Source organism: Streptomyces sp. NPDC005820 (assembly GCF_040630255.1).
GTDB lineage: Bacteria > Actinomycetota > Actinomycetes > Streptomycetales > Streptomycetaceae > Streptomyces.
Genome location: NZ_JBEXXE010000019.1, coordinates 1 through 54290, shown reverse-complemented (window position 1 = coordinate 54290; position 54290 = coordinate 1). Strand labels below are relative to the sequence as shown.

The window sequence follows — 54290 nt, the reverse complement described above, 5'->3', positions numbered from 1 at the left end:
CAGCGACGGGGGCCTGCTCCATGTGGGCATGAGCAAGGACCCGATTCACCGTTGGGCCGATGAACACCGGCACCGGCGCTGGTGGCCGGAGGTCACCTCATACGAATGGACCTGGCACTGTTCACGCGCCGAGGCCCGGAGAGTCGAGCGAGAACTCCTCTCGACCGGCCTCGCCAAGTACAACGTCCACAGCACGCCGGAGCACGGGCCCAATCAGCGCCGACAACGTGGGGCCAGGCGAACCCGATGAGTCACCGGTCCTTCATCAGGATGTGAAGCAGCGTCACTACACCAACCCCAACTAGGAGCGCGGCGCCGAACGAAGGATGCTCCAGGGCCGCGTACACCGCGCCACAACCCACGAGTACCAGCAGAGCCGTCCTCTGATCCGTTTGACCGTTCACCGGTGAGCCCTCCCGCGCCTGGGCCGCCATCCCGTTCGGCAGCCGCCTGCATATCTCGAGCACCTTTGACGAGGGCCCTGCATCTGGAGGAATCAACGACTGTAATCCGGACAGAATTCATAACCCGCACCCCCGCAGGCCGAGTTGGTCGTATAATCCGGCGCACGTCGGCGGACGACTCTTTGACGCCCGCCGGACGTGACAGCCGGCGAAAGCCCCCGCCGCAAGGAGCGCGGACCTCAAAGGTCTGAGTCTGAGTGGAGGTCACCGATACCGACCGGCCCTCTCGGACGGCCCCTGACAGGCTCACCCGCGAGGACCCGGCTCTGGTTTCCGGCGAACGTCAAGCTTGATGCTTCGCGACCTCGACGCGCAGTTCCTGCAGGCGGCGCCCGCTGGGGACGTGCGTGTACTGACCCCAGCCGTTGATTTCGCTCCCAGTCTGCGTCTTCAGTGCGGGGGAGGGCTGGGGGAAGGCCCGGCCGTCGGGGATTTCGACCCAGCCGTCAGCGGTGATGGTGGCTTCGTGGGTCCGCTGGAGCCGTGACTGGTGGTGGCGGAGCTTGTCCCCGGCGGCGGCCAGGCCAGCTTCGATGATGGGCATCAGGGCACCCGTTTTGCGGTTGCCCGCCTTGTCGGCGGACGGCTTCTTGTCGTTCAGGAGTTGACGACGCAGCACGTCATTCGGGGTGTCAACAAGGGGTTCGCTGTGACGTTGCAGGTAGGCGAACACCTCGTCGTCGACCTCGATGGTCCGCATGGGCTTGGGCATGGGGCACCTCCACGTTGAACTTTGGAACCCTCAGTCTGCCAGATTTAAAGTTTGGGGTGCAAGGAGGTCAGCGCAGGCACCCCCGGGGACTCTTCGGAAACCGGAGGGCTTGCGCGGGCGGCGTCGTTCCAGGCGCGGAACGGCACCAGGTCGGACGGGTGCGCACTGGAAGGTGAAGGCCTCCATCCGGCGCCATGCGCGGGCGTGCCGCCGCCGCTTCCAGCGATGGCGAACACGCATCGGGATCAGACGCACGAGTCCGCCTGCTCCGTGTCGTGGTGGGCCTCGCCCTCGGGGTGCGCGGTGTGCGGCTGGCGGCAGAACTTGCAGCGGGGCAGCCGCCGCTTGGCGTCGCTCACGCCCTGGTACTCCTTCACGAAGCCGGGGCAGCCGCTCAAGGCCTTGTCGGGCCAGTGGGGTTCCGGCTCGACGGCGGGGTCCAGGCGGTCGCCACAGTCGGCGCACGTGCGGGACTTGACCCACAGGTATCGGGCGTTGCGGTACTCGCTGGTGACCTCCCATGCGAGGTGCGCACACTCGGGCGCGACGACGGGGTCCAGGCGCTCGCCGCACTGTCGGCAGCGGCGCACGAGGACGAGGCCGGCCACCGTGCGGATTTCGTCGTCCTCGTCGTGCGCGCATTCCGCCGTTGCGGCGGGGACCGTGTCGAGACTGGCGATCGCGGCGCGCTGCCCGTCTGCGCACATCTCCGCGAGGCGCATGCCGGGCCAGCAGCTGCCGCACGCTGTGGCATGCGAGACAGCGGCGTCGTAGGCCACGGCGACGGCCTGGAGGAGCGGCATCGACTGGACGGGCTTCGGGTCCTCGCCATGGATCCATGCGGCGAGCGCGTCGGCGTACGCGCCGCGTGCGCGCGCCACCTGCTCGTCGAGGGCATCGGCGTGGTGGCGCAGTCGGCCCAGGTGCGGGGCGAACTCGGCGGCTTTCCGGGCGAGCGGCTCGGGTAGCACCTCAGCCAACCGGACCGGGGTCCGCTTGATGCCGTGGCCCGGGTCGAGGCACAGCTTCAGGAAGCTGCGGAGAGCCTCCGGGGTGTCGCAGTCGGTCAGGTTCGTCATCGGGCTCTTACTCCTCGTGGCTCAGAACGGCGGGGGGACGGTCGGTGGTCTGGGGGTGGGCGGCGCGCTGAGCGCGGCGGCGGGCGGCCTCGGCATGGAGGGCTTCCGCCTCTTCTCGGGCGGCGTCTTCAGCGGCCCAGCGCGCCATGAGCGCGGTGATGGCGTCGGCGGGCGCGTCGCGGCACCTCCGGCACATCCCGTCGTCGGGGAGGTCGCCGGCGAGCGGGCGGCCGCAGTCGACGCACTCGGGGCGTGGAGTCGAGGCGCCAGGGGGCCGACGCGGGTCCTCGCCGCGGTTGTAGGCGGCGCGGCGGTTCGCACGGCGCTCGACGCAGGCCCGGCACTCGGCGCCGGTGTCGACCATGACGCCGTCCTCGCACGACGGGTCGGGGCAGTACGGCGTGGGGCCGATCAGCGCCATGGCTGCGCCGATCGGATTCCGGATCAGGCCGTCGTAGAAGGCCGGTTCGAAGCCCCAGCCAACCCACCGGCGGCCGATCCGCCCGGCGATCTGCGTGGGCGTACGGGCATCCAGGGCGGCGAGCACCGCGCGGTGGTTGTTGCCCGGGATCCGCTGGCCGGGCAGCTGCGCGAGCAGCGGGCGGGGAAGCGCCGCCTCGACGACTCGCAGGGCCGCTCTCTGCTCACTGGTCAGACGCAGCTTCTTGCCCGTCGCGGCGGAGCCGCTGTTCGCTCGCGCGCTACTACCTGCATCAGTCCTACGGACGTCAGCGGCGCTACGCGCCGAAGGCGCACTCTCTCCACTCTCTTCTTCAACACCTTCTTCTAGATCTTTTACCGCCGCATCCGTGCGGCCAGGGCTAGCCGCACCCGTGCGGCTAGGGGTCGCCGCATCGCTGCGGCCAGGGGTAGCCGCACCCGTGCGGCCACCCCCCAGCGAATTCCGGGCTGCCTTGCGGGCTGCATCGCGCTGGGCGGCCCGCTCGTCCCACCGGTAGTGGTCGAGCAGTTCGTACACGCTCGGCAGGTGCCGCTTCGGGTTCCTCGGATCAGGCTGGCGGTCGACGCGCAGCAGGCCGTGCGCCTCCAGTCGTTTCGTCGAGCGGTCCACGGTGTCGACCGACCGGCCTATGCACTCGGCCAGCCGCTTGCGCGTCGGGACCCAGTCCGGGACGTTGTTCGGGTCCACCTCGGCGGACTCGGCGGACTCGCGGGTTGCGGTGTCCACGAACGACGCGATGGCCGCGTAGAGCGCCTTGTCGACCGGGTCCACGCTGCCATCACGGGCAAGCTCGGCGTCGAACTTGACCCAGTCGACGACGGCGCCGCGACGGATGACGCGGGGACGCTCGGTGCTCACAGATGCTCGCTTTCGAGTGGTGCTGGAGGGGACTGCTGAGCACGTCGAGAAGATCGCCGACGTGCGGAACTCCTTCGCGGACGCTGTCGGCCGTGCCCGATATGGCAACGGCGCCACCGTCCTGACCAGCCGCGGTAAGCGCGTCGCTGCGATCGTGTCGATGGAGTTCTACGAGCAGGCCCTTGAAGCGCTCGGGCTGGAAACCGTCCAGGCCCCGTCCAAGGAAAAGTGACCCCCGCGACCGTCGCATCACAGGTCACCTCGCAGCCACGTCAGCAGGTCCTCGTCTGAGCCGTGCGTGTGCGCCTGGTCGAAGTCGATGAATCCGCCCCGTTCTTCGGTGGTCGTCGCTGATCCGTGGCAGCCGACGCACAGGTTCCGCACCAGCCCGTCCCGCTTCGACTTGTGCGGGAACAGGTGCTTGCGGTGGCGGCAGAGCTGGCAGTCGCCGAGCGGTGGAGGCGTCGCCGGCGTCATCGCTTCCCCCCGTCCCGGGCCCATGACGGCGCCCGCCGCGCGGGTTGCCGACGGCAGCCCCGGGTGGCCCGCTGGAGGGCCCAGACGGCTACCCGATGGGTCATGGAGGCCAGGACCGGCGGATGCCCGAGGAGCCCTGCGGAGCCGGTCAGGACGGTGAACAGGTACAGGCCGACGAAGATCACCGGCCACCGCCGAGGTTCCGAGGGGTGGAGGCCGTGTCGCCGCGCTCATCTCGGTCGCGGCGGCGTTCGTCGAGACGGATGATGCCGAGGCAGCGTGTCATCGGTTCGTCGCTCTGCTGCCCCTTGCATGTGGCCACGTGGGGCTTGTGCAGCTTCTCGTAGGGGGCGGCGGGCAGTTCCTCCGTTGGCCGGCGCGAGAGCCATGTGCCCCGCCCGTCCCGGGAGACGGCCGTGTTGCCGTCCGGGTGCGGCGCGGCGTCGACTGCGAGCCGTTTCCTGCCCTCGGTGAGGGTCCACCGGATTGCGGCGCCGCAGACCCCGCAGTACGAGGGGCTGGGCATCAGGCCACCGCCTTGCGGGGCCGCCCGTGCTGGTCGCGCAGCTCGACGCCGGCGGCGAGGAGACGCGTCCGTATGAACCCGAGCCCGTGCCCGGTCCGGGCCTGGATGGCGCGCAGGCTCAGGCCACGCCTGTACAGGCCCGCGAGGTGCTCGGCGACCTGATCAACCTCGACGGGCTGACCGCCGCTCGGGCGGAGCTTCACCCCGGCCAGGAGAAGCTGGTGGCGAACGTACCGGTACGAGTGGCCGGTCACTTCCGCGACCGCGTTCAGGCCCAGCCCGTCGTCGTACAGTCGCGCGAACTCCTGGGCGATCGGGGCGGGCTCGGTCGGTGCGACCTGGTGACGCAGTTCGACGCCGGCCGTGATGAGCCGGAGCCGGGTGTACTCGAACGACCGGCCGGTGCGGGCGGCAACGGCACGGATGCTCAGGCCCTCCTCGTAGAGGGCAGCGACGTCCACGGACACGGACGCACCTTTCTGCACTGGTGGATGTGGGGCGGGGCCGCCCAGTTGGGGCCCCGCCGGGGAGGGGGTCAGGCCCAGAGGACGAGGGCGACGGCCAGGCCAAGCACGGGCGACCACGGGCCGATGACCGGTATGAACGCGGTCCCGGCCCAGACGACGACGCCGAACGACAGGCCGGCCATGAACTTGCGGAACTTCTTCACCCATCCGCTCCTGTTGTGCTGTGCGCTTCCAATTCGCGCTGGTCTCCGAGTCGGGCCCGCTCCGCGTACACCTGCACGGCATGCGCCTGCTTGCGGGCCCGGTGCGTCTCCGCACAGGTCTTGTGGGAAGGCCGGCCCTCCTCGTCGCGGAGGCAGGTCGGCCCCTTGCAGAACCGGCACGGCCTGGGCCGCTGAGCCCAGTGCCGTCTCGCGTCGGACCAGTCCAGGACCCCGCTCGCCGGGAGGAAGTCAGCCGGTCCCGGCCGCCACTTCCGCGACATCGCCACCTCCCGGTCTCCGGGAGTTCCGGCGGCGGCGCCTCTGCTGCCGCCGCCGGAACGTCTGCCGCTCGTCCTTGTCCAAGCCGCCCCAGACGCCGTTCGGCTCCGGCCGTTCGAGAGCCGCTTCAAGGCACGCCTCGATCACCGGGCACCGGACACAGACCGCCTTCGCTTCCCTCGTGACGAGCAGCACCAGCCCCTTGGGGAAGTCCTCGGGGAAGAAGATCGAGCGGTCGTCCAACTCGCGGCAGGCGGCCCGGTCGGACCAGTGCGGAGCACGCGAGAGGGTGTCGGGCGCGTAGCGGCTTGGACGAGGCATCAGCGGTCGGCCTCCCCGCCGCCGGACGCGATGGTCGCGCCGGCGATGGTGACTGCCCGGAAGGCGATGGTGTCCTCCCGGTCGGCTACTTCCTCGAGGTCCGCCGCATGCGGCGGGGGCGGCGTGGGCCGGGCGTACCTGGGGGGACTCGGGCGACGGTGCTTCCCCGTCGGCCGCAGCCACAGCCACATCCCCAGCGACATGCCCGGGGCGAGCATCGGCACGAGCCACCAGCCCACCGACGACAGCCGCTGAACGAGCTCGGCGAACCACACCAGGACTGAGAGGATCGTGCTCATCCCTCAACCCCCCGCCAGTTCATGACGGTCTTCTCCGTGACGCCGAGCAGCTTCGCGACGCTGCGCGCCGACTCCGTCGAGTGCTTCGCCGCGTACCGCAGCTCTTCCGGCTCCAGTGCCGTGTGCGGCAACGTCCCCTTGAGGACTCGCTGAACGGCGACCACGTCGACGCCCCGGTCCCAAGTGGCGAACTCGGTCAGGCTGTTCATGCGGCCTCACCGGCCTTGTGCGCCTCGCGCATGGCCCGGTCCTGCTGGTGCTCACCGGCGACGCAGCCCGGGATCTTGCACGACCGGGTCAGGTTCCCCTCCGGCTCACGCCCGTGGTGCAGCCGGAACGCCACCCGGTACGCGGTCTGGATGCTTGTCCGGTGCCGGACTACGGGCGTCCCGCACTTCTCTCGCGTGCCGGTCCACCGCCGGTGGCCGCCCTCGACGGGCTCGGACTGCTCGTTGAACGCCTCCTCCCACGAGCTGTAGTTCGCGCGCCGGCCGCGCACGTACGCGGGCAGCCCGACCCGTTTGCGGACCTCGTCGACCCGCCTCCAGCCGCAGCCCAGCTGGGCCGCGACTGCGGTGTTCGAGACGTCGTCTCTGGCGAGCAGCGCGCGGAGTATCTGCTCGTCGCTGACGTCGACAGTCGTGGTCATCGCTTCACCTCCGGCCACTGGGCCTTCTTGAGGGCCTCCCGCTGTGCGGCGGGCATGGAGAACTCAGGGCAGCCGAGCCAGTCGAGACCGGCCCAGCGCAGCCAGGCGGCATCGCATTGGTTGTCGTCCTCGAACTCGCGACCGGCCCGCTTGTACGCGGCGAGAGCCATCGGGACCTTGTCGCCCGAGCCCTTGCCGGTCGCGTAGTACTTCAGCGACGCGGCCACGACGAGGGCGTACGGGACGCCCTGCTTGTTCAGCAGGTTCCGAACCACGCCGTGGACCATGGCGATCGGCTTCGCCGCGTGGCTGTTTTGCGGGATGTCCTCCATCACCACCAGGTCGACCGCGGTGCCAAGGCCGAGATGCTCGCCGCCGACGGCGATCTGCACGGCTTCTTCGATCTGCGTCAGCCGGTGGTCGCCGTCCTTCTGCTTCGTCTTCACCGTGCTGGTCGACCCGTCGCGGTAGGCGATGCCCGATCCGGTCAGGGACAGGTCGAGGCCGACCACGGTGAACTTCCGCTGCTCGTCGGTGCGTGCGCTCACTGGTCCCCTCCCTGTCCGCCGTCGAGCCACTCGGCGGGAATGGGCGGGGCCAGCTCGAGGTCAGGCCACTCCAGCCGCTCGCCGTTCGTGTCCTCGTTGCCGGGCGGGTCGTCGAGGTCGAGCCGCGCGGTGAAGTGCTCGCCGGCGAGGTCAGCGGCCTCCTTCCCGGACGCGGCGACGAACGGGGCCGCGCCGGTCAGGAATGCCCGCCGCGGGGACCAGCCGAGGACCGTCACCCACACGTGCGCGGTGTCCTCGTCGCAGCAGTCGAGACGACCGCCTTCCTCGACGGCGAGGACCGACACGACCGTCGGAAGCCACGTGTGCGTCACCGGGCACCGCCCTTCGCGATGCGCAGCGGGCGCACCGCGACGTAGTCCTCGGTGATCTGCTCGGGCAGCTGGATCCGCGTGAGGACCAGGTCGTCGGGGTCGGTGACGCCGAGGTTCGCCTTCACGTCCAGGTAGCGGCCGGTCAGGCGGGTCAGCTCCAGGCCCACGGCCTGCGCGAGAAGGTCAGCGAGGACGGTGACCTCTCGCTCCATGTGCCAGCCGAGGACAACGACCTGCGCCGTCCGTGTCTTCACGTCGACCGAGTTCACGTGGACCGCGCTGGTGTAGCGAGGCTCTTCGAGTGCCAGCAGGTAGCGGCGGCCCAGCTGGGTGATCCGCCACGCGCCCTCGTTGCCGTCCGCGTACCGGCGGGCACGCAACCCGCGCAGTTCCTCGGTGGGGTCCTCGAACGACTCGCCGCCGGCCAGGGCCCGCAGCACGTGCTCCGCCGCCTTCGGCAGTGGCTGCTCGGTCGCGTGCTTCACCACGCGGGTCTGCGCGACGCGCCAGGCGTGCGTGCCGCGAGTCGTCTCCGCCGAGCACGGGCACGCCCCGACGGTGGCCACCAACGCGGGGTCGCCCACGTGGCCGTGGCACTGCATCACGCTGCTTCGGCCCTTCTCACACAAACGGGCCGAACAGCACGGGCAGTTGGGGCAAGGAGCCTGGGCCGGGCGCAGATACTCAGGCCCGAACGGCTCGTCGTAGGTGATGGTCATGAGTCCTGTCCTGGGGTCTCGTGTCCGCAGCGGAAGCACTTCCGGGAGCCGTCCGCGCGCATCGCGTGCGGGGTCCGGCGCTTCTCGCGCGGGCAGTCAGCGAAGTCGGCTATGTCGGCGTGGCCTTCCGCCCACAGGGCGGGCAGCGCCAGTACGGAGGAGGCCGGGGCGGGGGCCGGGCCCGCGAACAGTGCGCGGGCCCGGCTCAACCAGGCGGCTGGCACGGCTACCGCCTCTTGTTCCTGTCGCGGTTGCGGCGCCTCGGCCGCGTCCGGCCGCGCCTCTTCTTCACGGCCAGGCGGGGCTCCGGGACGTCCTGCGACGCCTCGGCCGTCCTTGCGGCCTGCCGTGCCTCCGCCTCAAGCGCGGCCGTGTCCGGGTCGATCGCCGCGAGGATCTGCGGCACTCCGTCCTCGGCGGCCTGCTCGACCGCAACCAGGGCGCGCAGCTCAGCCGACTTCGGGACCAGCTTCGCCATGCGCCGGATCGCCGACTTCAGGTGCATGTCCGGGAACCGGGTGTGCCACAGAGAGTCCTTCTTGCCGTTCGCCTCCGCCCGCTGGTAGGCGCGGCTGAACTCGTCGCGGATCTCCTGAGCTTCCTCGGCGGTGACGACCGCGACCGCTGACCGGGCGCCGCCCTCCAGCCACGCGAACGCGTACGCGAACAGCGGCTCCCCGCGGTTCTTCTTCGACGCCAGCAGGTTCGGCTTGTGCACGAAGTCCTCGCCGACCCGGGCCGTGGGCACGTAGTCCCAGTCGTCGCCGTCGTAGACCAGGCCGGCCACTACGGACTTCACCAGGCCTGACCTGTACATGAGTTCCAGGTAGCCGTGGTAGGTGGCGAGGAAGGTGGCGATCCGGTCGTCGGCGGTGATGACCGCCTGCTGGCCGTCCGGGATCAGCCCGAACCTGGCGCAGGTGATGACGCTCTGCAGGACGCTCGCCGGGGTGCAGTTCCGCAGCTTCGGCAGGACCGGGCGGAGCGCCGCGAGGAACAGGTCGACGCTGACGTGCTTCGGCAACGCGGCCTCGATGTCGGCCCGGAACTGCTCGATGTCGTGGCCGTGCCCGGCCGGGGTCTCCTCGGCGTCCTCACCACGGTCGTGCCGGATGCCCTCGGTGCTCACGACGGTCGCCGCCCGCGCCTGGACGCGTTCCTTCAGGGTGGTCAGGGCCATGGGTCACAGCTCCTTCGCGGGCACGCGGAGCACGCGGGCCCGGCATTTGCCGTACTCGGTGGGGTACTTCTCCTTGATCAGGTCCATGTCGAGGACCTCGACCGTCGTCCGGCACTCGGCGGCGATGATCGGGTAGTCGTTCTCGAACCGCTTCGCCGAGAACGTCCCGTTGGGGACGTACGACCAGGCCTTCTTGCCGTCGGCCTCCGCGATGCCGGACTCGCCGCAGACGAGACGCATCTCGTTCTCGACCTCGGTGAGCTGGTGGTCGAGCGCCTTGATCTGCTCGCCCAGGGTCGTCCGCCGCTTCCGCAGCTTCCGCGCCTTGTCCAGGGACACCTCGGCGACGTCTTTGGCCTTGACGTCCCACAGGCGGCCGAGGAGTTCCTTCGTCGCCTCCAGCCCGTCGGCAGGCGGGGGGAAGCCCTCGACCACGTGCCGCTGGAACCAGCGCCCGCAGGTGTCGACGAGGGTCTCGATCAGCTCTTCGTCGCGCTCGATGCGGTGGTACTTCAGCCGGTTGCCGCCGACGAGGGCCGTGACCCACGCGTACTTCCAGCCGCCGACCGCCATGTACCAGTGCGCTTGCAGGGCGGGCCCGTCGGGGACGCCGTCCTCCCAGTCGTCGAGCTGGTAGGCGGAACGGTTCTTCAGCTCGATCGGGGCGACGCCCAGGCCGCCGTCGTCGAGGGCGTACCGGTCGACGTTCGCCCTCATCCAGTCGTGCTCGACGTGCACGAGGGTGCCGGACGGCTTACCGATCTCGATGCCCGTGCGCTTACCGAACAGGTACGCGATGAAGTCCTCGATGTCGCGGCCGATGTCGGCCGCCTCGGTGTCGCCGTCGAAGACGTCGCGGCCGTGCTTGGCCTCGAACACGTGGCGCGGCCCGCGGTACTTGTCGAGGCCGAGGATCGCGGCGACGTCGGACCCGCCGATGCCGTTGCGCCGAGCCTCGTGCCACTGTTCCTCTGTGGTGTCGGCCGGAAGCAGCAACCGAGCGGTCGGAGCCTCCGGGACCAGGGCGATACTGTGTGGCAACGTTCCTTCTCCTACGTGGGATCGTTCGGGGGATTGAGGCCGTCGAGCCGTGCAGGGCTCGGCGGTCTCGTCGTATGCGGGGGTCTTCACGACGCCTTCCGCTCCGTGGCCGTGGGCGGCTCGTCGTCGAGCTGCGCCACGCCCTTCGCCGGTTGCAGATCTGCGACCGAGCAGCCGATGACGCGCGCCATTGCGCGCAGTCGCTCGGGGTTCGCGTTGCGGCGGCCGGCCTCGATGTCACACATCAGCTGGAAGCTGAATCCGCACTGCTCAGCCAGGGCTTTCTGTGTCAGTCCGGCGTTCTCGCGTGCGTGCGTCACCGCCTCCGGCGAATGGTGAAAGGGCGCGCCCTTGCGGCGTCGCATGCGGGTGTTGTTCATACGCACAGTCTATGCGTAGTGACGCGTAGTGCGAACATTTCGCGCGCAGTTCGCGCAGTATGTGACGTCAGTCACACAACTGCGCACCGTATTTCGCCGGTTCTTGCCGTCGTGTAGCGCAGTACTGCGTAGTTATGCGAACCTTCGCTGTATGGACGCGCAGACACCACAGCCACCCACAGAGGCTGTGCTCATCAAGGAGGCTCTTCGCCGAGCCCGCCTCTCAGGGCGCGAAGCGGCGCGAAGGGCAGGGCTAAGCGAGACCCGATGGCGGCAAATCGTCAACGGCTATCAGGACGTTGGAGGCGTGCGGATCGCAGTAACTGCACCCGACGAGACACTCGTCCGCATGGCGCAAGTCGTCAGCCTCACCTCGGACCAGCTCCGCCAGGCCGGCCGCAGCGCCGCCGCCGAACTCCTCGATGAACTCGCAGCGCCGCCGACGCCCGCGAGCACGCCGGGAACGCCCGGGAGCGACGCCCAGGTCGAGGCGATCACCGCACTGCTGGCCACACTCAGCCCCGAGGCGCGAGACCAGGTGCTCAGCCGATTCGGACGCCAGGCAGCTGGCGAGTCCACCCCGACGGACACATCCGGGGACACCTGGCACCGCCAGGCGGGATAACTATGAGTAACCGTAACCGCACATCACGTTACGGTTACAAACATGAGGCGCGCATAGAAACCGATTGCACAGCAAGACGATCATGGCCCCTTACGGAAACACATTCGTTTCGATAAGGGGGCGCACGTGGCTGAGGTGGTACTGGCTGGCGTGCTTGGCGCGGCAGTCCTGGCGATCGTTCTGCTTCACAAGAACAGTCAGAGACAGGCGGATCGTCTAGCAAAGGTCGAAGCCGAGCTCGCCGCCGAGAAGATCGCCCGCATCACGCAGCAACCGCTGCCACTCGCTCTGCCGGTCGACGACGGGCCCGAGCCGGTACGCCGGAAGCGGCACCTGGCTCTCTACATGGGCGGCGCCGTGGCCGCCTTCCTCGCTTCCCTCGGCTCCCGCCTCCGCGACCTCGTACGCGGACGCCGAGCGGTGGCCGCCACCGTCGCCGCGAGTTCCGTCCTCGTCGCCACCAGCGCCTTCGCCTACTACAAGAACACCGGCAGTGACGAGACGCCAGACTCCGGCGGGCAGGCCCCGGTGGCAACCGCCCCCGACCTCGGCGACAGCGACACCCAGACCCCGGAGCCAGGCGCGACCGGCGAAGACAACAAGGACGAGAACGGCACGACGCAAAGGGAGAGCACCACAAGCTTCGGCGCCGGAACCGCGCCCCTCGGCCAGTCCGGCACCACCGGCGACGAGCACCCTGGAGCAAGTCAGCGGGACGACGGTGACCAGGAAGCACACAGCGATCAGGAGCGCCCAGGACGCGGCGCCTCGGACGCGCCGGCCACCCCGGCCCCGGCCGCGACTCAACAGCCCGCGCAGAGCCCGGCTCCGCCGCCGACGGCCGATCCGGAACCGAGCCAGCCGCCGGCCACCGAACCGCCCGCCGACGACGACAAGCCCGGCGACGACGGCCTCTGTATCGGAGTCCCGCCGCTCCTCGAACTCTGCCTTCCCGGCAAGGCGCCGTAGCGGCAGGAACGTTCATCCCGCGACTGCCCAAGAGGCGACACAAGGGGGCCCGTTGGGGCCTCGTTCAACGTGTTCGGCCGTCGGAGTGGAGTGATTTCACTTCGGCCGAGCATCGGCCGAGCTAATGATCTTGAGGAACGCAAAGAGGCCCCCGCCGAAGCGGGGGCCTTGTCGTTTGCGCTGGTCAAACGGTTCTGCACGCGTAGGTGGTGGTGGGGCGGGTGGGACTCGAACCCACGGCCGACGGATTATGAGTCCGCTGCTCTAACCGGCTGAGCTACCGCCCCATAGCGGCGTGTCGCGTACATGTGTACGCGCCGTGTGCCGCAGCATAGCCGCTCATACGATCTCACGCTTCGGCTGGTCGACCTTGCTCGACCCGGGAGACCGCGCTGCGACCTGCACGGTTCCCGACGGCGTGGCACCGGCGGCAACCGACATGAAAAAGGACCCCCAAGGGGTCCTCGTTCACGATGCTCCCCCGACTGGACTCGAACCAGTAACCTGCCGGTTAACAGCCGGCTGCTCTGCCAATTGAGCTACGGAGGACCGAGCTCCCCCGACTGGACTCGAACCAGTAACCTGCCGGTTAACAGCCGGCTGCTCTGCCAATTGAGCTACGGAGGAATGCCTCGTTGCATCGAACGTACCTACCTGGGTATTCGCCAGGGGGCGGGCGCTCGCTGCGACACATACATTAGCGCAAGCAGGGGGGTGCTCCGCCAATCGGTTCCCCCGGCACCGACGCCACACCAGGAACCTACGCAAGGAGAGGGTGGCCGCCATGCGCTACAAGCTGACGTTCCTCGTCGGGCTCGCGGTCGGTTACGTGCTGGGCACGCGCGCCGGACGTGAGCGCTACGAGCAGCTGAAGAAGTCCGCGCGGCAGGTCGCGCAGAACCCCGCCGTCCGCAACACCGCCGAGACGGCCGCCCAGCAGGGCCGCCAGTACGCGGGCAAGGCGTACCACGCGGTCAGCACCAAGGTCGGCGACCGTATGCCCGAGTCGGTCTCGAGCAGGGTCCGCTCCCTGCGTGAACGCAGCTCCCACAACGGCGCCGAGGACGACTGGGGCACCAGCAACACGTAACGGCACCATTGCGGTATCGATCACACCGACTCCCTCAAGGGGCGCGGGGAACTGCGCGACCAGCCACGACGGCGCCGCACGCGACGGACCACCGGCACCCTTACGGTGCCCAACGGCCAAACCCAGCGGAGCGGTGCGGCAGAATTTTCAGTATGGGGATAGTCGCCGGGCTGGACAGTTCGCCCGATTTCACTCGTATCGTCGTCTGCGACGCGGACACCGGAGCCGTGCTCAGGCAGGGGTATGCGCCGCATCCGGTGGAGAATCCGGACAGCGGGGGCCGGCCCAGTGACGTCGATCCCCAGGCCTGGCTGCTCTCCCTCGGGGAGGCGGCCGGCGGGGGGCTGCTCGAGGGCGTGCAGGCCATCGGGGTGTCCTCGCAGCAGAACGCGCTGGTCCCGCTGGACGCGCAGGGCAACACCGTGCGGCCCGCGATGGTCGGCGGCGACAAGCGCGCGCAGGTCGCGGCGGCCGATCTGATCGACGCGCTCGGGGGGCGCGAGGCCTGGGCGCAGGCCGTGGGATGCGTACCGCAGGCCGCCCAGCCGGTGACCAAGCTGCGGTGGCTCGCCAAGACCGAGCCCGAGGCCGCGCTGCGCACCGCCGTGCTGATGCAGGCCCACGACTGGCTGGTGTGGCAGCTGCTGGGCCGGCCTGTGAGAAGGACCACGGACCGGGGCGGGGCGTCCGGGACCGGCTACTGGTCCGCCGCGATGGGCGGATACCGGCCGGATCTGGTCGAGCTGGCGCTCGGTCACCAGGTCATGCTGCCCGAGGTGATCGGCCCCTCCGACGCGGCCGGTACGACACCGGAGGGGCTGCTGATCTCCGCCGGCACCGGCGAGACCATGGCGGCGGCGCTGGGGCTCGGGCTGGGCATGGGGGATGTGGTGGTGTCCCTGGGCGCCTCCGGGTCGGTCATGGCCGTCCATCCCGAGCCGCTGGTCGACCAGTCCGGGATGATCACCTCCCTCGCGGACGCGACGGGCATGCATCTGCCCGTGGTGACCACCCTGAACGCCGTACGGACCCTGCGCGGCGCCGCCGAACTGCTCGGCGCGGCCGATCTGGAGGGGCTGTCCGATCTGGCGATGAAGTCGACGCCGGGCTCGCACGGGCTGGTGATGCTGCCCTATCTGGAGGGCGAGCGGACGCCGAACCTGCCGCACACCGCCGGGACGCTGGCCGGGCTGCGCCGGGAGTCCATGAAGCCCGAGCACTTCGCGCGGGCCGCGTTCGAGGGCATGCTGTGCGGGCTCGCGGACGCGCTCGACGTGCTGCGCGGGCGGGGCGTGGGCGTGCAGCGGATCTTCCTGCTGGGCGCGGCGGCCGAGTTGCCGGCCGTGCAGGCGGCGGCGCCGGCGCTCTTCGGCGCGCAGGTCGTCGTACCGCAGCCGGCCGACTACGCGGCGATCGGCGCGGCCCGGCAGGCGGCCTGGGCGCTCGGGGCGAAGCAGGGCACCCTCGATCCGCGGACCCCGCCGGTGTGGCAGGGCGCGGCGGCGGTCGTCCTGGATCCGGGTGAGGATCTGGCGGTGGGGCAGGCGGTGCGGCAGCAGTACGTGTCGGTGCGGGAGCAGACCCATCCCGGGGCGTTCCGGGCATAGGGCCGGGACCGGGTCCACCGGTCCTCGTACGCGGAAGGCCGTATATCACGCAGCTCTCGGCTTAATCGGTTGAGGTAACGCGGGTGGAGTGTCCGACGATAGGGGCCAGGGGCAACCAATGCCCCTACCGCCGACTCCGAGAGACGTAGCGTGCTCATACGACTTCTGCGGACCTACCTCAGGCCCTACAAGAAACCCATCGCCCTGCTGGTGCTGCTGCAGTTCCTGCAGACCTGCGCCACCCTGTACCTGCCCACCCTGAACGCGCACATCATCGACAACGGTGTCGTCGAGGGGGACACCGGTTACATCCTGTCCTACGGCGGCGTGATGATCGGCATCTCGCTGGCGCAGGTCGTCTGCAACATCGGTGCCGTCTACTACGGCGCCCGGACCGCCTCCGCACTCGGCCGGGACGTGCGGGCGGCCGTCTTCGACCAGGTGCAGTCCTTCTCCTCCCGGGAGCTCGGCCAGTTCGGCGCCCCCTCGCTGATCACCCGGACCACCAACGACGTCCAGCAGATCCAGATGCTGGCCCTGATGGCGTTCACGCTGATGGCGTCGGCGCCGATCATGTGTGTGGGCGGCATCGTCATGGCGCTCGGCCTGGACGTCCCGCTGTCCGGGGTGCTGGTCGCCGTCGTCCCGGTGCTGGGCATCTGTGTGACGCTGATCGTGCGCCGGCTGCGGCCGCTGTTCCGGTCGATGCAGGTGCGCCTCGACACCGTGAACCGGGTGCTGCGCGAGCAGATCACCGGCAACCGGGTGATCCGCGCCTTCGTCCGCGACGAGTACGAGCAGCAGCGGTTCCGCAAGGCCAACACCGACCTCACGGACATCTCGCTGAAGACCGGCAACATGCTGGCGCTGATGTTCCCGGTGGTCATGACCACGGTGAACCTGTCCTCGATCGCGGTGGTCTGGTTCGGCGCCCACCGGATCGACGGCGGGCAGATGCAGATCGGTGATCTGACCGCGTTCCTCGCCTACCTCATGCAGATCGTCATGTCCGTGATGATGGCCACCTTCATGTTCATGATGGTGCCGCGTGCGGAGGTGTGCGCCGAGCGCATCCAGGAGGTGCTCGAGACCTCGTCGTCCGTGGTGCCGCCGGTGGCGCCCGTCACCGAGCTGCGCCGGCACGGGCATCTGGAGATCCGGGCGGCCGGCTTCCGCTACCCGGGTGCCGAGGAGCCCGTCCTCAAGGCGATCGACCTGGTGGCGCGGCCCGGCGAGGTCACCGCCGTCATCGGCTCCACCGGCAGCGGCAAGTCCACGCTGCTCGGGCTGGTCCCCCGGCTGTTCGACGCGACCGACGGGGAGGTGCTGGTGGACGGGGTGCCGGTGGCCGACGTCGACCCGGTCCTGCTCGCCCGGACCGTCGGGTTCGTCCCGCAGAAGCCGTACCTCTTCGCCGGGACCGTCGCGAGCAATCTGCGCTACGGCAACCCGGACGCCACGGACGAGGAGCTGTGGCACGCGCTGGAGGTGGCCCAGGCCAAGGACTTCGTGAGCAAGCTGGAGAACGGGCTGGACTCCCCCATCGCCCAGGGCGGCACCAACGTCTCCGGCGGCCAGCGGCAGCGGCTCGCGATCGCCCGGACGCTCGTGCAGCGGCCGGAGATCTATCTCTTCGACGACTCCTTCTCCGCGCTCGACTACGCCACCGACGCGGCCCTGCGCGCGGCGCTCGGCCGGGAGACGGCCGAGGCGACGGTGGTGATCGTCGCCCAGCGGGTGGCGACCATCCGGGACGCCGACCGGATCATCGTCCTCGACGAGGGCCGGGTCGTCGGCGCCGGCACCCACCGCGAGCTGATGACGGACAACGAGACCTACCGGGAGATCGTGCTCTCCCAGCTGACGGAAGCGGAGGCTGCCTGATGGCCGGGCCCATGGGACGCATGATGGCCGGCACCGGTCCCGACAACCGCTCGCTGGACTTCAAGGTGTCCGGCAGGCGGCTGCTCGCCCAGTTCAAGCCGGAGCGGCTGACGCTCTACGTGATGCTCTTCTGCGTGGTGCTCAGCGTCGGTCTGAACGTGGTCGGCCCGAAGATCCTCGGCAAGGCCACCGACCTGGTGTTCGCGGGCATCATCGGCCGGCGGATGCCGGACGGCGCGAGCAAGGAGCAGGTGCTCGACTCGATGCGCGAGCGCGGCGAGGGTCAGGTCGCCGACATGCTCAGGAGCACCGACTTCACCCCTGGCCAGGGCATCGACTTCGACCAGGTCGGTCAGGTCCTGCTGTTCGCGGTCGGGGTGTTCCTCGTCGCCGGTCTGCTGATGGCGGTGGCGACGCGGATGGTCAACCGGGCCGTCAACCGCACGATGTTCCGAATGCGCGAGGACGTGCAGACGAAACTGTCGCGGCTGCCGCTGTCGTACTTCGACAAGCGCCAGCGCGGCGAGGTGCTCTCCCGCGCCACGAACGACATCGACAACATCGGGCAGACGCTCCAGCAGTCGATGGGCCAGCTCATCAACTCGCTGCTGACGATCATCGGTGTGCTGGCGATGATGTTCTGGGTCTCCTGGCTGCTCGCCCTGGTCGCGCTGGTGACCGTGCCGCTGTCGGCGGTCGTCGCCGCGAAGGTGGGCAAGCGTTCGCAGCCGCACTTCGTGCAGCAGTGGCGCACCACCGGCAAGCTGAACGCGCACATCGAGGAGATGTACACCGGCCACACGCTGGTGAAGGTGTTCGGCCGCCAGGAGGAGTCCGCGCAGCAGTTCGCCGAACAGAACGACGCGCTGTACGAGGCCGGGTTCAAGGCGCAGTTCAACAGCGGGATCATGCAGCCGCTGATGTTCTTCGTGTCGAACATCAACTATGTGCTGGTGGCGGTGGTCGGCGGTCTGCGCGTCGCGTCGGGCGCCCTGTCCATCGGTGACGTCCAGGCCTTCATCCAGTACTCCCGCCAGTTCTCGATGCCGCTGACGCAGGTCGCGTCGATGGCGAACCTGGTGCAGTCCGGTGTCGCCTCCGCCGAGCGGATCTTCGAACTCCTCGACGCGGAGGAGCAGCAGGCCGACCCGGCGGCCGGCGCCAAGCCGGAGGAGCTGCGCGGGCGGGTCGCGCTGGAGCACGTCTCGTTCCGCTACGACCCCGAGAAGCCGCTCATCGAGGACCTCTCGCTGACGGTGGAACCGGGCCACACGGTCGCGATCGTCGGCCCGACCGGCGCCGGCAAGACGACCCTGGTCAACCTCCTCATGCGGTTCTACGACGTCTCCGGCGGCCGCATCACCCTCGACGGCGTGGACATCGCCCGGATGTCCCGGGACGAGCTGCGCGCCGGGATCGGCATGGTGCTCCAGGACACCTGGCTGTTCGGCGGCACGATCGCGGAGAACATCGCGTACGGCGCCTCGCGCGAGGTCACCCGGGGCGAGATCGAGGAGGCGGCGCGGGCGGCCCACGCGGACCGGTTCGTACGGACCCTGCCCGAGGGGTACGACACCGTGATCGACGACGAGGGCAGCGGGGTCAGCGCCGGTGAGAAGCAGCTGATCACCATCGCGCGGGCGTTCCTGTCCGACCCGACGATCCTGGTGCTGGACGAGGCGACCTCCTCGGTCGACACCCGTACCGAGGTGCTGATCCAGAAGGCGATGGCGAAGCTGGCGCACGGGCGGACGTCGTTCGTCATCGCGCACCGGCTGTCCACGATCCGTGACGCGGACACCATCCTGGTGATGGAGAACGGCGCGATCGTGGAACAGGGCGCGCACGCCGAGCTGCTGGAGGCGGGCGGGGCGTACGCCCGCCTGTACAAGGCGCAGTTCGCGGAGGCGGTGGCGGAGGTGGACTAGGCCCCAGGACAGGGCCAGGTGCCCACCTCCGGGTGGGCACCCCTCAGTCCAGATAGCCCCGAAGCTGGTCCGCGAACGCATGGTCCCGCAGCTTGTTCAGCGTCTTCGACTCGATCTGACGGATCCGCTCGCGCGTCACCCCGAAGATCCGGCCGATCTCCTCCAGCGTGCGGGGCCGCCCGTCGGCGAGGCCGTACCGGAGTTGCACGACCTTGCGCTCACGCTCGCCGAGCGTGGAGAGCACCGCCTCCAGGTGCTCGCGCAGGAGGAGGAAGGCGGCCGACTCGACGGGGCTGGTCGCGTCGCCGTCCTCGATGAGGTCGCCGAGGGCCACATCGTCCTCCTCGCCCACCGGGGCGTGCAGGGAGACCGGTTCCTGGGCCAGGCGCAGGACCTCGCCGACCCGCTCGGGGGCGAGGTCGAGCTGGCCGGCCACCTCGTCGGCGGTCGGCTCGTAGCCGCGTTCCTGGAGCATCCGGCGCTGCACGCGCACCACCCGGTTGATCAGCTCGACGACATGGACCGGGACGCGGATGGTGCGGGCCTGGTCGGCGAGGGCGCGGGACATGGCCTGGCGGATCCACCAGGTGGCGTACGTGGAGAACTTGTAGCCGCGGGCGTAGTCGAACTTCTCCACCGCGCGGATCAGCCCGAGGTTGCCCTCCTGGACGAGGTCGAGCATGGTCAGGCCGCGTCCGACGTAGCGCTTGGCGACGGAGACGACGAGCCGCAGGTTGGCCTCGATGAGGCGGCGCTTGGCCATGCGGCCCATGACGACCAGCCGGTCGAGGTCGAGGGCGAGGTCGCTGTCCAGGTCGGGCGTGCTGCTCAGCTTCTCCTCGGCGAACAGGCCGGCCTCCACCCGGCGGGCGAGTTCGACCTCCTCGGCGGCGGTGAGCAGCGGGATGCGCCCGATCTCCCGCAGGTACTGGCGGAACAGGTCGGAGGATGGCCCGCTGGTGTCGGCGGCCGCCCGGGCGGGGGGCGCCTCGACGGGCTCGGGGGCCTCTGCGGCCTCTGCGGCCTCTTCCAGGGCTTCCGGGGGCGGTTCCGTCTCCGGGTGGTGCGCGGCACGGTTCTGCGGCGGGACCGCGACCAGGGCGTCGTTCTCGGCGTCCGGTTCCGTGTCGTCGGTAGTGCTGGCGTTCTGCGTCAGGGTCTGGGTCTGCACGGGGGCGACCTCCAGGATGATCGCTGCTGAGGTGAGCGGCAGCGGTGCTGCGGGGGCCGCTCCGAGGACTCAGGCACCGGACCCAGTGTGGAGTACGACACATCCTCGCCACGAGGGGCGTGCGGTGACTTTTTGAGTCCGACCCGTAACCAGCTGTTCAGAGAGCCGCGGCGCCGTGTGCCTGGAGCGCCTGGTCGTACTGCTGAAGGACCCACAGTTCGTTCTGCACGGCGGCCAGTTGGGCCGGGTCGCCGCCTGCGCCGAGGCGGGTCAGCTGGGACTGGACGTCACGGACGCGGCGCTCCACGGCGCGGCGGCGCACCTGGACGAGGACCGTGCCGGCGTAGACCTCGTCGACCGTGCGGCGCATGATCGGCTCGACGGCGAGTTCGGTGACCATGGCGCGAACGGTGTCGTCGGGGGCGGCCTCACGGACGCGGATCAGATACTCCTGGGCGTCCTGGAGTCCCCACTCGGCGCCGCCCGCGTCCATGACGGCCTGGCGTACCGCGGCGTAGGGGGCGGCGGTGAACTCGTCGACGCCGTACGCGTCGAAGGCCGGGGAGACCAGCTCGGGGCGCTGGAGGGCGAGTTTGAGCAGCTCGCGCTCGGTGGCGTAGACGGGGTTGCGCAGGGTGAGGGCGGGGCCGGCGGTGGCGGGGCGGGGGGCGGCCTCGTAGGGCTGCTGGGGGCCGCCGCGGCCGGCCGGCGCCGGGCCCTTGCCGCCGCGGTCGCGGGCCCAACGGGCCAGCTGGGCGACGCGCTTGACGACGAACTGGGTGTCGAGGATGCCGAGCAGGCCGGCGAGCTGGACGGCGACCTCGTGCTGGGCGCCGCTGTTCTTGATGCGGGCGACGATGGGCGCGGCCTCGTCGAGGGCGGCGGCGCGGCCGCCGGGGGTGTCGAGGTCGTACCGTACGACGATCTGGCGCAGCGCGAACTCGAAGAGCGGGGTGCGCGGTTCGACGAGGTCGGCGACCGCCTCGTCGCCCTTGATCAGCCTGAGGTCGCAGGGGTCCATGCCGTCGGGGGCGATGGCGATGTAGGTCTCGGCGGCGAACTTCTGGTCGTCCTCGAAGGCGCGCAGGGCCGCCTTCTGGCCGGCGGCGTCGCCGTCGAAGGTGAAGATCACTCGGGCGCTGCCGTTGTCCATCAGCAGCCGGCGGAGGATCTTGATGTGCTCGCCGCCGAACGCCGTGCCGCAGGTGGCGATGGCGGTGGTGACGCCGGCGAGGTGGCAGGCCATGACGTCGGTGTAGCCCTCGACGACGACCGCGCGGCTGGCCTTGGCGATGTCCTTCTTCGCGAGGTCGATGCCGTACAGCACCTGGGACTTCTTGTAGATCGCCGTCTCGGGCGTGTTGAGGTACTTGGGGCCGTTGTCCGCCTCGTAGAGCTTTCTCGCGCCGAAGCCGACGACCTCGCCGCCGATGTCGCGGATGGGCCACATCAGCCGGCCCCGGAAGCGGTCGATCGGGCCCCGGCGGCCCTCCTGCGCCAACCCGCTGAGCAGCAGTTCCTTGTCGGTGAAGCCCTTGCCGCGCAGGAAGCGGGTGAGGTGGTCCCAGCCCTGGGGGCTGTAGCCGACGGAGAAGTGCTGGGCGGCGGCCTGGTCGAAGCCGCGCTCGGCGAGGAACTGGCGGCCGGTGTCGGCCTCCGGGCTGGTGGCCAGCTGTTCCGTGTACCAGTCGGCGGCGATCTTGTGGGCCTCGACCAGGCGGATGCGTTCGCCGCGCTGGTGGGAGGGGTTGTAGCCGCCCTCCTCGTAGCGCAGGGTGATGCCGGCCTGGGCGGCGAGCCGCTCGACGGCCTCGGAGAAGGTGAGGTGGTCGACCTTCATCACGAAGGTGAGGGTGTCGCCGCCCTCCTGGCAGCCGAAGCAGTGGAAGAGCCCCTTGCTCGGGCTGACCTGGAAGGACGGGGACTTCTCGTCGTGGAACGGGCACAGCCCCTTGAGGTTGCCGCCGCCCGCGTTGCGCAGCTGGAGATACTCGGACACGACGGCGTCGATCGGGACCGCGTCCCGTACCGCCTTCACGTCCTCGTCGTTGATCCGTCCTGCCACGCGTGAATTCTACGGGGGCGCGCCGACAGCTCCGGCGAGCCGTCGCGCCCCTCAGGGGCGCGGGGCCGTGACATATGCGGCTCGGCCACGGGGCGCGACAAGCCACGTAGGCCATACGTGCCAGACCACAGAACCCGGCAGACGCTAGGCGCGAAGGCTCTCCAACGGCACACGGGGATCGGCCAGCGCCTCGGTGTCCACGACGGCGCCGGAAGCGATCAGCTTCTGGATCGGCTCTGTGACGTCCCACACGTTCACGTTCATCCCGGCGAGGACCCGGCCCTCCTTCACCCAGAACGCGATGAACTCCCGCTTCCCGGCGTCACCGCGGATCACGACCTCGTCGTACGACCCCGGCGGCGCCCAGCCGCTGTACTCCATGCCCAGGTCGTACTGGTCGGTGAAGAAGTAGGGCACGCGGTCGTAGGTGACGTCCTTGTCGAGCATCGAGCGGGCCGCCGCCGGGCCGCCGTGCAGGGCGTTGGCCCAGTGCTCGACCCGCAGCCGGGTGTCGAACAGGCCGTGCGGGAAGGAGGCGACGTCCCCGGCGGCGTACACGTCCGGGTCGGAGCTGCGCAGCCGGGCGTCCACGGCGACGCCGCCGCCGTGGGCGCGGTCGGCCAGCGTGAGCCCGGCCGCCTCCGCGAGCGCGGTCCGCGGGGCCGCGCCGATCGCGGCGAGGACGTCGTGCGCGGGGTGCTCCTCGCCGTCGTCGGTGCGCACGGCGAGGACCATGCCGTCCTGGCCGACGATCTCGGTCAGCCGGGCGCCGAAGCGGAAGCGGACGCCGTGCTCGCGGTGCAGCTCGGCGAAGACATTGCCCAGCTCGGGGCCGAGGACGTTGTGCAGGGGGGTCGCGGCCGGCTCGATGACGGTGACCTCGGCGCCGTACTCCCGGGCCGCCGCCGCCACCTCCAGGCCGATCCAGCCGGCGCCCGCGATCACGAGGTGGCCGTTGTCGCGGCCGAGGGCGGTCAGGACGCCCTTGAGGCGTTCGGCGTGCGCGAGCCGGCGCAGATGGTGGACGCCCGCGAGGTCGGTGCCGGGGATGTCGAGGCGGCGCGGTTCGGCGCCGGTGGCCAGCAGCAGCTTGTCGTAGTGGACGAGGGTGCCGTCGTCGCCGAAGCGGACCGTCTTCGCCGTGCGGTCGATCGCGTCGACGGTCTGGCCGAGGTGCAGCTCGATGTCGTTCTGCGCGTACCAGGCGGGCTCGTGCACGAAGACGCTCTCGCGGCTCTCCTTGCCGAGCAGGAAGCCCTTGGACAGCGGCGGCCGCTCATAGGGGTGGTCGCGTTCGTCGCAGATCAGTATCACGCGGCCGGTGAAGCCCTCCGCCCGCAGCGTCTCTGCCGCCTTCGCGCCGGCCAGGCCTCCTCCGACGATGACGAATGTCTGATCCGCGTCGACCACGTGATGCCTCCTCGTAAGAGAACCGCCACATGCGAGCGTCCCGCACGGAGCGTGATGGGGGAAGGGGACGTGGCCCGATCAGGCCACGCTGGGTCACGTTCGGGTCCGTTTGGGTGCACTTGCGCGTGCTCCTGCCCCAAGGGTCACGGGTGCCCGGTCAGACGGGAGTGAAGAGAGCGGGCGGAGGCGTCGGTGAGGGAGGCGATCTGGTCGACGATCACGCGTTTGCGGGCGCGGTCGTCGGCGGCCTCGGCGAACAGGGCGCGGAACTGCGGGTCGAGGCCCTCGGGCGCGCGGGCGGTGAGGGCCTCGGCGAGCTCGGTGATCACGACGCGCTGGTCGGCGCGGAGCCGCTCCTGTTCGGCGCGCTGCATGACGTACCGGTCGGCGACGGCCTTGAGGACCGCGCACTCCAGACGCGTCTCGTGCGGTACGACGAGTGCGGCGCCGTAGCGGTTGAGGGGCCCGGAGCCGTATCTCTCGCGGGTGGCGCCCTCGGCGGCGAGGCAGAAGCGGCCGATGAGCTGGCTGGTGGCGTCCTTGAGGCGGGCCTGGGCGACCGCCGAGCCGTCGTAGCCGTGCGGCCACCACTCCTGGTCCTGGAGGCGGTCGAGGGCGGCGGCGAGTTCGGCCGGGTCGGTGTCCGCGGGGACGTACCGGCCGACGGCGACCCGGAAGACCTCGGCGCGCTCCGGCTCGGCGCGCAGCCGGCCGGGGTCGATGTGGCCGGCGTGCAGGCCGTCCTCCACGTCGTGCACCGAGTAGGCCACGTCGTCGGACCAGTCCATGATCTGCGCCTCGAAGCAGGTGCGGGTGCCGGGGGCCTCCTTGCGGGCCCATTCGAAGACGGGCCGGTCGTCCTCGTACACGCCGAACTTGGGGGAGGCCGGGTCGGTGGGGTGGGCGCCCCTCGGCCAGGGGTACTTGGTGGCGGCGTCGAGGGTGGCGCGGGTGAGGTTGAGGCCGACGGAGCCCTCGGCGGTGAAGCGTTTGGGTTCGATCCGGGTGAGCAGGCGCAGCGACTGGGCGTTGCCCTCGAAGCCGCCGCAGTCCTGGGCGAAGTCGTTGAGCGCCTGTTCGCCGTTGTGGCCGAACGGGGGGTGGCCGAGGTCGTGCGCGAGGCAGGCCGCCTCGACCAGGTCGGGATCGCAGCCGAGGGCGGCGCCCAGCTCACGGCCGACCTGGGCGCACTCCAGGGAGTGGGTGAGGCGGGTGCGGGGCGTGGCGTCCCATTCCTGGCTGCGTTCGCCCGGGGTGACGACCTGGGTCTTTCCGGCGAGCCTCCTCAGCGCCGAGGAGTGCAGAATTCTTGCGCGGTCGCGCTGGAAGGCGGTACGGCCGGGGCGCTTGTCCGGCTCGGGGGCCCAGCGTTCGGCTGACGGCAGGTCATAGGGCATGTTTCGACATTGACGTGCTCCACGGCCTAAAGTCCAGGGAATCCGGCCTGGGTCGCTTGACCCGTCCGGGGCTTCCTGCTTCAACGCGCTGAGCGGGCACCTGCGCCCGTCTTACCGGCGCTCCACAGGCGTTTGGCGTCTCCGCCCGTCCGGCGGCGACGATACGGCGTCCTTCGAAAAGAACGTTGCGGGCTGCGTTGTGGTCGCGGTCGTGCACGGTGCGTGGGAGGACGGGAAAGCACGGTCCACCTTGGCGAAAGTACGCCCGTGCCTGACCGCCTTGTACTCGAGCATCCGTACGAACGCGGACCAGCCGGACACCGCGAGGTCTTCCTTTGGCCCGGTTCTGCGACCCCTTGGTCTTGCGGGACAGCTCCCGCTGGAGGCGCTTGAGTTTCTTCTCGGCCCGGCGCAGGAAGCGCGGGTTGTTGATCTTGCTGCCGTCGGACAGGACGGCGAAGGCGGTCAGGCCGAGGTCGATACCCGCTTCGGTCTCCACCTCGGTCAGGACGTCCGGTTCAGTCTCGACGACGAAGCCGAGGAAGCACCGGCCGGAGCTGTCCTTGGTGACGGTCAGGGACGTGGGTGCGGCCGGAAGCCGACGGGACCACTTGACCTTGAGGTTGCCGATCTTGGCCACGGACACCGTGCCGTCGCCCGAGAGGGAGAAGGCGTTGGCGTTGAGGCGGATCGACTGCCGGGCGTCTTTCTTGGAACCCGGGACAGCTCGGCCGACGTCACGTACCGCAGCCCCGCCGCGTGCGCTTCCTTCCGGTCGCGCAGGCAGTCGTTCCACACCACGCGGGCGCAGCCGAACGCCTTCGCCGGCGCACAGCGCTGGAAGGCGTCCGGATAGGCCCGGTAGTTGTAGCGGAGCTGCATGAAAAATGGTTTCGGCAATGCCGAGCATTCTTGAGGCGCATTCATCTCCGGCGTAAACGCGGGGACTCTCTGCAAGAGTCCCGGTAAGCGGCGGTGACAATTGGTGGCCTACCGGAGTGCCGGGTTCTGTGCGGCGGCTCGTGTCAGCCGCCGAAGGACCAGGGGCCGAAGCGGCCGCACGCGATGAGGGCGGCGAGCGCGAGGTAGACCGCGTTCAGCAGGACCAGTCCGGACTGGCCGAGGCGGCCGTGGGTGATCATGGCGCCGATCATGAGGGCGACCCAGCAGGTGGCGGTCACCGGCACCATGACCGGGGCGATGCCGAGCACGCCGGGCAGGATCAGGCCGGCCGCGGCCAGGAGTTCGAGGACCCCGAGGGTCCTGACGAAGCCCGTGCTCGATTCCCGCGTCCATTCCCCGCCGTGCTGCGCGGCAAGTCTCGCCTTGGGGACGAAGGTCTTGGTGATGCCGCCTGCCAGGGCGACCGCGGTCAGCAGTCCGGCGGCGATCCACAGAGTGACGTTCATGGTGGGGACTCCCGGTCGGTGTGAAGTGGGTCAGGCGCCGAAGGCGGGTGCGTTCTCGCGGGCCCAGTCGGCGAAGGTGCGGGCGGGCCGGCCCAGCAGGTCCGCCACGGTGGCGGTGGTGGGTCCCGGGCGGCGGGCGTAGTCGGCCAGGGAGCCGAGCAGCCGGTCGGGGACCTCCTCGGGCAGCCCTTGCGCGAGCATGGCCTGGCGTATGCGCTCGGGCGGGAGTTCCTGGAAGGACAGGTCCCGGCCGAGGGCGGCGCCGATGAGGCGCACCTTCTCGGCCTGGTCCAGTGACTGCGGCCCGGTCAGGGTGTGGATCGACCCCGGGGCAAGGGTGCCGCGCAGGGCGCGTACGGCGACCTCCGCGATGTCCGTCTCGTGGACGGGTGAGGTCGCGGCCCGGCCGTACGCGCCGCGCACCACGTCGCCGGACCTGATCTGCGGCGCCCAGGCCAGCGCGTTGGCCGCGAAGTCGGCCAGGCGCAGAACCGTCCAGTCCAGGCCCGAGGCCCTGACGAGGTCCTCGGCGTGGCGGAACTGCGCGGCGAACCGGGCCTCCCCCGCGGGATGCTCCACGGTGGTGGCCGACAGCAGCACGGTCCGCCGTACGCCCTGCGCGACGGCGAGCCGCAGCAGTTCCCCGAGTCCCGGGCCGGTGGCGCGCGGGCTGATCTGCAGGGCCTCCACTCCGTCCAGCGCCGCCTCGATCCAGTGGGGGTGGAACAGGTCGCCGCCGACGGCTCGGACGCCGTCCGGGAGCCGGGCCGCGCCGGGACCGCGCGTGACCGCGGCGACGGCCGCCTTCCCACCCAGCAGGTTCATCACCTGGCGTCCCACGACGCCATTGGCTCCGGTGATCAGGAACATGACATTCACTCCTTCGGTTGTGAGCCCATGAGCGGCGTGGAGTCGACGTATCTGACCTCGTAGACGCGCTCACTGAACATCCAGCCGTCGCCCGTGCGCCGGTAACGGTCGTGGTAGAGGGCGTGGTTCAGATGGGAGCGGCCGTCGCGCATCCGCCCGAACTCCTCGATGTACACGCGTCCGGTCGCCGTGTCGCCGTCGAGCCGGACGACACCGGGGTGGACGTTCTGCACGAAGAACTCCCACAGTCCCTGCCCCCACTCGATCCCCGCACGGATCTCGTCGCGGCCGGTGAACTCCTTCCCGATGTGCGGCCAGCGCACGACCGCGTCGGGTGTGAACAGCGAGGCGAAGCGGTCGAAGTCGCGCATCATCACCGCGTCGGTGACCTCGGCGCGCAGTTCCTCGATCTCGAAGCGGTCGACGACGGCCGGTACAGAGTTCATCGGGGTTCCCTGCTGTGTCCGTGGGTGATGCGTCCAGCATCGACGCAGGTCAGCGGGGGAACAATGGAGAGTTCATGGGGCCATCCATAACATGGGTGTTATGTATGAGCTGCGGGACGTCGAGATCTTCCTGACCCTGGCCGAGGAACTGCACTTCGGCCGCACCGCGGAACGGCTTCATGTGTCCCAGGCCCGCGTCAGCCAGGCCATCCGCCGGCAGGAACGGCACCTCGGCGTGGTCCTGTTCGACCGCACCAGCCGACGGGTGACCCTGACCCCGGTCGGCCGGCGCCTGCGGGAGGACCTCCAACAGGCCCTCGACCTCCTGCACGCGGGACTCGCCCGTGCCCAGGCCGCCGGTCCGGGCGCGGGCCGGACGCTGAGGCTCGGGGTGTTCGGGCACGCCGCATATGAACTACGGCCCCTCGTCGACGCGTTCCGCGCCCGGCACCCCGGCGGAGACATCGAGTTCGGCGAGATCAACGGCGCCGACGCCTTCACCGGTCTGCGCTCCGGGGAGCACGACGCGCAGGTGCTGTGGCTGCCCGTCGCCGAACCGGACCTGACCGTCGGCCCCACCGTGCTCACGACGTCCCGTGTGCTGGCCGTGGCCGCGGACCATCCGCTCGTCGAACGCGGCGCCGCGTCCCTGGAGGACCTCGCCGACAACCACGTCGTCGACTTCGGCCCCGACGTCCCCGAGTACTGGGTCGCCTCCATGGTGCCCACCCGCACCCCGCTGGGCCGGCGTGTCCCCCGCGGTCCCGTCGCGCGGACCTTCCACGAGATCCTCTCGCTGGTCGCCTCCGGACGCTGCGTCCACCCGCTGGGCGCGATCGCCGCGCGCTACAACAAGCCCCCCGGCATCGTCTTCCTGCCCCTGAGCGACGCTCCCACCATGGAGTTCGCGCTCACCTGGCGCACCACCGCCGACAGCCCCGCCCTGCGCGCCCTGGCCGAGACCGCCGCCGACCTCGGGCCCATCGTCCTGTGACAGGGGACGGCGGGCGGGGGACGCGAAGCCTCAGGCGGCGTTGCTGTTGCCGCCCGTCTCCAGCGCCCGGTCGTAGCGGTGGAGCAGGAGGTCGGCCATCGCCGGGTGGGTGCCCAGCGGCGCCGAGGCGATCCAGGGGGCCTTCTCCGCGCACTCCCTCGCGAAGCGGCCGGGGGCCGTGAAGTACGAGGCGACCGCCACCCGGTGCCTGCCCCTCGCCGCCAGGGCGCGCAGTGCCGTGTCGACCGTCGGGGTGGCCGTGGAGGCGTACGCGGGGACCACCGGGACGCCCAGACGTGCCGCCAGGAGGTGGGCCGTGCGGCGGGTGTCCGTCGCCGAGTCGGGGTCGCGGGAGCCCGCCGCCGCCAGGACCACCGCGCTCGTGCGGCGTTCGTCGGAGGTCATGGCCGGGGGCCAGCCCGCCTCCAGCAGCCGGGTGTGCAGGGTGTCGACCAGGAGGGGGTGCGGGCCGAGGGGGGTCGCCACGCGCGTGCGTACCCGGGCCGTCGCCGCCATCTCGGGGATGTCGCGCTTGACGTGGTAGCCGCGGGCGAGGAGGAGGGGGACCAGGACGGCGTCCGTGGTGCCGCGGGCGTCCAGGTCGGCCAGGGTGTCCGTGAGCAGGGGCTCGTTCAGCTCGATGTGGCCGAGGTGCACCGGCAGGCCGGGGCGCCGGTCGCGGACCCGGTCGAGGAGGGTGCGGACGGTGGCGAGGGCGCGCGGGTCCCGGCTGCCGTGGGCGACGACCACCAGCGCGGGCGGGGCCGGGCGCCGGCGGGCGTCGAGCTGGACGAGGCTTGGCTGGCTCATGCACCGATCGTCGCCGGGCGAGGTTGCACCCCCGTTGCCTGACCGTCACGAGTATTTTCCGGGGGTTCACGGCGGGGGTCGGGGCGCTGTGAGGTCCGGGGCCCCTCCGCCGGCGGGCGAACCGGATCACCGTACGCTGCGTCTTCCCGGGCCGAACGGGATTTCGAGCCGGATCCACGCAGGGGGCATCTCATGAACATCCGTCGACCGCGGCTGCCGCGCACCCGTGCCGGGCGGCGCCGGCTGGTGCAGACGGTGATGGCCGGGTGTGTGCTCGCGCTGCTGCCGGTCACCTGGTTGTTCGTGTCCACGGGCGACCGGATCGGTACGACGGCGGGGGCGCCGCGCCGGGAGGTCGCCGTGGTCTTCGGCGCGGGGCTGTGGGACGGGGAGCCGTCGCCGTATCTGGCGCACCGGCTCGACGCGGCGGCGAAGCTGTACCGGGAGGGCCGGATCGAGGTCGTCCTCGTCACCGGCGACAACAGCCGTGAGGACTATGACGAGCCGGACGCCATGCGGGCGTATCTCACCGGGCACGGGGTGCCGGACGCGCGGATCGTCAGCGACTACGCCGGCTTCGACACCTGGGACTCCTGTGTGCGGGCCAAGAAGATCTTCGGCGTGGACCGGGCGGTGCTGATCAGCCAGGGCTTCCACATCCGGCGGGCGGTCGCCCTGTGCGAGGCGGCGGGCGTCGACTCGTACGGCGTCGGTGTCGACGCCAAGCACGACGTGACCTGGTACTACGGGGGCACCCGGGAGATCTTCGCGGCGGGCAAGGCGGCCCTGGACGCGGTGTTCGAGCCGGATCCGCGGTTCCTCGGCCCGAAGGAGAAGGGCGTGGCGCGGGCGCTGGCGGCGGGGAAGTGACCGGGGGCGGGAGAGGAGGCCGCCGCTCCCGCCCCCGGTCGTCAGCGGCCCCGGAACACCGGGGGGCGCTTCTCCAGGAACGCCGTCATGCCCTCCTTCTGGTCCTGTGTCGCGAACAGGGCGTGGAAGGCGCGGCGTTCGTGGCGGACGCCGTCGCGCAGACCGGTCTCCAGGGCCCGGTCCACGCACTCGCGGGCCGCGCGGACCGCGAGACGGCCGTACGAGGCGATCGTCGCCGCCGCCCGAAGGGCCTCGGGCAGGGCCCGCTCGTCCGGGACGACCCGCACCCGGGGGCAGGCCCGCCGGGTCGATGCCGGACAGCACGGTCGGGGTGGCGATCAGCACGGTGGCGGTGCGGGCCGCCGCCGCGATGTCCCTGCCGCGGATGACGAGGGTGGCGCCGTGCGCGAGGCAGCCGAGGATCTCCCAGGCAGCCATGTCGATGGCCACGTTGAGGAGTTGGGCCACCAGGTCGCCGGGGCCGATGCCGAGGGCGCCGGGCTGGGTGAGGAGGATGTTGGCGACGTTGCGGTGGGTGACCTTCACCCCGTTGGGGCGGCCGGTGGTGCCGGAGGTGAACAGGACTTGACATGCTCCTCGCCCTGGAGGGCGAGGATTCTGGCCTTCTCGACGTGATCCTGTGCCGCTACGCGGCACGGTTTCCGGTCGGGATTCCGTGGCTTCCTGTTTCTTCGCGCTGTGCCGGGATCACTCCTGGTCTTACCGGCGCTCCGCAGGCCGATACCGCCAGTCCGGCGGCCGTCTTCACGTTGATCGCGGCATTGTGGTCCCGGTCGTGGACGGCGCCGCAGGCGGCACACGTCCATTCCCGGACATCGAGGGGCTTGGGTCCGCCCTTGACGCCGCAGGCAGAGCAGGTCTGGGAGGTCGGCTCGAACCGGCCGATCTTCACCAGAGTGCGTCCGTACCGCTCCGCCTTGTACTGGAGCATGCCGAGGAACGATGACCATCCCGCGTCGTGCACGGACTTGGCCAGCTTGGTGCGGGCCAGCGCCTTCACCGACAGGTCCTCCACCGCGATCCCTTGGTTCTCGGAGATCAGCCTGGTGGAGAGCTGGTGGTGGAACTCACGGCGTGCGTCAGCGACGTGGGCGTGGGCGCGGGCGACCTTCAGGCGGGCCTTTTCACGGTTCTTGCTTGCCTTCTGCTTGCGGGACATCTCCCGCTGGGCCTTCTTCAGCTTCTTCTCCGCGCGGCGCAGGAACCTGGGGGAGTCGATCTTCTCGCCGGTGGACAGGACGGCGAAGTGGGTCAGGCCGAGATCGATGCCGACGGTGCGGACGGTGTCGGGCATCCGGGCCGCGTCGGCGGCAGGGTCGGTGTCGATGACGAAAGACGCGAAAAACCTGCCCGCGGCGTCCTTGACGACGGTGACGGAGGTGGGGGTGGCGGGCAGGGCACGGGACCACTTCACCTTCACCGCGCCGATCTTCGGCAGGTTCAGGCGCTTCTTGTCGGTGATGGACCAGCGGGCGTTGGCGGTGAACCGGATCGACTGCCGGGTGTCCTTGCGGGACTTGAAACGGGGAGCACCCGTCCTGGGCCCCTTGCGATCGCCCTTGAGGGAGGCGAAGAAGTTGCGGTACGCGGTCTCGGCGTCCCGCAGGGACTGCTGGAGCACCACCGCGGAGACCTCACCCAGCCAGGACCGCGCCGACGTGCGTTTCGCGTCCGTGATCAGACGGGTGGACAGCTGGCCGGCCGTCGGGAACGGCAGCCCCGCCGTGCGGGCGTCCTCGCGGGCACGCACCGCGTCGTTGTAGATGACGCGGGCGCACCCGAACGCCTTCGCCAACGCCCTCTGCTGGCCGGGGTCCGGGTACAAACGGAAGCTGTACCTGAGCTGCATGACCGTCACCCTACATACTTGGGTTATGGGTGAGATGCAGGAAATCAGAACTGGTCGCCACTGTACTTTCATGATGCATGTGCACTTGGTCTTCGTGACCAAGTTCCGGCATGGAGTGTTCACCGATGCCCACTTGAGGCGCATGGAGGAGATCATGCGGTCGGTGTGCACGGACTTCGAGTGCGAGCTGGTGGAGTTCAACGGCGAGGACAACCACGTCCACCTGCTCGTGAACTTCCCGCCCAAGGTCGCCGTGACCAAGCTGGTCAACTCCCTCAAGGGCGTCTCCTCGCGCCGCCTGCGCCAAGAATTTCCCGACCTGGTACGCCACTACTGGCGGGCCAACAAGCTGTGGTCCGGCTCCTACTTCGCCGGAACCGTCGGCGGCGCCCCACTCACCGTGGTCAGGCAGTACATCGAACAGCAGAACCGGCCGGCATGAGCGTTCCCCGGCTCCGCCCGGACGGGCCGTCATGACGGATGTGCCATCTCCGGCTCCGCCGGAGCAGATGCGGCGACGCTCCGCGTCGCCACCATCAGATTCGCTTCACCCCCGGCGTGAACGCCGGGGCACTGCGAATGAATCCCGGTAGCAGCCGTCGTCGGGGGCGATCCGGGGGCGGGGCGCCGGGGCCGCCGGTCCGAGGGGGCCGTCGAGAGAGTCGCCCGGGGGGGGGCCGTCGAGGGGGCCGTCGAGGGCGATCACCCGGGGGCCGGCGGGGACCCGGGCGAGGTGCTCGCGCTGGGTGAGGACGACGGCGGTGGCGGCGGTGCGCACCACATGGTCGAGCTGGGCCCTCGGCGCGAGGCCGATGTCCTGGGGGACGTAGGCCGCGCCCGCCTTCAGGATGCCGAGCAGGCCGACGAGCATCGGGATCGAGCGGCGGACGAAGAGCCCGACGTGATCGCCGGGGCGGACGCCCTCGCGGGCCAGCCGGGCGGCGACGGCGTCGGCGTAGCGGTCCAGTTCGCCGTAGGTGAGGGTCGCGCCCTGGTGTTCGCCGGCGACCGCGTGGGGTGTGGCGGCGGCCCGCCGTTCGACGGCGCGGTGGATCAGCGGATCCGGGACGGGGACGGCGGGGCCTCGGCCGTACTGACGGAAGAGGTGCCGGTCATGGGGGGTGAGATGGCGCAGAGGCATGTCGGGGGGACCTCCAGGCTGGTTCGAGTGTCGGTGACATGTCCGGGGCGGCGGCATGCCCGGGGATTCGAACGCCGTGCGGTCGTGCGATGCCGTGCGGGGTCGTGCGCGTTCTCGACTGTAATGGCGGCTCTTCAACTCTCAACCATGTGTGACCGGCCAACTACGGTACGAAATGAGTCACGTGAGGCGCCTTCTGTCACACCCGCTCCTCAGGCAACCCTCACGACGGCACCCCCGCGCAGGGGAGGGCACGACCACACCGCCGTAACAGGAGACCGCACGGGGCGTAACACGGCCGAAGCACGCTGAACCGCATGCGGACCACCTCGACGCCCACCCACTGCCCGTACTGCGCCCTGCAGTGCGGGATGGCCCTGTCGCCCCTGCCCACGGGGGGCGTCGAGGTGGTCGAGCGCCCGGACTTCCCGGTGAACCGGGGCGCCCTGTGCGGCAAGGGCCGCACCGCGCCGGCGGTGCTGGCCCCGGGCGTCCGGCTGACCTCGCCGTTGGTGCGCTCCGGGGACGCGCTCGTGCCGGCCTCCTGGGAGGAGGCGCTGGACCGGATCGCCGGGGAGCTGACCCGCGTACGGTCCTCGTACGGCGCCGACGCGCTCGGGGTGTTCGGCGGGGGCGGGCTGACGAACGAGAAGGCGTACGCGCTCGGCAAGTTCGCGCGGGTGGTGCTCGGCACCTCGCAGATCGACTACAACGGCCGCTTCTGCATGTCGTCGGCGGCGGCGGGCGGCATCAAGGCGTTCGGGCTGGACCGGGGGCTGCCGTTCCCGATGGAGGACATCCCGCGCACGGGGTGCGTGATCCTCGTCGGGTCGAACCCCGCCGAGACCATGCCGCCGTTCCTGCGCTTCCTCCACGAACTGCGGGAGAACGGCGGCACGCTGATCGTCGTCGACCCGCGCCGCACGAAGACGGCCGAGCAGGCCGATCTGCACCTCGCGCCCAGGCCGGGCACGGACCTCGCGCTCGCGCTCGGACTGCTGCACCTCGTCGTCGCCGAGGGGCGGGTCGACGAGGAGTACGTCGCCGAGCGGACCGTCGGCTGGGAGGACGCCCGCGCGGCGGCCATGGCCCACTGGCCGGAGTACGTGGAACGGATCACGGGGGTGTCCGTTCCTCAACTCCGGGAGGCCGTACGGCTGTTCTGCGCGCCCGAGGCCGCGATGGTGCTCACCGCGCGTGGACCCGAGCAGCAGTCCAAGGGGACCGACACCGTCGGCGCCTGGATCAACCTCTGCCTGGCCACCGGCCGCGCGGGCCGGCCGCTGTCCGGCTACGGCTGTCTCACCGGCCAGGGCAACGGACAGGGCGGGCGCGAGCACGGCCAGAAGGCCGACCAGCTGCCCGGCTACCGCAAGCTGGACGATCCGGCGGCGCGCCGGCACGTGGCCGAGGTGTGGGGCGTGGACCCCGACTCCCTGCCCGGACCGGGCCGCAGCGCGTACGAGCTGCTGGACGCGCTCGGCACGGACGTGAAGTCCCTGCTGCTGATGGGGTCGAACCCGGTCGTGTCGGCGCCGCGCGCCGCGCATGTGGAGGAACGCCTCAGGTCCCTCGAATTCCTCGCCGTCTGCGATGTGGTGCTGTCGGAGACGGCGGCCCTCGCGGACGTGGTCCTGCCGGTCACCCAGTGGGCGGAGGAGACGGGCACGACGACCAACCTCGAGGGCAGGGTGCTGCTGCGCCGGCAGGCGCTCACCCCGCCGGACGGCGTCCGCAGCGACCTGGAGGTCCTGCACGAGCTGGCGGACCGGCTGGGCGTGGAGAAGGGCTTCCCGACCGACCCCGAAGAGGTCTTCGAGGAGCTGCGCCGGGCCAGCGCGGGCGGGATCGCGGACTACTCCGGGATCACCTACCGGCGACTCGCGGAGGAGGAGGGCGTGTTCTGGCCCTGCCCGACACCGGCCCCCGTGTCCGCTGCTCCGGTGCACCCCGGCACGCCCCGCCTCTTCCTCGACCGTTTCGCGACCCCCGACGGCCGGGCGCGGTTCGTGCCCGTCTCGCACCGTCCGAGCGCCGAGGAACCGGACGACGACTACCCGGTGCTCCTCACCACCGGCCGGGTCGTCTCGCAGTACCAGTCCGGTGCGCAGACCCGCCGGGTGGACGAGCTGAACGCCGCCGCGCCCGGCCCGTTCGTGGAGCTGCACCCCCGGCTCGCGGCGCGCCTCGGGGCGGCCGAGGGCGATCCGGTGGCCGTGGTGTCCCGGCGCGGCCGGGCCGTCGCCCCCGCCCGCATCACCACCGGGATCCGCCCGGACACGGTCTTCATGCCGTTCCACTGGCCGGGCGAGGGCCGCGCCAACACCCTGACCAACCCGGCCCTGGACCCGACCTCGCGGATGCCGGAGTTCAAGGTGTGCGCGGTGCGGGTGGAGCGGGCGGAGAACGCCTCGGCGTAGGTCCCGGCGGGTCTCAGCGGGTCTCAGCGGGGCAGCCGCAGGGCGAGGCCGTCGAGGACGACCTCCAGGCCGTAGGCGAACTTGTCCTCGCGTACGGCGGCCGGGTCGGGCGTCCCGGTGGCGTACTCGCCGGAGAGGTGGCCGTAGTCGGCGGCGGCCTGCCGGGCGGCGGGCATCAGGCGGGCGACGAACTCCGCCTCGGTCTCGCCGGAGCGGGCGACCGTGGTGAGCCAGGCGGCCTCGGTGGTGCTAATTCCGATGACGTAGGACAGGACCGGCTCGACCGCGCGGCCCGGGTCGGGGAAGCCGACGGCTGTGAAGAGGGCCGCGAGCCGCTCGGAGTAGGCCATCAGGTTGGGGCCGAGATAGACGAGGCCGGCCTGGCCGAGGACCGAGGACAGCCACGGGTGCCGTAGCGCCGTCGCGCGGAAGGACACGGCGGCCTGCGTGACGGCGCCGCGCCAGTCCTGGCGGTCGGCGGGCGGCACGCGCAGTTCGCCGGCGACCTCGTCCAGGGCGAGTTCCATCAGCTCGTCCTTGGTGGCCACGTGCCGGTACAGGGAGGTCGCGCCCGCGCCCAGGCGGGCGCCCAGCTTGCGCATGCTCAGCGCCTCGACGCCCTCGGCGTCCAGCATCGCGACGGCCTCCCGGACGATCGCGTCCCGGCTCAGCGAGGGCTGGTCGGGTTCGCGCTTCTGCCGGGTCCAGACGGACGGGACGGGGTTCGGGTTCTTCGTCCTGGCGGCGGCCATGGCTCCACTCCCGGGTCGACAGGTTGGCGTACGACGTGCGCCTCCAGCGTACAGAGTTCAAGACTTGCGCACACTGTTCCATCGTGCGTACAGTGTGCGCATCGAACGGAACACTGTACGCATCCCCGAGGGGGACCCGATGCGAAGGGACCTGACGTCCATGGAAAGCCGCAATCCACGCCGCTGGTGGATCCTCGTCGTGCTGTGCCTGAGCACACTGGTCCTGACGATCGACAGCATGGCCCTGACCGTCGCGGTGCCCTCGATGACCGAGGACCTCGGGGCGAGCGCCCAGGACACGCAGTGGATCCTCGACTCCTACATCCTGGTCTTCGCTGGCCTGCTGCTCACCTCGGGCAGCCTCGGCGACCGGTTCGGCCGTCGGCGGGTGATGCTGATCGGCCTGGTGCTCTTCGGGGCGGCCTCCCTGGCGGCCACGGTCTGCACCAGCCCCGGCGAGGTCATCGCCGTCCGCACCGCGATGGGCGTGGGCGGCGCGCTGATCATGCCGTCCACGCTCTCGATCCTCATCACGGTCTTCGACGAGGAGGAGCGGGGCAGGGCCATGGCGGCCTGGGGTTCGGTGTCGATGCTCGGCCTGGTGGGCAGTCCGGTGCTGGGCGGCGTCCTGATCGACCACTTCTCCTGGCACTCGATCTTCTTCCTCAACGTCCCGGTCGTCGTCCTGGCCCTCGTCGCCGCTGTGGTCCTGATGCCGGAGTCCCGGGCGCCGTGGCAGAAGCCGGACCCGCTGGGCGCCGTGCTCTCCGCGGTCGGGATGACCGCGCTGGTCTGGTGGATCATCGAGATCCCGCAGCACGGGGCGTTCGGCGGCCGTTCCGCCCTCAGCCTCGCCGTGGCCGTCCTCGCCCTGGCCGGCTTCGTGATCTGGGAGAACGTCACGCGGACGCCGATGGTCCCGCTGGTCCTGTTCAAGCACCGCAACTTCAGCGGCGGTTCGCTGTCGCTGGCGCTCGTCCAGATCGGCAACGGCGGTCTGCTGCTGGTCCTGACCCAGTACCTGCAGTTCGTGCTCGGCTACTCCCCCGTCCGGGCGGGCCTCGCCTTCCTGCCGCTCGCCGTCGCCGCGCTGGTCGGCAACGGGCTGGGCGTGAAGCTGGCGGCGAAGATCGGCAACCGGTTCGTCGTCCTCGCCGGCATGCTGGTGATGGTCGTCTGCTTCGCCCTGCTGACCACGGTCGACGCCGGCTCCGGCTTCACGATCCCCGCCGTCGCCCTCGGCCTGCTCGGCTTCGGCGCGGGCATGGCGATGCCGGCCGCGGTGGGCGCGCTGATGGGCACCATCCCCGAGGACAGGGCGGGCGTCGGCTCGGCCCTGAACGACACCGTCCAGCAGGCCGGCACCGCCCTCGGCATCGCGATCCTCGGCTCGCTCCTGGCCGACGGCTACGCCGAGCGGATGCCGGCCGACGCCCCCGAGACCGCCCGCCAGTCGATCGCCGGCGCCCTGGCGACCGCGCACGGCGACCAGGAGCTGGTCCAGGCGGCCCGCGAGGCCTTCACCGCCTCGATGACCACGACCTTCACGGTCAGCGCGATCGGCGTCCTGGCGGCGGCGATCCTGGCGGCGCTGGTGATGCGGGACCCCGAGCGGAAGCAGCGGGAGACACCGGCCCCGCCGGAGTCGGCACAGCAGCCGGAACAGCAGCCGGAGCAGGCGCAGGAGTTGGCGGTCTGAGCCCCGGCACCGGGACGGCCGGCACCCGCACGGGGTGCCGGCCGTCCCGGCTCTGGTGCGTCAGGAACCGGAGCCGGCCCATCCGGGAAGGGTCGGCAGGATCCGCTCGGCGAGCCGGAGGAGCACCGCGTCGTTGGGCGTCTCGGAGTCCTGGCGCCAGAGGGCGATGTCGTAGGAACCGCCGCCGTCCTTGGGGTCCCGGGCGACGACGAGTCGGCGGGTGGGGTGGCTGGGCGCGCTGGATGCGCTGCCCTCGGCGGGACGGATGCCGAAGATGAAGGCGTAGGTCCGGTCCGAGTACAGCACCGCCGGGCGCCCGAGGAAGGTCCGCTCCCGGGCGTCGCCGCCCAGCAGGCGGGCCATGTCCTTGACCGCGAAGTGGTCGAAGGACGCCGACAGTTGGACGGAGTACGTCGGCAGCGTGACGTTCATCTCGGGGGCCGGGACGTCACTGCCGCCCAGCGTGACGGAGTCGTCGTCGCCGCCGTACGACTGCGCCCGTTCCCCCGGCGTGCCGAGCAGTGCGGCGAGGTCGGGGCGGTTCAGCGCCTGGCAGAGCTGGTTGGCGGAGACGTACTTCACGCCCGCCCGCACCATCGTCGGCACCCCCGTGGGCGTGGCCGACGAGCAGGAGATCGGCCCGACGGGCGCGGCGGCGCCGCTCTCCTGCGCGCGGTCGTCCTTCTGGACCTTCCACAGGCCCCCCGCCAGCGCCGCCACCACCACGAACGCCGCGATCACCTGCACCCATGCGTTCGGGCCCCGCTCGGCCGCCGTGACTCTCCCGGCTTCCTCGGTCATGTCCTTGTTACCCCCGGTTCCCCCTGGTCGCGCCGGTCGTGCGCGCAGGGAGCCTAACCGGGCGGGCGGTGTGCGGGAAAGCGAGTAGTCTTCACGCCCTCTTCACGTGCCTCTCGCGCCTCCCGCACACCGGACCGGGCCGAACGGCCGGTCCCCCGGGCTCAGTTCACGTTCACCGCGGTCCAGGCCGCGGCGACCGCGTTGTACTCCGTGCTGCCGGAGCCGTAGAGGTCGCGGGCGGCGTTGAGGGTCGCCGTCCGGGCGCCGGCGTAGTTCGTGGAGGACGTCATGTAGACCGTCAGCGCCCGGTACCAGATGGCGCCCAGCTTGTCCCGGCCGATCCCGGTGACCGTGGAGCCGTTGGACGTCGGGGAGTTGTAGGTGACGCCGTTGATGGTCTTGGAGCCGCTGCCCTCCGCGAGCAGATAGGCGAAGTGGTTGGCGACGCCGGAGGAGTAGTGAACGTCGAGGTTGCCGACCGAGCTGCTCCAGTAGTCGGCGGAGCTGCCGTCCTTGCTCGGCTTGTCCATGTAGCGCAGGGCGTCCCGGCCGAGTCCGGAGCGGACCACCTTCTCGCCGATCAGATAGTCACCGACGTCGGTGGAGTTGTTCGCGTAGAACTCCACCAGCGAGCCGAAGATGTCGGAGGTGGCCTCGTTGAGGCCGCCAGACTCGCCGGAGTAGGTGAGGTTGGCGGACTTCGACGTCACGCCGTGGGACATCTCGTGGCCGGCCACGTCCAGCGCCACCAGCGGGCCGAGCTGGGTGCCGTTGCCGTCGCCGTACGTCATGCAGAAGCAGCTGTCGTCCCAGAAGGCGTTGGCGTAGTTGTTGCCGTAGTGGACCCGGTTGTAGGAGCCCTTCCCGTCGTTGCCGATGCCGTTGCGGCCGTGCACGTTCTTGTAGTAGTCCCAGGTCACGTTGGTGCCGTACTGCGCGTCGACGGCCGCCGTGGAGCGGTCGGCCGCGGCGCCGGTGCCCCAGTGGTTGTCGGTGTCCGTGAACAGCGTCGCCGGGGCGCGGCTGATGCAGATGCCGAAGATGCACAGGTCGGTCTTGTTCTCGGCGTCACCGGTGTACGTGTTGCCGCGCGTCGAGTCCTTGAGCTGGTACGTCGTCCCCGAGAGCGTGGTCTCCAGCGGAACCGTGCCGCCGTACATCGACTGCCCGTCGCCGGTGGCCGTCTCGATGGTGTCCCAGGCGTCGAGCTGGGCGCCGGTGCGCGCGTCGGTCAGCACCGTGCGGGCGACCAGGTTGCCGAGGGAGTCCAGGCCGACCGCGTCGGTGCGCCAGGCCAGCTTCGGGGTGCCGTGCAGGGCGTCGACGACCAGCTGCGGCTTGGCCTTGACCTGCTTGAGGGTCTCGCCGAGGTGGGCCGCGCGCAGGGCGTTCACGGCGGCGTCGGCGGCCCTCGGCGCGGAGAGCTTCGGGGTGATGGTCGGCAGTGAGATCGCCGCCCGCGTCGCCCGGTTCGCGCTGCGGTAGGCGCCGTCGGGCGCCAGGTGGACCACGAAGTCGCCGCCCAGGACGGGGAGTTCGCGGTAGGTGCGGTCGTAGCGGACGTGCTGGGTGCCGTCCTTGTCGATGACGACGTCCCGGACCGCGGTGTCCTGGGGGGCGGTCAGACCCAGGCTCGCGGCGTGGTCGGCGAGGGCGGCCGCGGCGTGGTCGAGCGCGGTGGCGCGGGTGGGTCTGCCGGCCGCGTCGGCGGCCGGGGAGAGTACGGCGGCCAGCAGGGTCGCCGTGGTGACGGCGATGCCGGCGGTGGCGAGACGGGAACCTCGGACGTGCTGCCGTATCCGACTCATCAGTCTGCTCGGTCTCCTCGGAAGGGCGCCCCGGGGGCGCGTGTGGGGGCGGCTCATGAAGCCGTGGTGAGATTTAAGGGGGCATGACAACTCATGTCCAGAGCGCCCGCGTGCCGGTGTGGTGAGGGGAGAGAATCGTTTCCGTGAGCACACCGACCACCCCGCCCCGCCCCCACCTGCCGTTCTTCGTCTACGGCACGCTGCGCCCCGGCGAGGTCAACCACGACATCTTCCTGCGCGGCCGCACCCTGCGCGAGGAACCGGCCCGGCTGACCGGCGCGGTGCTCTACGACGGGCCCGGCTACCCCTACGCGGTCGAGGAGCCCGGCGGGACCGTCACCGGCGACCTGGTCACCGCCCGCCCCGAGGCCTACGAGCGGCTGCTCGCCGAACTGGACCGGCTGGAGGAGTACACGCCGGGCGATCCGCGCAGCCTGTACGAGCGGGTGATCCGCGAGGTGACCGTCGGCGACGGCTCGACGCGGGCCTGGGTCTACCTGGCGGCACCACGGATCGCCGCCCGGCTGCGCACCCGGGGCACGCTCATGAAGACCGGCGACTGGCTGTCCCGCCCCTGACCCGCCCACCGGCGACCGGCCGACCCGGCACCGACCCGCCCACCGACGACCGGCCCACCCGGCGCACGCACACCCGACCACCGACGACCGGCCCACCCGCCGCCCTGCCGAGCACCGGTGACCGGCCCACCCGCCACCCGCAACTCTCCACCCGCAGCCCACCCCCACCTACCGCTCACCCGTTCACACCCCCTCCGGGCGCCTTTTCCGTCGGTTTTGCCCGGCTCGTCGCAGCCACCCCGGTGACCTGGCGAAACGGCTGCCCGAAGGCCCCGGTCCGCGTGCCGCCCGACACCCGTTCACCCCATTCCTGACAGCCCTTCAGGAAGCGCGCTCGCCGTGCGGGGACTTACCTCGGAAAGGCAGGGACGCGATCCGAGGCGCTCGAGGGAGCACAGATGCGACGTACCACCCGTCTGCTGACCGGCACCGCGCTCGCCGTCGCCGTCGCGGGCGGGATCGCGGTCCCGGCGTACGGGGCGCGGGACGTGGCCGCGGACCTGAAGATCCACCCCGTCGGCGTCGTCCCCGGCGACCCGGTCACGGTGGACACCTCGGCGTGCGGCGCGGACGGCACGGCGGCGGGCGACGCGGGCGCGGTGGGCGCCGGGCGGTTCACGCTCGTACCGGGCGCGCGACCGGGCGAGGCGACCGGCGGGTTCCGGGTGCCGCCGAGCGCGCAGCCGGGGACGTACGAGATCGTCGCGCAGTGCGCGCGGGGCGGCCGGCGGCTCACCGGGGACCTGGTGGTGACGCTGGCCTCGGCGCGGCGGCCGGTGGCGCCGCGCGGAAGTGTGAAGACGGGGGTCGGCGGCGCACTCGGCCCCGACCCCGTGGAGACCGCGGCCGGTGTGGCGGCACTCGCCGTCGCCGCCGCGGGCGGTACCTGGCTCCTGCATCGCCGGGCGAGAGGCGACGGGATCTGACGGACACCCTCCGCTGTCCGTCCACCGGTACCGCATGTCCCCTCCCCCTCCGGGTCCGACGCCCCTCGCGGCCCGGAGGGGGGTACGGGGCGCCCCGTACGGCCCCGTGAGGCAGGAGGGTTGGGATGCGCAGGGTCGGCAACACCCTCATAGCGACGGTCACCGCGACCGCTCTGTGCGCGGGCGCGTGGCTGCTGCACAACGGCACCGAGACGCACGCCCCGCCCCAGCCGTCCGCCGCCCAGGCGCACTCGGGCGGCGACGGGGGCAGGGCGAGGAACGGTGACACGGCGATACCCTCCGCCCCGGCCCTGCCGCCCTCCCCGCCCACCCGGATCCGTATCCCCGCCCTCCGCGTCGACGCCCCGCTGACCGGTCTCCCCCTGACCCCGGCCGGGAGCCTGGCCGCCCCGCCCGCCGACCGGGAGAACCTGGCCGGCTGGTACGAGGCCGGGACCACCCCCGGCGAGCGGGGCACCGCGATCGTCGCGGGCCATGTCGACAACGCCGACGGCCCCGCCGTCTTCTACGACCTCGGCGCCCTGCGCAAGCGCGCCACAATCGAGGTGGACCGCCTCGACGGCACGGTCGCCGTCTTCACCGTGGACGCGGTGGAGGTCTACGACGCCCACCGCTTCCCCGACGCCAAGGTCTACGGCGCCGCCCCGCGCCCCGAGCTACGGGTGATCACCTGCGGCGGCGCCTACGCGAAGACCACCGGCTACCAGGGGAACGTGGTCGTGTTCGCCCGTCTCACCGGGAGCCGCGCCCCCGGCTAGGCGACCCACTGCTGCCACGCCAGATTCCCCACCAGCGCGAACACCACCGTCAGCAGCACCACCCGTACGAACCCGCTGCCCTTCTTCAGGGCCGTGCGGGCGCCGAGGGTGCCGCCCGCGAGGTTGAAGAGGGCCATCAGGGCGGCGAGCCGCCACAGCACACTGCCCTGCCAGGCGAAGGTGGCGAGGGCACCGGCGTTGGTGCAGCAGTTGACGATCTTCGCGGTGGCCGAGGCGGCGACCAGGTCGAGGTGGAGGGTCGCGGTGAGGGCGAGGACCAGGAACGTCCCGGTGCCGGGGCCGATCAGACCGTCGTAGAAGCCGATGCCGAGGCCCGCGAGGCCGATCGCGGTGAGGATCCGGCGGCGGGTGGCGGGCCCGGTCGCCGGGGCGGTGCCGAACGCGGGGCGCGCGATCACGAACGCGGCCACCAGCAACAGCACGACCATGATCAGCGGCTTCAGCACCTCCGTGCTCATCCCGGCCGCGAAGAACGCCCCCGCCGAGGACCCCGCGAGCGCCGCGAGGCCGATCCGTACGGCGGTGCGCACATCGACCGGCGCGTTGCGGGCGTAGGTCACCGCCGCGCCGGAGGTCCCCACGATCGCCACCGCCTTGTTGGTGCCGAGCGCGGACGCGGCCGGGGTCCCGGCGGGCAGCCCGAGCAGCAGCACCGGCAGAAGCAGCAGCCCTCCCCCGCCCACCACCGCGTCGATCCAGCCGGCCGCGAGCGCGGCGAGACAGAGGAGGGCGATCATGGCGAGGGGGATGTCGGGCATGGTCATGACCCTACGGCCCGGATGAATGCACAGGCCACGCACCCCTCGGAAACCCTCACACCCCCACCCGGCCCCCGCTGAGGGCAGCGTTCCTCGCGGGAAACAACCGTGATGCGACCGGGTAACCTCCGCACCGCACGCTCAAGGGCATGACCTCGAATTCGCGTGTGGTGGTGATCGGCGCCGGCCTCGCGGGCGTACGACTCGCCCGTCGGCTCGGTGAGCTGGGCGTGCCCGCGCTGCTCGTCGGCGACGAGGAGCACCGCCCGTACAACCGGGTCCTGCTCGCCGAGGTGCTGGCCGGCCGGTACGCCCCCGAGGTGATCGCCCTGCCCGCGCCCGCCGGACTGGTCCGCGCCCGCGTCACCGGCATCGACCGCGCCCGGCGCACCGTCGGCTGCGCGGACGGCTCGGAGATCGCATACGACACGCTGGTCCTCGCCACCGGCTCCAACCCCGTACTGCCGCCCCTGCGCGGGCTGTTCACCCCCGACCACGTGCTGCCCGAGGGCGTCCACGCGTTCCGCACCATGGACGACTGCCTGGGCCTGTCGAAGGCCGTACGGCCCGGGGTGCGGGCGGTCGTCATCGGCGGCGGGCTCCTCGGAGTCTCCGCGGCCCGCGCCCTCGCGATGCGCGGCGCGCAGGTCGTCCTCGCCCAGCAGTCCGAGCGGCTCATGGAGCGTCAGCTCGACCCCGCCGCCTCGAAGCTGGTGCGCCGGCACCTCGCCGACCTCGGCGTCGAGGTCCACACCGAGTGCCGGGTCCGCGACGTGCGCTGCGTCGGCGGCGCCGTCCGCTCCGTCGAGATGTCCGACGGCTACGCCCTCGACGCCGATCTGGTGGTGCTGGCCTGCGGGGTCTCCCCGCGCGCCGGTCTCGCCAAGGAGGCGGGGCTCGCCGTGCACAAGGGCGTCCTCGTCGACGACGAACTGCGCACCTCGGACCCGCACATCCGTGCGATCGGCGACTGCGCCCAGCACGACGGGACCGTGTACGGCCTCGCCGCCCCGGCGCTCGAACAGGCCGAGGCCCTCGCCGAGTCGCTCGCCGGCGACCCGGCCGCCCGCTACGGCGGCACCCGCGTCCTCACCCGGCTCACCCTCTCCGGGAACGGCGTCCTCGACCTCGCCGCGTTCGGCGAGACCGAGCCGCTCCCCGGCGACGACGTCGTCCAGCTCGCCGACGCCACCCGGGGGACCTACCGCAAGGTCGTCGTCCGCGACGACCGCCTGGTCGGCGGGGTCCTCGTCGGCGAACTCGGCACCGTCGGCGCGCTGGCGCGCGCCTGGGAGGGAGCAGAGCCGCTCCCCTCCGACGGCGGCCCCCTGCTCCACCTGCTCACCAACGACGGAGGCTCCTGATGACCGCCACCCCGGAGGCCACGGAGGCCACCCCCACGATCGTGCTCGTCGGCCACGGCATGGTCGGCCAGCGCTTCCTCGAAGCGCTGGCCGAGCGCGGCCTGACCGCCACGCACCGCGTGGTCGTGCTCTGCGAGGAGCCCCGCCCCGCGTACGACCGCGTGGCGCTCACCTCGTACTTCTCGGGCAAGACGCCCGAGGACCTCTCCATGACCGACATGGAGTTCATCGCGGCGCAGGGCATCGAGCTGTACGTCGGCGACCCGGCCGTCACGGTCGACCGCGAGGCCCGGACGGTGACCGCCAAGTCCGGTCAGGTCTTCGCCTACGACACCCTCGTCCTCGCCACCGGCTCCTACCCCTTCGTGCCGCCGGTCCCGAACAAGGACGCCCAGGGCTGTTTCGTCTACCGCACCATCGAGGACCTCCTCGCGATCGAGGAGTACGCGAAGACCGCGACGACGGGCGCCGTGGTCGGCGGCGGTCTGCTCGGTCTGGAGGCGGCCGGCGCGCTCAAGGGCCTCGGACTCACCTCGCACATCGTGGAGTTCGCCCCCCGGCTGATGCCGGTGCAGGTCGACGACGGCGGCGGCGCGGCCCTGCTGCGCACCATCGAGGAGATGGGCCTGAGCGTCCACACGGGCGTGGGCACCCAGGAGATCGTGGTCGACGAGGCCGGCGCCGTCACCGGGATGAAGCTGTCCGACGGCTCCGAACTCGCCACCGACCTGGTGGTGTTCAGCGCCGGTGTCCGGCCGCGGGACCAGCTCGCCCGGGACTGCGGCCTCACCGTCGGCGAGCGCGGCGGCATCGCCGTCGACGAGCAGTGCCGTACGGCGAACGACCCGCACGTGTTCGCGATCGGCGAGTGCGCGCTGGCCGCGGACGGCCGGGTGTACGGCCTGGTCGCGCCGGGCTACGAGCAGGCCGAGACGGCCGCGGCCACCATCGCCGCCGACGAGGCCGCCTTCACCGGCGCCGACCTGTCCACCAAGCTGAAGCTGCTCGGTGTGGACGTGGCGTCCTTCGGCGACGCGCACGGCACCACCGACGACTGCCTCGACGTCGTCTACTCCGACTCCCGCGCGGGCCTGTACAAGAAGCTGGTCATCGGCCGGGACGGCACCCTGCTCGGCGGCATCCTGGTCGGCGACGCGGAGGCGTACGGCACGCTGAAGGCCTTCACCGGGTCCGTCCCGCCGGTCTCGCCGGAGTCGCTGGTGCTGCCGGCCGGCGCGAGCGGGGGCGCCCAGCTCGGCCCGTCCGCCCTCCCCGACGACGCGATCATCTGCTCCTGCCACAACGTCAGCAAGGGCGCGATCCGCGGCGCGGTGACCGAGCACTCCTGCACCACCGTGCCCGAGGTCAAGAAGTGCACCAAGGCCGGTACGGGCTGCGGCAGTTGCGTCAAGGTCCTCGGCCAGCTGGTCACCGCCGAGCTGGAGGCGTCCGGCGTCGAGGTCGACAAGGGCCTGTGCGGCTGCTTCTCGCAGACCCGCGAGGAGCTCTACGAGATCGTCCTCGCCCTGCGCATCAACACCTACCAGGGTCTGCTGGACCGGTACGGCCGCGAGGAGGCCCGGGGCGGCGACGGCTGCGAGATCTGCAAGCCCGCGGTGGCTTCGATCATCGCCTCACTGGCCCCCACGATCGGCGCGAGCGGCTATGTCCTGGAGGGCGAGCAGGCGGCGCTCCAGGACAGCAACGACCACTTCCTCGCCAACCTGCAGAAGAACGGCTCGTACTCCGTCGTCCCGCGCATCCCCGGCGGTGAGATCACCCCCGAGGGCCTGATCGTGATCGGCGAGATCGCCCGCGACTTCGGCCTCTACACGAAGATCACCGGCGGTCAGCGGATCGACATGTTCGGCGCCCGCGTCGAGCAACTCCCGCTGATCTGGACCCGGTTGGTGGACGCCGGCTTCGAGTCCGGCCACGCCTACGGAAAGTCGCTGCGGACCGTCAAGTCCTGCGTGGGCCAGACCTGGTGCCGCTACGGCGTCCAGGACTCCGTCCGCATGGCGATCGACCTGGAGCTGCGCTACCGGGGGCTCAGGTCCCCCCACAAGCTCAAGTCCGCCGTTTCGGGCTGCGCCCGCGAGTGCGCCGAGGCCCAGTCGAAGGACTTCGGCGTCATCGCCACCTCCAACGGCTGGAACCTGTACGTCGGCGGCAACGGCGGCGCCACCCCGCGCCACGCGGACCTGCTCGCCCAGGACCTCTCCGACGCCGAACTGATCCGCCTGATCGACCGCTTCCTGATGTTCTACATCCGCACCGCCGACCGCCTGGAGCGCACCTCCACCTGGCTGGAGCGGATCCCCGGCGGCCTGGACCACGTCCGCGACGTGGTCGTGGAGGACTCCCTCGGCATCTGCGAGGAGCTGGAGTCCCTGATGACGGACCACGTGGCGCACTACGCCGACGAGTGGGCCACCACCATCAACGATCCCGAGAAGCTCGCCCGGTTCGTGTCCTTCGTCAACGCGCCGGACACCCCCGACCCGGTCGTCGGCTTCGTCCCCGAGCGCGACCAGATCAAGCCCGACCTGCCGCTGCTGACCATCGGCCACCGTCCCCTGGAAGGGAGTGCCCAGCGATGACCCTGGCACCCGAGACGACCGACCTGAAGATCCAGCTCCGGCTGGACGAGGACTGGTTCACCATCTGCGACCTGACCTCGCTGACCCCGGGCCGCGGCGTGGCCGCGCTGCTGCCCGACGGCCGCCAGGTCGCCCTCTTCCGCGACCGCGCGGGCGAGCTGTACGCCGTCGACAACCGTGACCCGTTCGGCGGGGCGGCAGTCCTCTCCCGCGGCCTGACCGGCACCCACCAGGGCCGCCCGTTCGTCGCCTCGCCGCTGCTCAAGCAGCGCTTCGACCTCGTGTCGGGGGAGTGCCTGGACGACGAGACGGTACGCATCGCGACGTACGAGGTGCGCGCGGCGGCCTGATCTCCACGCCGGTTCCACGCCGGTTCCACGCCGGTGGTGAAGCCCCACGGTGACCCGGGTCAGCGTCGACCCGGGTCACCGTCGGTTTTTCCGTCCGGCATCAGCGTCCGCCGGGCGCCGCCGTCTGGAGGGGTCTTCCCGGACGCTGCGACGGGACCCCCGTACCACCGGCCCGGCCCGGTGCCACCGGCAGCCGGACCACCGCGTCCAGGCCGCCGAGCGGCGCCCGCCGCAGGACCACCTCGCCCCCGCTCGCCTGCGCGAGGCGCTGCACCAGGGCCAGCCCCAGCCCCGTGCCGCCCTTCGGGGCGTCCGGGGCGCGCCAGAAGCGGTCGAAGGCGCGGCGGCGCTGCTCCTCGGTCATCCCGGGCCCCTCGTCCATGACGTGCAGCTCGACCGGGCCCGGGCCCGCCGCACGGTGCGGGAAGCGGCGTTCCTGGAGCGCGGGCCGGCGCGGGTCGATCGAGACGGTGGACCCCGGGGGCGACACCCGCAGGGCGTTGGAGAGCAGGTTGTCGAGGATCTGCTCCACCGCCCCCGGCAGGGCCAGCACCTCGCCGGTGTAGTCCCCGGCCAGCGCCAGCCACACGCCGTGCTGCTCGTACAGCGGGCTCCACGCGCGATGGCGTTCCGCGCACACCCGCCCGAGGTCCACCGGCTCCCGTTCGACCGCGCTCTCGTCGAGCCGGGCCATCGCCAGGAGCCCCTCGACCATCCGGGCCAGCCGGTCGGTCTCGGTGAGCGCCGCGGTGAGCGAGCCCCGGGCGTTCAGGGCGATGTCGTTCTCCAGGTTCTCCAGCCGCAGCCTGAGCGCCGCGAGCGGGGTCTTCAGCTGGTGCGAGGCCTCACCGGCGAAGGCCCGCTGGGAGGCCAGGAGGTGCTCCAGGCGGGCGGCGGTGCGGTTGAAGGTGGCGGCCAGACTGCGCACCTCCGGCGGCCCTTTGGTGATCGCCACCGGTACGGCGGTACCGTCGACGGCCAACTCGTGGGTGGCGTGCTCCAGTTCGCGGATGGGCCGGCCGGTCCAGCGAGCGATGCCGAAGCCGACCACGACGACCGCGGTGAGCGCGGCGAGCCCGCCGAGGACGAGCAGCAGCCAGACGTGGTGCACCCGGTCGGCCACCATCCTCGTCGGCACGGTGATCCGTACGGCCCCCTGTTCCTCGACGCCGTGCCGTACGGGCGTGGCCACCGCCAGATACTCCACCCCGCCGATCGTGGAGGTGCGCACATCCGCCGTCGCGGTGCCGCGCAGCGCCGCCGCGATCCCCGGCCAGGAGGCGAGACCGGCCTCCTCGGCCGCGCTCAGCGGATGCGAGCTGGCCAGCAGGGCGCCGCCCTGGTCGACGATCAGCACCTTGCCGCCGATGCGCTCGGCACAGTGGGCGGCCCGCTCGGGCAGATCCTGTGCGGCCCGGCCCGCCGAGACGGACAGCGAGGCGAACGCCGACACCGACTCCGCCTCGTCCTTCGCCGCGTTGATCACCCGCTCCCGCTCACCCCGCGAGTAGACGAAGCCGAGCGGGATCTCCAGCGCGAGCAGGAGCAGGGCGGCGAGCGTGAGGTAGCTGAGGAGCAGCCGACGGGTCATCAGAAGGCCGCCGAGGGATGGGGAGCCGGGGAGGGGCGGCGGGTGAACGGGGAGTCGTGGGCGGGCTGATCGTACGGGTCGGAGGCGTACCGGTCGGAGGCGTACGGGTCGGAGGTCTGGTACTGCTGTGATGCGTAAGTGGGCTGGTTGGCGGGCGTGGGCTGGTTGGCGGGCGGCCGGGTGTGGACCGCCAGCCGGAAGCCGACTCCGCGCAGGGTCTGGATCCAGGCGGGATTGCCCAACTTCCTTCTCAGGGTGGCGACATGGACGTCCAGCGTCTTGGTCGGTCCCTCGTAGTGCGGGTCCCAGACCCGGTCGAGGATCTGCTGCCGCGAGTACACCGCCCCCGGGTCCTCGGTGAGCAGGGCGAGCAGCTCGAACTCCTTCGGCGTCAGCGTCACCGCCCGCTCCCCCACCCACACCTGACGCGTCCGCCGGTCGACGACGAGCGGACCGACGGCACCGGCCACGGCTTCGAAGGGCCGGGAGGGGGGTGCGGAGTCGTGGGGCGGGGGCGGAGGGACGGCGCCCACGGGCGGGGGCGAGGGTACGGCGCCCAGGGGCGGGGGCGAGGGTACGGCGCCCAGGGGCGGGGGCGAGGGTACGGCGCCGAAGGCTTCCGCGCCGACCGGCTGCTCCCCACCCCCGCCTGCGTCTGCGCCTGCGAACTCCCTTTCCGCCAGGCCCCGGTGGGTCCGTCGGGTCACCGCCCGGACGCGGGCGACCAGCTCCCGCATGCTGAACGGCTTCGCGAGATAGTCGTCGGCGCCCAGTTCGAGGCCCAGCACCCGGTCGGCCTCCTCACCGCGTGCGCTGAGGATGATGATGGGCACGTCGGAGGTCTGCCGGATACCGCGGCAGACGTCGATGCCGTCCACGTCGGGCAACCCCAGGTCGAGCAGGACGACATCGCCGTACGGTCCTCTCAACCCCGCACTTCCGGTGCTGACGTGATGCACCGTCAACCCGAAGTGCCCGAGACCCTCGACGAGCGGCTCGGCGATCGTGTGGTCGTCCTCGATGAGCAGGACTCGTACGCCCATGCGTTCCGTCTCTCCCGTGAACCGAATTCGCGTGTTCCGTGGACGGGCCACGCTACAAGAGCGACCGATAAAACGCCGTATCCCTCCGAAGAATGTGAGCAGCGGCTCAGTCGGGAACTGTGCGGGACAAAAACTGTCCCATTCTTGTCGGCGGTTTAGTGTTCCTCTAACCTTCGCCTGGCACAGCCCCCTCTACGGTGGTGGAGACCTGGTCTTACCCCCATGACGACCAGCTCAGAACCGGGTCCCACCTGGGACGGAAGCACCGGGAGGAATCATGAAGGCACTGCTGGACCGCGCCCGCTCGTTCCAACGGCGGGTCGATTTCGACAGCGGCGAATACCGGCGGCTGGCCGAGGGGCAATACCCCGAGGCATTGTTCATCACCTGCTCCGACTCACGGGTTATTCCAGCCCTGATAACGGGCGCACGGCCCGGTGAGATATTCGAGCTGCGAAACGCGGGAAACATCGTTCCGCCGCACGGCAGGAAGGGCGCCTCGGGCGAGGCCGCCACCATCGAGTACGCGCTGGAGGTGCTCGGCGTTCAGGACATCGTGGTGTGTGGCCACTCCCACTGCGGTGCGATGGGCGCGATCAAGTCGGGCGACGACCTGTCCGCGCTGCCCGGAGTGGACGCGTGGCTGCAACTGGCCCGCCCCCGGCTGGCCCCCGTCCTGGACGGCGTGACGGAGGATCCCCGACTCCCGGACGTGGCCAAACTGAATGTCGTCAACCAGCTTGCCGTGTTGCGGAGTTACCCGACCGCGCGCCGACGGCTCGACAGCGGCCGGCTGCGGCTGCACGGCTGGTACTACGAGGTTGACACCGGCCGGGTGCACGAGCTGGACGAGGACGGTCTGTTCCGGGTGCACGCGGCATGAGCGGCGCACACGCGACGCGGACGCGGGGAGCGAGGGCCCGGGACACCCGGGCCTTCCCCTCGACGGACCGTACGGCGGACACCCCGCGGGCGCCGTCGACGGCGAAGGCCCCAAAGCCCGACCTGGCCACGGAGATCACCGCCTCCCTGGTCGTCTTCCTGGTCGCGCTCCCCCTCTGCATCGGCGTGGCCGTGGCCTCCGGCGTCCCCGCCGAGCTGGGCATCATCTCGGGTGTCATCGGCGGTCTGGTGGTGGGCGCGGCGCGCGGCAGCACGCTCCAGGTCAGCGGCCCGGCCGCCGGTCTCGCGGCGCTGGTCGCGGAGACGGTGCTGGAGCACGGCGTGGCGATGCTGGGCGTGATCGTCCTCTTCTCCGGCCTCCTCCAGATCGTCCTGGGCCTGGTGAAACTGGGCCGCTTCTTCCAGGCGATCTCCCTCGCCGTCGTCCAGGGCATGCTGGCCGGCATCGGTCTGCCGCTGATGTTCAGCCAGGCGTACCCGGCGATGGACGCGAAGGCGGCCGGCACGCCGATCGAGAACATGGCCGGCATCCCCGGTCTGGTGGCGGACACCTTCGCCGACCCGCAGGCGCTGATCGCGGCGGGCCTCGGCGCCGTCACCGTCGTCCTAACCTTCCTGTGGAAGAAGGCGCCGGGCCCGGTCAAGAAGGTCCCCGCGGCCCTGGTCGCGGTCGGCATCGGCATCGGGGTCGCCGCGATCCCGGGCGTGGAGATCAAGACCCTCCAGGTCGGCAACCTGCTGGCCTCGGTGGACGTACCGGGCCCGGAGCAGTTCGCGGGGCTCGCGGACGCCGGGATCATCACGGCGATCCTCACCTTCACGGTGATCGCCTCCGCCGAGTCCCTGTTCACGGCGGCCGCGGTGGACCGTATGCACGACGGCCCGCGCACCCGCTACAACCCCGAGCTGATCGCGCAGGGCGCCGGCAACACGGTCGCGGGTCTGCTCGGCGCCCTCCCCATCACGGCGGTGGTGGCCCGCAGCTCGGCGAACGTCCAGGCAGGCGCCAAGACCCGCCTCTCCCGCACCCTCCACGGCCTGTGGCTCCTGGCCTTCGCCTTCCTCCTCCCCCAGGTCCTGGCCCTGATCCCGATCTCGGTCCTCGCCGGCGTACTCATCCACAGCGGCTGGAAGCTCTTCGCGCCCGAGGAGTTCCCGAAGATGTGGCGGCAGGACCGGGGCGAGTTCGCGGTCATGACGGTCACAACCCTGGTCATCGTGGCGACAGCACTTCTCGAAGGCGTCCTGATCGGCCTGGCGGCGGGCATAGTCCTGGCCGCGATCCGCATGTCCCAAACAGTCATCCGCCAACACCTCGAGGAAGACACCGCAAAGGTGGTGATGGCGGGCAACGCGACCTTCCTACGCCTCCCCCAGGTCATCGAGGCCCTGGAGTCCGCCGCCGCAGCCGGCAAAGCCCGCATCCGCCTCGACCTCACCGGCGTCACCCACCTCGACCACGCCTGCCGCAGCCAGGTGGAACAGTTCACCGCCCAGCAACGAGGCAAGGGCCTCCGCGTGGAACTCCTGATGCCGGGCACCTCCACATCACCCCCGACACCCGCCCCCGACCGAACGACCCACCACCCACACCCGCAAACCAACAGGCCCACACCCCCCGAAACCCCCCACCCGACCCCCCTCCCCCGCCGCACACCCCCCACCCCCGGCCCCACCGCCGAGTGGTTCTACCTGGACACCACCCCCATGCCGGACGACTTCGCCCAGCGTTACGCCGAGGAGTACGCGCCGGGGTACGCGGGAAGGTGAGACGCCCCCTGGTCCGGCACCCCAACGGCGCCGGACCCCACCGCAGAGGCCGCCCTCAGCCGACCCGCCTCACCAGGGTGAACCCGTCCCACCCCTTCACCCCCACGGTCCGCAACGCGGTCGCCTCCAGCGTCTCGTCCGGGGCGATGTCGTCGAGCACCGTCCGCACCCCCTGCACACGCTCATCGGCACTGCCGGCATCGACGACGGCACCATTGCGCACGTCGTTGTCGATGACGATCACACTCCCGACCCGGGTGAGCGCGAGGGAATCCTTCAGATGCTCGGGTTGCTGGGCTTGTCGGCATCGATGAACACGAAGTCGTACGGCTCCACCCCCTCCTCGACAAGCCGCCCTCCACGAAGTACGCATCGACATCCCGCCAGGCCTGCTCGGACTCGTACACGGCGCTCTCCCCTGCTTCCCGCTTGGTCGACTCCGCCCGCAAGGTAACCAGCACCCGGCACGCCCCCTTGCCCATTACCTTCCTCGTAGAGCCCGGTTCGGGCTCGTGGCCTTCAGGGCCGGTATGACTCGTTGCCCCTGTCCTTGATGATCCGGGGGGTGCTG

Annotated in this window: 54 protein-coding genes, 3 tRNA genes and 4 pseudogenes; 20 read left to right on the top strand and 41 right to left on the bottom strand. The window is 71.2% G+C overall.

The genetic code is table 11. The features are described from left to right. Window positions 1-747: 747 nt before the first annotated feature. The 3 genes from ABZ464_RS23580 to ABZ464_RS23570 form a co-directional block, all read right to left on the bottom strand. A complete protein-coding gene (locus ABZ464_RS23580) occupies window positions 748-1176 on the bottom strand; it encodes a hypothetical protein (RefSeq protein ID WP_359279602.1) in 429 nt (142 codons plus the stop codon). Window positions 1177-1421: 245 nt separating this feature from the next. Further along, window positions 1422-2255, bottom strand: a complete 834-nt coding sequence (locus ABZ464_RS23575) for a hypothetical protein (protein WP_359279601.1) — start codon at window positions 2253-2255, stop codon at window positions 1422-1424. A 7-nt stretch (window positions 2256-2262) separates the two neighbouring features. Further along, window positions 2263-3576, bottom strand: coding sequence for a hypothetical protein (locus ABZ464_RS23570; protein WP_359279600.1), 1314 nt, complete (start codon window positions 3574-3576; stop codon window positions 2263-2265). A gap of 16 nt (window positions 3577-3592) precedes the next feature. Between ABZ464_RS23570 and ABZ464_RS23565 the strand changes: the two genes are divergently transcribed. After that, complete coding sequence (locus ABZ464_RS23565) at window positions 3593-3808, top strand: type II toxin-antitoxin system prevent-host-death family antitoxin (RefSeq protein WP_359279599.1); 216 nt, start codon at window positions 3593-3595, stop codon at window positions 3806-3808. Window positions 3809-3825: 17 nt separating this feature from the next. Here ABZ464_RS23565 and ABZ464_RS23560 read toward each other — a convergent pair whose 3' ends face one another. The 15 genes from ABZ464_RS23560 to ABZ464_RS23490 form a co-directional block, all read right to left on the bottom strand. After that, the gene (locus ABZ464_RS23560) at window positions 3826-4053 is read right to left on the bottom strand and encodes a hypothetical protein (RefSeq protein ID WP_359279598.1); all 228 of its coding nucleotides are present in this window, start codon (window positions 4051-4053) and stop codon (window positions 3826-3828) included. 181 nt (window positions 4054-4234) lie between these two features. Further along, the gene (locus tag ABZ464_RS23555) at window positions 4235-4579 is read right to left on the bottom strand and encodes a hypothetical protein (protein ID WP_359279597.1); all 345 of its coding nucleotides are present in this window, start codon (window positions 4577-4579) and stop codon (window positions 4235-4237) included. Then, complete coding sequence (locus ABZ464_RS23550; protein ID WP_359279596.1) at window positions 4579-5046, bottom strand: helix-turn-helix domain-containing protein; 468 nt, start codon at window positions 5044-5046, stop codon at window positions 4579-4581. The genes ABZ464_RS23555 and ABZ464_RS23550 overlap by 1 nt, the downstream gene beginning before the upstream one ends. 68 nt (window positions 5047-5114) lie before the next feature. Further along, window positions 5115-5249: a hypothetical protein gene (locus tag ABZ464_RS23545; RefSeq protein WP_359279595.1), complete on the bottom strand. Its 135-nt coding sequence runs from the start codon at window positions 5247-5249 to the stop codon at window positions 5115-5117. A gap of 249 nt (window positions 5250-5498) precedes the next feature. Then, complete coding sequence (locus ABZ464_RS23540) at window positions 5499-5849, bottom strand: WhiB family transcriptional regulator (protein ID WP_359279594.1); 351 nt, start codon at window positions 5847-5849, stop codon at window positions 5499-5501. Further along, window positions 5849-6148: a hypothetical protein gene (locus ABZ464_RS23535; RefSeq protein WP_359279593.1), complete on the bottom strand. Its 300-nt coding sequence runs from the start codon at window positions 6146-6148 to the stop codon at window positions 5849-5851. The genes ABZ464_RS23540 and ABZ464_RS23535 overlap by 1 nt, the downstream gene beginning before the upstream one ends. Further along, on the bottom strand, window positions 6145-6357 hold the full coding sequence (locus tag ABZ464_RS23530; protein ID WP_359279592.1) for a hypothetical protein: 213 nt from the start codon (window positions 6355-6357) through the stop codon (window positions 6145-6147). Before ABZ464_RS23530 ends, ABZ464_RS23535 begins: the two co-directional genes overlap by 4 nt. After that, window positions 6354-6797, bottom strand: coding sequence for a hypothetical protein (locus ABZ464_RS23525; protein ID WP_359279591.1), 444 nt, complete (start codon window positions 6795-6797; stop codon window positions 6354-6356). The genes ABZ464_RS23530 and ABZ464_RS23525 overlap by 4 nt, the downstream gene beginning before the upstream one ends. After that, window positions 6794-7345: a Holliday junction endonuclease gene (locus tag ABZ464_RS23520; RefSeq protein ID WP_359279590.1), complete on the bottom strand. Its 552-nt coding sequence runs from the start codon at window positions 7343-7345 to the stop codon at window positions 6794-6796. Before ABZ464_RS23520 ends, ABZ464_RS23525 begins: the two co-directional genes overlap by 4 nt. Continuing rightward, window positions 7342-7677 carry a hypothetical protein gene (locus ABZ464_RS23515; protein ID WP_133909585.1) on the bottom strand — a complete coding sequence of 112 codons (336 nt, stop codon included), beginning with the start codon at window positions 7675-7677 and terminating at the stop codon, window positions 7342-7344. The genes ABZ464_RS23520 and ABZ464_RS23515 overlap by 4 nt, the downstream gene beginning before the upstream one ends. Then, entirely contained in the window at window positions 7674-8396 is a 723-nt protein-coding gene (locus ABZ464_RS23510) for a hypothetical protein (RefSeq protein WP_359279589.1), read from the bottom strand. Before ABZ464_RS23510 ends, ABZ464_RS23515 begins: the two co-directional genes overlap by 4 nt. Next, window positions 8393-8620 (bottom strand): hypothetical protein, encoded by a 228-nt coding sequence (locus ABZ464_RS23505; RefSeq protein WP_359279588.1) that lies wholly within the window; start codon window positions 8618-8620, stop codon window positions 8393-8395. Before ABZ464_RS23505 ends, ABZ464_RS23510 begins: the two co-directional genes overlap by 4 nt. A gap of 2 nt (window positions 8621-8622) precedes the next feature. Continuing rightward, entirely contained in the window at window positions 8623-9576 is a 954-nt protein-coding gene (locus ABZ464_RS23500) for a recombinase RecT (protein ID WP_359279587.1), read from the bottom strand. A gap of 3 nt (window positions 9577-9579) precedes the next feature. Beyond that, the gene (locus ABZ464_RS23495; RefSeq protein WP_359279586.1) at window positions 9580-10617 is read right to left on the bottom strand and encodes a lambda-exonuclease family protein; all 1038 of its coding nucleotides are present in this window, start codon (window positions 10615-10617) and stop codon (window positions 9580-9582) included. A gap of 86 nt (window positions 10618-10703) precedes the next feature. Beyond that, window positions 10704-10997: a helix-turn-helix transcriptional regulator gene (locus tag ABZ464_RS23490; protein WP_133909581.1), complete on the bottom strand. Its 294-nt coding sequence runs from the start codon at window positions 10995-10997 to the stop codon at window positions 10704-10706. Between the two features lie 349 nt (window positions 10998-11346). Here ABZ464_RS23490 and ABZ464_RS23485 point away from each other — a divergent pair, with 349 nt between their 5' ends. Together ABZ464_RS23485 and ABZ464_RS23480 are read left to right on the top strand one after the other, a co-directional pair. After that, the gene (locus ABZ464_RS23485) at window positions 11347-11622 is read left to right on the top strand and encodes a hypothetical protein (protein WP_359279585.1); all 276 of its coding nucleotides are present in this window, start codon (window positions 11347-11349) and stop codon (window positions 11620-11622) included. A 126-nt stretch (window positions 11623-11748) separates the two neighbouring features. After that, window positions 11749-12591: a hypothetical protein gene (locus tag ABZ464_RS23480; protein WP_359279584.1), complete on the top strand. Its 843-nt coding sequence runs from the start codon at window positions 11749-11751 to the stop codon at window positions 12589-12591. A 210-nt stretch (window positions 12592-12801) separates the two neighbouring features. Here ABZ464_RS23480 and ABZ464_RS23475 read toward each other — a convergent pair. The 3 genes from ABZ464_RS23475 to ABZ464_RS23465 all read right to left on the bottom strand — a co-directional run bounded on the left by ABZ464_RS23475 (window position 12802) and on the right by ABZ464_RS23465 (window position 13218). Beyond that, window positions 12802-12878, bottom strand: a tRNA-Ile gene (locus tag ABZ464_RS23475). A 189-nt stretch (window positions 12879-13067) separates the two neighbouring features. Then, window positions 13068-13140: transfer RNA gene (locus ABZ464_RS23470), tRNA-Asn, on the bottom strand. Window positions 13141-13145: 5 nt separating this feature from the next. Beyond that, window positions 13146-13218, bottom strand: a tRNA-Asn gene (locus ABZ464_RS23465). A 157-nt stretch (window positions 13219-13375) separates the two neighbouring features. On the opposite strand from ABZ464_RS23465, the gene ABZ464_RS23460 reads away from it, so the two are divergent. The 4 genes from ABZ464_RS23460 (at window position 13376) to ABZ464_RS23445 (ending at window position 19100) form a co-directional block, all read left to right on the top strand. Then, the gene (locus ABZ464_RS23460; RefSeq protein WP_359279583.1) at window positions 13376-13681 is read left to right on the top strand and encodes a YtxH domain-containing protein; all 306 of its coding nucleotides are present in this window, start codon (window positions 13376-13378) and stop codon (window positions 13679-13681) included. 152 nt (window positions 13682-13833) lie between these two features. Beyond that, entirely contained in the window at window positions 13834-15288 is a 1455-nt protein-coding gene (locus ABZ464_RS23455) for an FGGY family carbohydrate kinase (RefSeq protein WP_359279582.1), read from the top strand. Between the two features lie 150 nt (window positions 15289-15438). Then, entirely contained in the window at window positions 15439-17172 is a 1734-nt protein-coding gene (locus ABZ464_RS23450; RefSeq protein ID WP_359279581.1) for an ABC transporter ATP-binding protein, read from the top strand. Then, the gene (locus ABZ464_RS23445; RefSeq protein ID WP_359279580.1) at window positions 17172-19100 is read left to right on the top strand and encodes an ABC transporter ATP-binding protein; all 1929 of its coding nucleotides are present in this window, start codon (window positions 17172-17174) and stop codon (window positions 19098-19100) included. The genes ABZ464_RS23450 and ABZ464_RS23445 overlap by 1 nt, the downstream gene beginning before the upstream one ends. A 43-nt stretch (window positions 19101-19143) precedes the next feature. Here the strand turns inward: ABZ464_RS23445 and ABZ464_RS23440 are convergent, their stop codons facing one another. From ABZ464_RS23440 to ABZ464_RS23405, 8 genes and pseudogenes are all read right to left on the bottom strand, one after another. Beyond that, the gene (locus tag ABZ464_RS23440) at window positions 19144-20313 is read right to left on the bottom strand and encodes an RNA polymerase sigma factor (RefSeq protein WP_359279748.1); all 1170 of its coding nucleotides are present in this window, start codon (window positions 20311-20313) and stop codon (window positions 19144-19146) included. A gap of 115 nt (window positions 20314-20428) precedes the next feature. Further along, window positions 20429-22336 carry a DNA primase gene (gene dnaG / locus ABZ464_RS23435; RefSeq protein ID WP_359279579.1) on the bottom strand — a complete coding sequence of 636 codons (1908 nt, stop codon included), beginning with the start codon at window positions 22334-22336 and terminating at the stop codon, window positions 20429-20431. A 144-nt stretch (window positions 22337-22480) separates the two neighbouring features. After that, window positions 22481-23746 (bottom strand): FAD-dependent oxidoreductase, encoded by a 1266-nt coding sequence (locus tag ABZ464_RS23430; RefSeq protein WP_359279578.1) that lies wholly within the window; start codon window positions 23744-23746, stop codon window positions 22481-22483. Between the two features lie 143 nt (window positions 23747-23889). Continuing rightward, entirely contained in the window at window positions 23890-25143 is a 1254-nt protein-coding gene (locus ABZ464_RS23425) for a deoxyguanosinetriphosphate triphosphohydrolase (protein ID WP_359279577.1), read from the bottom strand. A 26-nt stretch (window positions 25144-25169) separates the two neighbouring features. Then, window positions 25170-26025 (bottom strand): annotated as a pseudogene (locus ABZ464_RS23420) (transposase). Between the two features lie 143 nt (window positions 26026-26168). Then, window positions 26169-26552: a DoxX family protein gene (locus tag ABZ464_RS23415; RefSeq protein WP_359279576.1), complete on the bottom strand. Its 384-nt coding sequence runs from the start codon at window positions 26550-26552 to the stop codon at window positions 26169-26171. A gap of 30 nt (window positions 26553-26582) precedes the next feature. Continuing rightward, entirely contained in the window at window positions 26583-27422 is an 840-nt protein-coding gene (locus tag ABZ464_RS23410) for an NAD(P)H-binding protein (protein WP_359279575.1), read from the bottom strand. A gap of 5 nt (window positions 27423-27427) precedes the next feature. Next, the gene (locus ABZ464_RS23405) at window positions 27428-27868 is read right to left on the bottom strand and encodes a nuclear transport factor 2 family protein (RefSeq protein ID WP_359279574.1); all 441 of its coding nucleotides are present in this window, start codon (window positions 27866-27868) and stop codon (window positions 27428-27430) included. Between the two features lie 100 nt (window positions 27869-27968). Here ABZ464_RS23405 and ABZ464_RS23400 point away from each other — a divergent pair, with 100 nt between their 5' ends. Then, window positions 27969-28862 carry a LysR family transcriptional regulator gene (locus ABZ464_RS23400; protein WP_359279573.1) on the top strand — a complete coding sequence of 298 codons (894 nt, stop codon included), beginning with the start codon at window positions 27969-27971 and terminating at the stop codon, window positions 28860-28862. Between the two features lie 30 nt (window positions 28863-28892). On the opposite strand, the gene ABZ464_RS23395 is transcribed toward ABZ464_RS23400, so the two are convergent. Then, entirely contained in the window at window positions 28893-29672 is a 780-nt protein-coding gene (locus tag ABZ464_RS23395; RefSeq protein ID WP_359279572.1) for a sirohydrochlorin chelatase, read from the bottom strand. 192 nt (window positions 29673-29864) lie between these two features. Here ABZ464_RS23395 and ABZ464_RS23390 point away from each other — a divergent pair, with 192 nt between their 5' ends. Continuing rightward, window positions 29865-30542: an ElyC/SanA/YdcF family protein gene (locus ABZ464_RS23390; protein WP_359279571.1), complete on the top strand. Its 678-nt coding sequence runs from the start codon at window positions 29865-29867 to the stop codon at window positions 30540-30542. 41 nt (window positions 30543-30583) lie between these two features. Here the strand turns inward: ABZ464_RS23390 and ABZ464_RS23385 are convergent. From ABZ464_RS23385 to ABZ464_RS23375, 3 genes and pseudogenes are all read right to left on the bottom strand, one after another. Then, window positions 30584-30826: pseudogene (locus ABZ464_RS23385) on the bottom strand (enoyl-CoA hydratase-related protein); the annotation flags it as partial. Between the two features lie 16 nt (window positions 30827-30842). Beyond that, window positions 30843-31133 (bottom strand): annotated as a pseudogene (locus ABZ464_RS23380) (AMP-binding protein); the annotation flags it as partial. 55 nt (window positions 31134-31188) lie between these two features. Beyond that, window positions 31189-32412 carry an RNA-guided endonuclease TnpB family protein gene (locus ABZ464_RS23375; RefSeq protein WP_359279570.1) on the bottom strand — a complete coding sequence of 408 codons (1224 nt, stop codon included), beginning with the start codon at window positions 32410-32412 and terminating at the stop codon, window positions 31189-31191. Between the two features lie 25 nt (window positions 32413-32437). On the opposite strand from ABZ464_RS23375, the gene tnpA reads away from it, so the two are divergent. Beyond that, on the top strand, window positions 32438-32854 hold the full coding sequence (gene tnpA, locus ABZ464_RS23370) for an IS200/IS605 family transposase (protein ID WP_359279569.1): 417 nt from the start codon (window positions 32438-32440) through the stop codon (window positions 32852-32854). Window positions 32855-33103: 249 nt separating this feature from the next. Here tnpA and ABZ464_RS23365 read toward each other — a convergent pair. Next, window positions 33104-33553 (bottom strand): annotated as a pseudogene (locus ABZ464_RS23365) (AMP-binding protein); the annotation flags it as partial. 317 nt (window positions 33554-33870) lie between these two features. On the opposite strand from ABZ464_RS23365, the gene ABZ464_RS23360 reads away from it, so the two are divergent. Beyond that, on the top strand, window positions 33871-35973 hold the full coding sequence (locus ABZ464_RS23360) for a molybdopterin oxidoreductase family protein (RefSeq protein ID WP_359279568.1): 2103 nt from the start codon (window positions 33871-33873) through the stop codon (window positions 35971-35973). A gap of 23 nt (window positions 35974-35996) precedes the next feature. Here ABZ464_RS23360 and ABZ464_RS23355 read toward each other — a convergent pair whose 3' ends face one another. Further along, window positions 35997-36725, bottom strand: a complete 729-nt coding sequence (locus tag ABZ464_RS23355; RefSeq protein ID WP_359279567.1) for a TetR/AcrR family transcriptional regulator — start codon at window positions 36723-36725, stop codon at window positions 35997-35999. 160 nt (window positions 36726-36885) lie between these two features. Here ABZ464_RS23355 and ABZ464_RS23350 point away from each other — a divergent pair, with 160 nt between their 5' ends. Continuing rightward, a complete protein-coding gene (locus tag ABZ464_RS23350) occupies window positions 36886-38424 on the top strand; it encodes an MFS transporter (protein ID WP_359279746.1) in 1539 nt (512 codons plus the stop codon). Window positions 38425-38484: 60 nt separating this feature from the next. Here ABZ464_RS23350 and ABZ464_RS23345 read toward each other — a convergent pair whose 3' ends face one another. Together ABZ464_RS23345 and ABZ464_RS23340 are read right to left on the bottom strand one after the other, a co-directional pair. After that, window positions 38485-39225, bottom strand: coding sequence for a DUF6215 domain-containing protein (locus tag ABZ464_RS23345; protein ID WP_359279566.1), 741 nt, complete (start codon window positions 39223-39225; stop codon window positions 38485-38487). 161 nt (window positions 39226-39386) lie between these two features. Further along, window positions 39387-41033, bottom strand: a complete 1647-nt coding sequence (locus tag ABZ464_RS23340) for a M4 family metallopeptidase (protein WP_359279565.1) — start codon at window positions 41031-41033, stop codon at window positions 39387-39389. A gap of 143 nt (window positions 41034-41176) precedes the next feature. Between ABZ464_RS23340 and ABZ464_RS23335 the strand changes: the two genes are divergently transcribed. The 3 genes from ABZ464_RS23335 to ABZ464_RS23325 all read left to right on the top strand — a co-directional run bounded on the left by ABZ464_RS23335 (window position 41177) and on the right by ABZ464_RS23325 (window position 43316). Beyond that, on the top strand, window positions 41177-41611 hold the full coding sequence (locus ABZ464_RS23335) for a gamma-glutamylcyclotransferase family protein (RefSeq protein WP_359279564.1): 435 nt from the start codon (window positions 41177-41179) through the stop codon (window positions 41609-41611). A gap of 398 nt (window positions 41612-42009) precedes the next feature. Continuing rightward, window positions 42010-42537, top strand: a complete 528-nt coding sequence (locus tag ABZ464_RS23330) for a hypothetical protein (protein WP_359279563.1) — start codon at window positions 42010-42012, stop codon at window positions 42535-42537. A 125-nt stretch (window positions 42538-42662) separates the two neighbouring features. Continuing rightward, window positions 42663-43316 carry a class F sortase gene (locus tag ABZ464_RS23325; protein ID WP_359279562.1) on the top strand — a complete coding sequence of 218 codons (654 nt, stop codon included), beginning with the start codon at window positions 42663-42665 and terminating at the stop codon, window positions 43314-43316. On the opposite strand, the gene ABZ464_RS23320 is transcribed toward ABZ464_RS23325, so the two are convergent. Further along, a complete protein-coding gene (locus ABZ464_RS23320) occupies window positions 43313-44095 on the bottom strand; it encodes a sulfite exporter TauE/SafE family protein (RefSeq protein WP_359279561.1) in 783 nt (260 codons plus the stop codon). The two genes, ABZ464_RS23325 and ABZ464_RS23320, sit on opposite strands and share 4 nt — an antisense overlap. Before the next feature lie 149 nt (window positions 44096-44244). Between ABZ464_RS23320 and ABZ464_RS23315 the strand changes: the two genes are divergently transcribed. Genes ABZ464_RS23315 through nirD form a run of 3 tightly spaced genes read left to right on the top strand, consistent with a single transcriptional unit; the run spans window position 44245 to window position 48412 of the window. Continuing rightward, a complete protein-coding gene (locus ABZ464_RS23315; RefSeq protein ID WP_359279560.1) occupies window positions 44245-45459 on the top strand; it encodes an FAD-dependent oxidoreductase in 1215 nt (404 codons plus the stop codon). Beyond that, window positions 45459-48062 carry a nitrite reductase large subunit NirB gene (nirB, locus tag ABZ464_RS23310; protein WP_359279559.1) on the top strand — a complete coding sequence of 868 codons (2604 nt, stop codon included), beginning with the start codon at window positions 45459-45461 and terminating at the stop codon, window positions 48060-48062. Before ABZ464_RS23315 ends, nirB begins: the two co-directional genes overlap by 1 nt. Continuing rightward, window positions 48059-48412 carry a nitrite reductase small subunit NirD gene (nirD, locus tag ABZ464_RS23305; RefSeq protein WP_359279558.1) on the top strand — a complete coding sequence of 118 codons (354 nt, stop codon included), beginning with the start codon at window positions 48059-48061 and terminating at the stop codon, window positions 48410-48412. The genes nirB and nirD overlap by 4 nt, the downstream gene beginning before the upstream one ends. 100 nt (window positions 48413-48512) lie before the next feature. Here nirD and ABZ464_RS23300 read toward each other — a convergent pair whose 3' ends face one another. Together ABZ464_RS23300 and ABZ464_RS23295 are read right to left on the bottom strand one after the other, a co-directional pair. Further along, entirely contained in the window at window positions 48513-50003 is a 1491-nt protein-coding gene (locus ABZ464_RS23300; protein ID WP_359279557.1) for a HAMP domain-containing sensor histidine kinase, read from the bottom strand. Next, window positions 50003-51046 carry a response regulator transcription factor gene (locus ABZ464_RS23295; RefSeq protein WP_359279556.1) on the bottom strand — a complete coding sequence of 348 codons (1044 nt, stop codon included), beginning with the start codon at window positions 51044-51046 and terminating at the stop codon, window positions 50003-50005. Before ABZ464_RS23295 ends, ABZ464_RS23300 begins: the two co-directional genes overlap by 1 nt. 277 nt (window positions 51047-51323) lie before the next feature. Between ABZ464_RS23295 and ABZ464_RS23290 the strand changes: the two genes are divergently transcribed. Together ABZ464_RS23290 and ABZ464_RS23285 are read left to right on the top strand one after the other, a co-directional pair. Beyond that, a complete protein-coding gene (locus tag ABZ464_RS23290; protein ID WP_359279555.1) occupies window positions 51324-51929 on the top strand; it encodes a carbonic anhydrase in 606 nt (201 codons plus the stop codon). Continuing rightward, window positions 51926-53719 carry a SulP family inorganic anion transporter gene (locus tag ABZ464_RS23285; RefSeq protein WP_359279554.1) on the top strand — a complete coding sequence of 598 codons (1794 nt, stop codon included), beginning with the start codon at window positions 51926-51928 and terminating at the stop codon, window positions 53717-53719. The genes ABZ464_RS23290 and ABZ464_RS23285 overlap by 4 nt, the downstream gene beginning before the upstream one ends. Before the next feature lie 55 nt (window positions 53720-53774). On the opposite strand, the gene ABZ464_RS23280 is transcribed toward ABZ464_RS23285, so the two are convergent. Continuing rightward, window positions 53775-53963, bottom strand: a complete 189-nt coding sequence (locus ABZ464_RS23280; protein WP_359279553.1) for a hypothetical protein — start codon at window positions 53961-53963, stop codon at window positions 53775-53777. Window positions 53964-54290 lie beyond the last annotated feature (327 nt).

Coding starts and splice junctions, on each gene's coding strand:
- ABZ464_RS23405 (WP_359279574.1), bottom strand. CDS start 27,868: ATGAACTCTGTACCGGCCGTCGTCGACCGCTTCGAGATCGAGGAACTG.
- ABZ464_RS23500 (WP_359279587.1), bottom strand. CDS start 9,576: ATGGCCCTGACCACCCTGAAGGAACGCGTCCAGGCGCGGGCGGCGACC.
- ABZ464_RS23415 (WP_359279576.1), bottom strand. CDS start 26,552: ATGAACGTCACTCTGTGGATCGCCGCCGGACTGCTGACCGCGGTCGCC.
- ABZ464_RS23390 (WP_359279571.1), top strand. CDS start 29,865: ATGAACATCCGTCGACCGCGGCTGCCGCGCACCCGTGCCGGGCGGCGC.
- nirB (WP_359279559.1), top strand. CDS start 45,459: ATGACCGCCACCCCGGAGGCCACGGAGGCCACCCCCACGATCGTGCTC.
- ABZ464_RS23400 (WP_359279573.1), top strand. CDS start 27,969: ATGTATGAGCTGCGGGACGTCGAGATCTTCCTGACCCTGGCCGAGGAA.
- ABZ464_RS23395 (WP_359279572.1), bottom strand. CDS start 29,672: ATGAGCCAGCCAAGCCTCGTCCAGCTCGACGCCCGCCGGCGCCCGGCC.
- ABZ464_RS23445 (WP_359279580.1), top strand. CDS start 17,172: ATGGCCGGGCCCATGGGACGCATGATGGCCGGCACCGGTCCCGACAAC.
- nirD (WP_359279558.1), top strand. CDS start 48,059: ATGACCCTGGCACCCGAGACGACCGACCTGAAGATCCAGCTCCGGCTG.
- ABZ464_RS23510 (WP_359279589.1), bottom strand. CDS start 8,396: ATGACCATCACCTACGACGAGCCGTTCGGGCCTGAGTATCTGCGCCCG.
- ABZ464_RS23355 (WP_359279567.1), bottom strand. CDS start 36,725: ATGGCCGCCGCCAGGACGAAGAACCCGAACCCCGTCCCGTCCGTCTGG.
- ABZ464_RS23300 (WP_359279557.1), bottom strand. CDS start 50,003: ATGACCCGTCGGCTGCTCCTCAGCTACCTCACGCTCGCCGCCCTGCTC.
- ABZ464_RS23580 (WP_359279602.1), bottom strand. CDS start 1,176: ATGCCCAAGCCCATGCGGACCATCGAGGTCGACGACGAGGTGTTCGCC.
- ABZ464_RS23375 (WP_359279570.1), bottom strand. CDS start 32,412: ATGCAGCTCAGGTACAGCTTCCGTTTGTACCCGGACCCCGGCCAGCAG.
- ABZ464_RS23290 (WP_359279555.1), top strand. CDS start 51,324: ATGAAGGCACTGCTGGACCGCGCCCGCTCGTTCCAACGGCGGGTCGAT.
- ABZ464_RS23535 (WP_359279593.1), bottom strand. CDS start 6,148: ATGAGCACGATCCTCTCAGTCCTGGTGTGGTTCGCCGAGCTCGTTCAG.
- ABZ464_RS23325 (WP_359279562.1), top strand. CDS start 42,663: ATGCGCAGGGTCGGCAACACCCTCATAGCGACGGTCACCGCGACCGCT.
- ABZ464_RS23455 (WP_359279582.1), top strand. CDS start 13,834: ATGGGGATAGTCGCCGGGCTGGACAGTTCGCCCGATTTCACTCGTATC.
- ABZ464_RS23330 (WP_359279563.1), top strand. CDS start 42,010: ATGCGACGTACCACCCGTCTGCTGACCGGCACCGCGCTCGCCGTCGCC.
- ABZ464_RS23575 (WP_359279601.1), bottom strand. CDS start 2,255: ATGACGAACCTGACCGACTGCGACACCCCGGAGGCTCTCCGCAGCTTC.
- ABZ464_RS23295 (WP_359279556.1), bottom strand. CDS start 51,046: ATGGGCGTACGAGTCCTGCTCATCGAGGACGACCACACGATCGCCGAG.
- ABZ464_RS23555 (WP_359279597.1), bottom strand. CDS start 4,579: ATGCCCAGCCCCTCGTACTGCGGGGTCTGCGGCGCCGCAATCCGGTGG.
- ABZ464_RS23560 (WP_359279598.1), bottom strand. CDS start 4,053: ATGACGCCGGCGACGCCTCCACCGCTCGGCGACTGCCAGCTCTGCCGC.
- ABZ464_RS23485 (WP_359279585.1), top strand. CDS start 11,347: ATGGCGCAAGTCGTCAGCCTCACCTCGGACCAGCTCCGCCAGGCCGGC.
- ABZ464_RS23525 (WP_359279591.1), bottom strand. CDS start 6,797: ATGACCACGACTGTCGACGTCAGCGACGAGCAGATACTCCGCGCGCTG.
- ABZ464_RS23425 (WP_359279577.1), bottom strand. CDS start 25,143: ATGCCCTATGACCTGCCGTCAGCCGAACGCTGGGCCCCCGAGCCGGAC.
- ABZ464_RS23460 (WP_359279583.1), top strand. CDS start 13,376: ATGCGCTACAAGCTGACGTTCCTCGTCGGGCTCGCGGTCGGTTACGTG.
- ABZ464_RS23320 (WP_359279561.1), bottom strand. CDS start 44,095: ATGCCCGACATCCCCCTCGCCATGATCGCCCTCCTCTGTCTCGCCGCG.
- ABZ464_RS23345 (WP_359279566.1), bottom strand. CDS start 39,225: ATGACCGAGGAAGCCGGGAGAGTCACGGCGGCCGAGCGGGGCCCGAAC.
- ABZ464_RS23360 (WP_359279568.1), top strand. CDS start 33,871: ATGCGGACCACCTCGACGCCCACCCACTGCCCGTACTGCGCCCTGCAG.
- ABZ464_RS23315 (WP_359279560.1), top strand. CDS start 44,245: ATGACCTCGAATTCGCGTGTGGTGGTGATCGGCGCCGGCCTCGCGGGC.
- ABZ464_RS23530 (WP_359279592.1), bottom strand. CDS start 6,357: ATGAACAGCCTGACCGAGTTCGCCACTTGGGACCGGGGCGTCGACGTG.
- ABZ464_RS23340 (WP_359279565.1), bottom strand. CDS start 41,033: ATGAGTCGGATACGGCAGCACGTCCGAGGTTCCCGTCTCGCCACCGCC.
- ABZ464_RS23410 (WP_359279575.1), bottom strand. CDS start 27,422: ATGTTCCTGATCACCGGAGCCAATGGCGTCGTGGGACGCCAGGTGATG.
- tnpA (WP_359279569.1), top strand. CDS start 32,438: ATGGGTGAGATGCAGGAAATCAGAACTGGTCGCCACTGTACTTTCATG.
- ABZ464_RS23490 (WP_133909581.1), bottom strand. CDS start 10,997: ATGAACAACACCCGCATGCGACGCCGCAAGGGCGCGCCCTTTCACCAT.
- ABZ464_RS23540 (WP_359279594.1), bottom strand. CDS start 5,849: ATGCCTCGTCCAAGCCGCTACGCGCCCGACACCCTCTCGCGTGCTCCG.
- ABZ464_RS23350 (WP_359279746.1), top strand. CDS start 36,886: ATGGAAAGCCGCAATCCACGCCGCTGGTGGATCCTCGTCGTGCTGTGC.
- ABZ464_RS23285 (WP_359279554.1), top strand. CDS start 51,926: ATGAGCGGCGCACACGCGACGCGGACGCGGGGAGCGAGGGCCCGGGAC.